General features: G+C 45.3%; 59 protein-coding genes (2 of these 59 only partly in view). 20 read left to right on the top strand and 39 right to left on the bottom strand.

The annotated features are described in order from the left end of the window. On the bottom strand, positions 1-13 hold the beginning of the coding sequence (locus H7708_RS09095) for a MerR family transcriptional regulator (RefSeq protein ID WP_068990037.1). The gene continues 338 nt to the left of window position 1, outside the view; 13 of the gene's 351 nt are visible here — the first part of the coding sequence; its start codon is at positions 11-13; its stop codon lies off the left edge, out of view. Continuing rightward, positions 1-293, bottom strand: the 5' portion of a protein-coding gene (locus H7708_RS09090) for an integration host factor subunit alpha (protein ID WP_046560878.1). Its footprint begins 7 nt before the window's first position; the window shows 293 of its 300 coding nt (coding positions 1-293); it begins with the start codon at positions 291-293; its stop codon lies off the left edge, out of view. The genes H7708_RS09095 and H7708_RS09090 overlap by 20 nt, the downstream gene beginning before the upstream one ends. Positions 294-337: 44 nt before the next feature. Beyond that, positions 338-2,716 (bottom strand): phenylalanine--tRNA ligase subunit beta, encoded by a 2,379-nt coding sequence (gene pheT / locus H7708_RS09085; protein WP_223670363.1) that lies wholly within the window; start codon positions 2,714-2,716, stop codon positions 338-340. 210 nt (positions 2,717-2,926) lie between these two features. Then, entirely contained in the window at positions 2,927-3,943 is a 1,017-nt protein-coding gene (gene pheS / locus H7708_RS09080) for a phenylalanine--tRNA ligase subunit alpha (RefSeq protein ID WP_223670362.1), read from the bottom strand. Between the two features lie 444 nt (positions 3,944-4,387). Beyond that, complete coding sequence (gene rplT, locus H7708_RS09075) at positions 4,388-4,747, bottom strand: 50S ribosomal protein L20 (RefSeq protein WP_068990028.1); 360 nt, start codon at positions 4,745-4,747, stop codon at positions 4,388-4,390. An 18-nt stretch (positions 4,748-4,765) separates the two neighbouring features. Beyond that, the gene (gene rpmI, locus H7708_RS09070; protein WP_046560874.1) at positions 4,766-4,963 is read right to left on the bottom strand and encodes a 50S ribosomal protein L35; all 198 of its coding nucleotides are present in this window, start codon (positions 4,961-4,963) and stop codon (positions 4,766-4,768) included. A gap of 181 nt (positions 4,964-5,144) precedes the next feature. Continuing rightward, positions 5,145-5,678 (bottom strand): translation initiation factor IF-3, encoded by a 534-nt coding sequence (infC, locus tag H7708_RS09065; RefSeq protein WP_223670522.1) that lies wholly within the window; start codon positions 5,676-5,678, stop codon positions 5,145-5,147. A 26-nt stretch (positions 5,679-5,704) separates the two neighbouring features. Further along, positions 5,705-7,633, bottom strand: a complete 1,929-nt coding sequence (thrS, locus tag H7708_RS09060) for a threonine--tRNA ligase (protein ID WP_223670360.1) — start codon at positions 7,631-7,633, stop codon at positions 5,705-5,707. 270 nt (positions 7,634-7,903) lie between these two features. On the opposite strand from thrS, the gene H7708_RS09055 reads away from it, so the two are divergent. Continuing rightward, on the top strand, positions 7,904-8,338 hold the full coding sequence (locus H7708_RS09055; RefSeq protein WP_223670359.1) for a GFA family protein: 435 nt from the start codon (positions 7,904-7,906) through the stop codon (positions 8,336-8,338). A 315-nt stretch (positions 8,339-8,653) separates the two neighbouring features. Here H7708_RS09055 and H7708_RS09050 read toward each other — a convergent pair whose 3' ends face one another. From H7708_RS09050 to H7708_RS09035, 4 genes are all read right to left on the bottom strand, one after another. Then, positions 8,654-8,989 (bottom strand): hypothetical protein, encoded by a 336-nt coding sequence (locus H7708_RS09050; RefSeq protein ID WP_223670357.1) that lies wholly within the window; start codon positions 8,987-8,989, stop codon positions 8,654-8,656. 79 nt (positions 8,990-9,068) lie between these two features. Beyond that, complete coding sequence (locus H7708_RS09045) at positions 9,069-9,671, bottom strand: hypothetical protein (protein ID WP_223670356.1); 603 nt, start codon at positions 9,669-9,671, stop codon at positions 9,069-9,071. Between the two features lie 145 nt (positions 9,672-9,816). Beyond that, entirely contained in the window at positions 9,817-10,629 is an 813-nt protein-coding gene (locus H7708_RS09040) for a hypothetical protein (protein WP_223670354.1), read from the bottom strand. Between the two features lie 152 nt (positions 10,630-10,781). After that, the gene (locus H7708_RS09035) at positions 10,782-11,156 is read right to left on the bottom strand and encodes a cupin domain-containing protein (RefSeq protein ID WP_223670352.1); all 375 of its coding nucleotides are present in this window, start codon (positions 11,154-11,156) and stop codon (positions 10,782-10,784) included. Between the two features lie 198 nt (positions 11,157-11,354). Between H7708_RS09035 and H7708_RS09030 the strand changes: the two genes are divergently transcribed. Next, on the top strand, positions 11,355-12,368 hold the full coding sequence (locus H7708_RS09030; protein WP_223670350.1) for a sphingomyelin phosphodiesterase: 1,014 nt from the start codon (positions 11,355-11,357) through the stop codon (positions 12,366-12,368). A gap of 10 nt (positions 12,369-12,378) precedes the next feature. On the opposite strand, the gene H7708_RS09025 is transcribed toward H7708_RS09030, so the two are convergent. The 10 genes from H7708_RS09025 to gloA form a co-directional block, all read right to left on the bottom strand. Beyond that, positions 12,379-12,564 (bottom strand): CPXCG motif-containing cysteine-rich protein, encoded by a 186-nt coding sequence (locus H7708_RS09025; protein WP_223670348.1) that lies wholly within the window; start codon positions 12,562-12,564, stop codon positions 12,379-12,381. Positions 12,565-12,604: 40 nt separating this feature from the next. Further along, positions 12,605-12,982 carry a TM2 domain-containing protein gene (locus H7708_RS09020; protein ID WP_223670347.1) on the bottom strand — a complete coding sequence of 126 codons (378 nt, stop codon included), beginning with the start codon at positions 12,980-12,982 and terminating at the stop codon, positions 12,605-12,607. Continuing rightward, positions 12,976-13,233: a membrane protein insertion efficiency factor YidD gene (gene yidD, locus H7708_RS09015; protein WP_223670345.1), complete on the bottom strand. Its 258-nt coding sequence runs from the start codon at positions 13,231-13,233 to the stop codon at positions 12,976-12,978. The genes H7708_RS09020 and yidD overlap by 7 nt, the downstream gene beginning before the upstream one ends. Positions 13,234-13,239: 6 nt before the next feature. Next, on the bottom strand, positions 13,240-13,464 hold the full coding sequence (locus H7708_RS09010; RefSeq protein ID WP_223670343.1) for a DUF4177 domain-containing protein: 225 nt from the start codon (positions 13,462-13,464) through the stop codon (positions 13,240-13,242). A 143-nt stretch (positions 13,465-13,607) separates the two neighbouring features. Next, complete coding sequence (locus tag H7708_RS09005; RefSeq protein ID WP_223670342.1) at positions 13,608-13,736, bottom strand: DUF2474 family protein; 129 nt, start codon at positions 13,734-13,736, stop codon at positions 13,608-13,610. Continuing rightward, positions 13,736-14,737: a cytochrome d ubiquinol oxidase subunit II gene (gene cydB, locus H7708_RS09000; protein WP_223670340.1), complete on the bottom strand. Its 1,002-nt coding sequence runs from the start codon at positions 14,735-14,737 to the stop codon at positions 13,736-13,738. The genes H7708_RS09005 and cydB overlap by 1 nt, the downstream gene beginning before the upstream one ends. Beyond that, positions 14,734-16,164, bottom strand: a complete 1,431-nt coding sequence (locus tag H7708_RS08995; RefSeq protein WP_223670338.1) for a cytochrome ubiquinol oxidase subunit I — start codon at positions 16,162-16,164, stop codon at positions 14,734-14,736. The genes cydB and H7708_RS08995 overlap by 4 nt, the downstream gene beginning before the upstream one ends. A gap of 215 nt (positions 16,165-16,379) precedes the next feature. Beyond that, positions 16,380-16,832, bottom strand: coding sequence for a DUF2059 domain-containing protein (locus tag H7708_RS08990; protein ID WP_223670336.1), 453 nt, complete (start codon positions 16,830-16,832; stop codon positions 16,380-16,382). Positions 16,833-16,855: 23 nt separating this feature from the next. Continuing rightward, positions 16,856-17,263: a hypothetical protein gene (locus H7708_RS08985; RefSeq protein WP_223670335.1), complete on the bottom strand. Its 408-nt coding sequence runs from the start codon at positions 17,261-17,263 to the stop codon at positions 16,856-16,858. Between the two features lie 103 nt (positions 17,264-17,366). Continuing rightward, entirely contained in the window at positions 17,367-17,759 is a 393-nt protein-coding gene (gene gloA, locus H7708_RS08980) for a lactoylglutathione lyase (protein WP_223670333.1), read from the bottom strand. Between the two features lie 165 nt (positions 17,760-17,924). On the opposite strand from gloA, the gene pyrC reads away from it, so the two are divergent. After that, positions 17,925-18,965: a dihydroorotase gene (gene pyrC, locus H7708_RS08975; protein WP_223670332.1), complete on the top strand. Its 1,041-nt coding sequence runs from the start codon at positions 17,925-17,927 to the stop codon at positions 18,963-18,965. A gap of 15 nt (positions 18,966-18,980) precedes the next feature. Beyond that, complete coding sequence (gene rnt, locus H7708_RS08970) at positions 18,981-19,640, top strand: ribonuclease T (protein ID WP_223670330.1); 660 nt, start codon at positions 18,981-18,983, stop codon at positions 19,638-19,640. Here the strand turns inward: rnt and H7708_RS08965 are convergent, their stop codons facing one another. Next, a complete protein-coding gene (locus tag H7708_RS08965; RefSeq protein ID WP_223670328.1) occupies positions 19,641-19,889 on the bottom strand; it encodes a hypothetical protein in 249 nt (82 codons plus the stop codon). Between the two features lie 173 nt (positions 19,890-20,062). Between H7708_RS08965 and H7708_RS08960 the strand changes: the two genes are divergently transcribed. From H7708_RS08960 to H7708_RS08950, 3 genes are all read left to right on the top strand, one after another. Then, the gene (locus H7708_RS08960) at positions 20,063-21,076 is read left to right on the top strand and encodes an isoaspartyl peptidase/L-asparaginase family protein (protein WP_223670326.1); all 1,014 of its coding nucleotides are present in this window, start codon (positions 20,063-20,065) and stop codon (positions 21,074-21,076) included. A 1-nt stretch (position 21,077) separates the two neighbouring features. Next, positions 21,078-21,557 (top strand): hypothetical protein, encoded by a 480-nt coding sequence (locus tag H7708_RS08955; RefSeq protein ID WP_223670325.1) that lies wholly within the window; start codon positions 21,078-21,080, stop codon positions 21,555-21,557. A 237-nt stretch (positions 21,558-21,794) separates the two neighbouring features. Next, positions 21,795-23,507 carry a GMC oxidoreductase gene (locus H7708_RS08950; protein ID WP_223670323.1) on the top strand — a complete coding sequence of 571 codons (1,713 nt, stop codon included), beginning with the start codon at positions 21,795-21,797 and terminating at the stop codon, positions 23,505-23,507. Positions 23,508-23,588: 81 nt separating this feature from the next. On the opposite strand, the gene H7708_RS08945 is transcribed toward H7708_RS08950, so the two are convergent. The 9 genes from H7708_RS08945 to H7708_RS08905 form a co-directional block, all read right to left on the bottom strand. Then, positions 23,589-25,688 carry an alpha/beta hydrolase family protein gene (locus H7708_RS08945; protein ID WP_223670321.1) on the bottom strand — a complete coding sequence of 700 codons (2,100 nt, stop codon included), beginning with the start codon at positions 25,686-25,688 and terminating at the stop codon, positions 23,589-23,591. Next, a complete protein-coding gene (locus H7708_RS08940; protein WP_223670319.1) occupies positions 25,688-27,508 on the bottom strand; it encodes a hypothetical protein in 1,821 nt (606 codons plus the stop codon). Before H7708_RS08940 ends, H7708_RS08945 begins: the two co-directional genes overlap by 1 nt. Further along, on the bottom strand, positions 27,505-28,497 hold the full coding sequence (locus tag H7708_RS08935; RefSeq protein ID WP_223670318.1) for an ABC transporter ATP-binding protein: 993 nt from the start codon (positions 28,495-28,497) through the stop codon (positions 27,505-27,507). Before H7708_RS08935 ends, H7708_RS08940 begins: the two co-directional genes overlap by 4 nt. Before the next feature lie 49 nt (positions 28,498-28,546). Then, on the bottom strand, positions 28,547-28,957 hold the full coding sequence (locus H7708_RS08930) for a GntR family transcriptional regulator (RefSeq protein ID WP_223670316.1): 411 nt from the start codon (positions 28,955-28,957) through the stop codon (positions 28,547-28,549). A 668-nt stretch (positions 28,958-29,625) separates the two neighbouring features. Then, positions 29,626-30,027 (bottom strand): hypothetical protein, encoded by a 402-nt coding sequence (locus H7708_RS08925; protein ID WP_223670311.1) that lies wholly within the window; start codon positions 30,025-30,027, stop codon positions 29,626-29,628. 134 nt (positions 30,028-30,161) lie between these two features. Beyond that, the gene (locus H7708_RS08920) at positions 30,162-30,803 is read right to left on the bottom strand and encodes an ankyrin repeat domain-containing protein (protein WP_223670310.1); all 642 of its coding nucleotides are present in this window, start codon (positions 30,801-30,803) and stop codon (positions 30,162-30,164) included. A 241-nt stretch (positions 30,804-31,044) separates the two neighbouring features. Beyond that, positions 31,045-34,113, bottom strand: coding sequence for a TrlF family AAA-like ATPase (locus tag H7708_RS08915; RefSeq protein WP_223670308.1), 3,069 nt, complete (start codon positions 34,111-34,113; stop codon positions 31,045-31,047). A 738-nt stretch (positions 34,114-34,851) separates the two neighbouring features. Beyond that, positions 34,852-35,457 carry a peroxiredoxin gene (locus H7708_RS08910; RefSeq protein ID WP_223670306.1) on the bottom strand — a complete coding sequence of 202 codons (606 nt, stop codon included), beginning with the start codon at positions 35,455-35,457 and terminating at the stop codon, positions 34,852-34,854. A gap of 135 nt (positions 35,458-35,592) precedes the next feature. After that, entirely contained in the window at positions 35,593-36,528 is a 936-nt protein-coding gene (locus H7708_RS08905) for a LysR family transcriptional regulator (protein ID WP_223670304.1), read from the bottom strand. Between the two features lie 83 nt (positions 36,529-36,611). Here H7708_RS08905 and H7708_RS08900 point away from each other — a divergent pair, with 83 nt between their 5' ends. The 3 genes from H7708_RS08900 (at position 36,612) to bfr (ending at position 38,277) form a co-directional block, all read left to right on the top strand. Beyond that, positions 36,612-37,178 (top strand): flavodoxin family protein, encoded by a 567-nt coding sequence (locus H7708_RS08900; protein ID WP_223670302.1) that lies wholly within the window; start codon positions 36,612-36,614, stop codon positions 37,176-37,178. 170 nt (positions 37,179-37,348) lie between these two features. Further along, on the top strand, positions 37,349-37,564 hold the full coding sequence (locus H7708_RS08895; protein ID WP_223670301.1) for a (2Fe-2S)-binding protein: 216 nt from the start codon (positions 37,349-37,351) through the stop codon (positions 37,562-37,564). Positions 37,565-37,797: 233 nt separating this feature from the next. Further along, positions 37,798-38,277, top strand: coding sequence for a bacterioferritin (gene bfr / locus H7708_RS08890; RefSeq protein ID WP_223670299.1), 480 nt, complete (start codon positions 37,798-37,800; stop codon positions 38,275-38,277). Positions 38,278-38,326: 49 nt separating this feature from the next. Here bfr and H7708_RS08885 read toward each other — a convergent pair whose 3' ends face one another. From H7708_RS08885 to H7708_RS08865, 5 genes are all read right to left on the bottom strand, one after another. Continuing rightward, on the bottom strand, positions 38,327-39,031 hold the full coding sequence (locus H7708_RS08885) for a glycerophosphodiester phosphodiesterase (RefSeq protein WP_223670297.1): 705 nt from the start codon (positions 39,029-39,031) through the stop codon (positions 38,327-38,329). Then, the gene (locus H7708_RS08880) at positions 39,021-39,728 is read right to left on the bottom strand and encodes an NYN domain-containing protein (protein ID WP_223670295.1); all 708 of its coding nucleotides are present in this window, start codon (positions 39,726-39,728) and stop codon (positions 39,021-39,023) included. The genes H7708_RS08885 and H7708_RS08880 overlap by 11 nt, the downstream gene beginning before the upstream one ends. A gap of 54 nt (positions 39,729-39,782) precedes the next feature. After that, complete coding sequence (locus H7708_RS08875) at positions 39,783-41,276, bottom strand: PepSY-associated TM helix domain-containing protein (RefSeq protein WP_223670284.1); 1,494 nt, start codon at positions 41,274-41,276, stop codon at positions 39,783-39,785. Then, entirely contained in the window at positions 41,266-41,445 is a 180-nt protein-coding gene (locus tag H7708_RS08870) for a hypothetical protein (RefSeq protein ID WP_223670283.1), read from the bottom strand. Before H7708_RS08870 ends, H7708_RS08875 begins: the two co-directional genes overlap by 11 nt. Positions 41,446-41,639: 194 nt before the next feature. Next, positions 41,640-42,866 carry an MFS transporter gene (locus H7708_RS08865; protein WP_223670282.1) on the bottom strand — a complete coding sequence of 409 codons (1,227 nt, stop codon included), beginning with the start codon at positions 42,864-42,866 and terminating at the stop codon, positions 41,640-41,642. Between the two features lie 159 nt (positions 42,867-43,025). On the opposite strand from H7708_RS08865, the gene H7708_RS08860 reads away from it, so the two are divergent. The 4 genes from H7708_RS08860 to H7708_RS08845 are packed head-to-tail and all read left to right on the top strand — an operon-like array spanning position 43,026 to position 48,651. Beyond that, positions 43,026-44,846, top strand: a complete 1,821-nt coding sequence (locus tag H7708_RS08860; protein WP_223670280.1) for an IucA/IucC family protein — start codon at positions 43,026-43,028, stop codon at positions 44,844-44,846. A gap of 12 nt (positions 44,847-44,858) precedes the next feature. Further along, the gene (locus tag H7708_RS08855) at positions 44,859-45,491 is read left to right on the top strand and encodes a GNAT family N-acetyltransferase (protein ID WP_223670278.1); all 633 of its coding nucleotides are present in this window, start codon (positions 44,859-44,861) and stop codon (positions 45,489-45,491) included. Next, positions 45,488-47,350 carry an IucA/IucC family protein gene (locus H7708_RS08850; RefSeq protein ID WP_223670276.1) on the top strand — a complete coding sequence of 621 codons (1,863 nt, stop codon included), beginning with the start codon at positions 45,488-45,490 and terminating at the stop codon, positions 47,348-47,350. The genes H7708_RS08855 and H7708_RS08850 overlap by 4 nt, the downstream gene beginning before the upstream one ends. Then, positions 47,347-48,651 (top strand): lysine N(6)-hydroxylase/L-ornithine N(5)-oxygenase family protein, encoded by a 1,305-nt coding sequence (locus H7708_RS08845; protein ID WP_223670274.1) that lies wholly within the window; start codon positions 47,347-47,349, stop codon positions 48,649-48,651. The genes H7708_RS08850 and H7708_RS08845 overlap by 4 nt, the downstream gene beginning before the upstream one ends. Positions 48,652-49,180: 529 nt before the next feature. Here H7708_RS08845 and grxD read toward each other — a convergent pair. Then, positions 49,181-49,510 (bottom strand): Grx4 family monothiol glutaredoxin, encoded by a 330-nt coding sequence (gene grxD / locus H7708_RS08840; RefSeq protein ID WP_046560841.1) that lies wholly within the window; start codon positions 49,508-49,510, stop codon positions 49,181-49,183. Between the two features lie 184 nt (positions 49,511-49,694). On the opposite strand from grxD, the gene H7708_RS08835 reads away from it, so the two are divergent. The 6 genes from H7708_RS08835 to H7708_RS08810 all read left to right on the top strand — a co-directional run bounded on the left by H7708_RS08835 (position 49,695) and on the right by H7708_RS08810 (position 57,566). Then, positions 49,695-50,762: an ABC transporter ATP-binding protein gene (locus H7708_RS08835; RefSeq protein WP_223670272.1), complete on the top strand. Its 1,068-nt coding sequence runs from the start codon at positions 49,695-49,697 to the stop codon at positions 50,760-50,762. 340 nt (positions 50,763-51,102) lie between these two features. Next, positions 51,103-53,979: a ribonucleoside-diphosphate reductase subunit alpha gene (locus H7708_RS08830; RefSeq protein ID WP_223670271.1), complete on the top strand. Its 2,877-nt coding sequence runs from the start codon at positions 51,103-51,105 to the stop codon at positions 53,977-53,979. Between the two features lie 105 nt (positions 53,980-54,084). After that, on the top strand, positions 54,085-55,353 hold the full coding sequence (locus tag H7708_RS08825; RefSeq protein ID WP_223670270.1) for a ribonucleotide-diphosphate reductase subunit beta: 1,269 nt from the start codon (positions 54,085-54,087) through the stop codon (positions 55,351-55,353). Positions 55,354-55,587: 234 nt separating this feature from the next. Beyond that, the gene (locus H7708_RS08820; protein ID WP_223670268.1) at positions 55,588-56,532 is read left to right on the top strand and encodes a zinc dependent phospholipase C family protein; all 945 of its coding nucleotides are present in this window, start codon (positions 55,588-55,590) and stop codon (positions 56,530-56,532) included. Beyond that, positions 56,532-56,960, top strand: a complete 429-nt coding sequence (locus H7708_RS08815; protein WP_223670267.1) for a hypothetical protein — start codon at positions 56,532-56,534, stop codon at positions 56,958-56,960. Before H7708_RS08820 ends, H7708_RS08815 begins: the two co-directional genes overlap by 1 nt. 159 nt (positions 56,961-57,119) lie before the next feature. Beyond that, positions 57,120-57,566, top strand: a complete 447-nt coding sequence (locus H7708_RS08810) for a hypothetical protein (protein ID WP_223670265.1) — start codon at positions 57,120-57,122, stop codon at positions 57,564-57,566. Here the strand turns inward: H7708_RS08810 and H7708_RS08805 are convergent. Continuing rightward, on the bottom strand, positions 57,563-57,671 hold a 109-nt coding region (locus tag H7708_RS08805), incomplete at its 5' end, for an IS3 family transposase (protein ID WP_223669690.1). The two genes, H7708_RS08810 and H7708_RS08805, sit on opposite strands and share 4 nt — an antisense overlap.

Below are 57,671 nucleotides of genomic sequence, written 5' to 3'. Positions count from 1 at the left end.
TCGGTTCCAACATAGTCGGCTACTTTCCCTCTAAGTTTCTGCCCAGGTTTAAACGTGACAACGCGTCGCGCGCTGATCGGGACTTCTTCCCCTGTTTTCGGGTTTCGTCCTGGGCGTTGTGCCTTGTCACGTAACTCAAAATTACCGAAGCCTGAGAGCTTGACATTATATCCTTGCTCCAAGGAATCGCGGATCTGCTCAAAAAAAGCTTCTACGATTTCTTTGGACTCACGTTTATTGAGCCCTAGCTCTTCGTATAAACGTTCCGCCATATCAGCTTTTGTTAATGCCATAATCAATCTCCGCTGTAAACTAGTGTAGAACACCGTTTATCCATTTAGTTCCTAAGCACCGCCTGATATTCTTCTGCCAGCCCAGATACGACTTTATCGACCACTGAATTAATTTCAGCATCTTCTAGTGTCTTATCTGGATGACGTAAGGTCATACCGAGAGCAATACTCTTCTTCCCTTTTTCTAGATGCTCACCCTTGTATATATCAAAAATAAAGGCATCTGTCAGTAAATTCCCGCCAATTTTTACAATGAAATCAATTAATTCCCCACCTTTTACGTTTTCATCGACAATTACGGCTAAATCGCGTCGAATCGATGGGAATTTCATCAATGGCTTAAATTCAGGCAATTTACGCTCAGATAGCGCCTCTAAATCCAATTCGAAGACAAATGTATCTAGGTCTAAATCCACTTTTTGCTGAATCTCAGGGTGGAGTTTTCCGAGATAACCAATCTTTTTACCGTCGCGTAAAATGTCGGCTGACTGGCCTGGATGCAGGATGCTTTTATCCGATGGTACGAAGTCGAAACGGAACTTGGTAGCATTTAACAGAGCTTCGATATCACCTTTGACGTCGTAGAAATCGACTTTGCGTCCGTCGCCGCTCCAGGATTCAATATAACGACGACCAGCGACCAGACCGGCAATTGTTGGGATCTGTTGTAATTCGTCAGCCGAGGTCTCGAAGCGCAACCCCATTTCGAAGAAACGGATACGACTTTGCTGGCGGTTGATGTTGAACTGTGCCGCCTGGACCAGACCCGGCAGTAGGTTAGTACGCATAACGCCCATCTCGCTGGAGATTGGGTTCATTAATGGCAATGGCTTCTGTGCCGGCTCCAGAACCGCCTGTAGCTTCGGTTCGACGAAGCTGTAGGTAATCGCTTCCTGGTAGCCACGGTTTACCATTAGATCACGCAACAGGTTCTTGAATACGCGATTTTCGTTCTGCATGAACATCGCCATTTCGCCCTGTGGCTTGCGGATCGGCAGTTTGTTATAACCGTAGACACGAACCAGTTCTTCAATCAGGCTTTCTTCGTTGTCGATATCGAAACGGAAGCTCGGTACAGCCACGTCCCAGCCTTCATCGTTCGCATTCAGCCCAAGGCCCAGACGCGTCAGGATATCTTCGACCTGCTCGTCTGAGAAGCTGACACCAACGACGCGCTTAATGCGATCACGACGTAACGTCAGGTGACCATTGCTAGGCATTTCATCTTTATCTACTGCTTCGATGATGTTGCCCGGCTTACCGCCAACGATGTCGAGCAGTAATTCGGTAGCACGCTCCATGGCGGTTCTTTGTAGCTTATAGTCCACGCCACGCTCGTAGCGATGCGAAGCATCGGTATGCAGGCCATATTGACGCGCTTTACCAGCTACCGCGATAGCGTCAAAATAGGCGCTCTCAAGGAAGATATCCTGTGTTTCCGTAGTCACGCCCGAATGCTCACCGCCCATGACGCCAGCGATGGCTAAAGGCTTCGAGTTATCGGCGATCATCAGGGTGTCTTCGGTCAGTTCAACTTCCTGACCATCGAGTAGCGTCAATTTTTCGTCTTTCTTCGCCATACGCACATCAATCGCACCATCGATTTTTGCTAAATCGAAAGCATGCATCGGATGGCCCATTTCAAGCAAAACATAGTTAGTGACGTCGACTACCGGATCGATCGAACGAACGCCCGAGCGCTCGATGCGCTGTACCATCCACTGCGGTGTTGTCGCTTCCGGGTTAATGCCTTTAATCACTCGCCCCAGATAACGTGGGCAGGCTTTCGGTGCACTGAGCTTGATGTCCAACTCGTCGCTGACTTCGCCCGTGATGGACTTAGGCGTCACTTCCGTTACGTCCTGCTGCGTTAAGACACCGACTTCACGCGCGATGCCGCGAATACCGAGGCAGTCGCCGCGGTTTGGCGTCAGATCGACCTCGATCACGTGATCATCAAGGTTCAATAGTGCTTTCAGATCGGTACCCAGCGGCGCATCGGAAGGCAGCTCCATAATGCCGTCACTGTCTTCGCCAATCTTCAACTCGGTTTCCGAGCACAGCATACCGAACGAATGGACGCCGCGAAGTTTGGCTTTCTTAATCTTGAAGTCACCCGGTAGTACAGCACCAATCATGGCCACAGCCACTTTAAGGCCTTTGCGTGCGTTCGGCGCACCACAGATAATCTGTAGCGGCTCATCGCTGGCGTCGCCGACGTTAACCGTACAGACCTGTAATTTATCGGCATCAGGATGCTGCTCAGCTTCGCTGATTTCACCCACAACCACGCCCGAGAAGTTATCGCCCAGATATTCAAAGCCGTCGACTTCCAGACCGGCCATGGTGAGTTTATCGACTAATTCTTGAGTGGAAATTTCAGGGTTTACCCACTCACGTAACCACTGTTCACTAAATTTCATAGCTTTTTTCCAATATAGGATGGGTTAGCTGCAAGCGTAACCCATCTTCTAGTATTTGTATGATGGGTTGCGGATAAATCCTAACCCATCCTATGGTTCTCTTCTCTTCTGTCACTCCCACGAAAGTGGGAATCTATATCAGTCGCATTTTTTGACAGAGATCCCCGCCTACGCGGGGATGACATTACTGCTGAAAAATCAGCAATAATATCAATTAAACTGCTTCAGGAAGTTCAGATCATTCTCGAAGAACAAGCGTAAGTCGTTAACGCCGTAACGCAACATGGTTAGACGCTCTACCCCGATACCGAAAGCAAAACCGGTGTACTTTTCACTGTCGACGTTGACCGATTCCAGTACTTTCGGATGCACCATGCCGCAGCCAAGGATTTCTAACCAGCCAGTATGACTACAGACTCGGCAGCCTTCTCCGCTACACATGACACACTCGATATCCATTTCTGCCGATGGCTCGGTGAATGGGAAGTAAGACGGACGGAAACGTACGCCCAGGTCTTTTTCAAAGAAGTGCGTGACAAACTCATAAAGAACGCCTTTCAGATCAACGAAGGTCGTGCTTTCATCGATCAGGAGGCCTTCAACCTGGTGGAACATCGGCGTGTGCGTAATATCAGAGTCACAACGGTAAACACGGCCCGGTGCGATCATGCGGTACGGTGGTTCGGAGTTTTCCATTTCGCGGATCTGCACTGGTGATGTATGCGTTCTCAGCAGACGACCGGCGTCGACGTAGAAGGTATCGTGCATCGCACGCGCCGGGTGATGTTCTGGGATATTCAAAGCCGTAAAGTTATGGAAATCGTCTTCGACCTCTGGGCCTTCTGCCACGGAAAAGCCCATTTGGCCAAAGTACGACTCAATACGTCTTAAGGTGCGGTTTACTGGGTGTACACCGCCCACCTCTGAGTTACGTCCGCTCAGAGTGACATCAATCGTTTCACTGGCAAGCTTGGCATTAATTTCAGCCGTTTTAATCGCGTTTTGCTTGGCTTCGATAATGGCGAAGACTTCTTTCTTCGCTTCGTTAACCTTAGCGCCAAATTTTGGCTTTTCTTCTGGAGGCAGGGTTCCCATCTGCTTCATCTGTGCAGTGATCAGCCCTTTCTTACCCACGAAGCGCGCTTTAACTTGCTCGAGTTCCGGTAAAGATTCAACCGCGCTGATTTCTGTTTCAGCTTGTTGGATAATTTCTTGTAAGTCGGCCATGATAATTACTCATAGTGTTTTATTTTGTAGCAAAATAGTGTGTGGCATATACCCAATCAGCTTGGAAATACACGTTTCAGAGCTCCGCCAGTGCGCTAATGCAAGGCGTGACTCGACGGCAATGGCCGAGTTCCTTGGCAAGAGTCGCAACACCGCAGTAGCGTTCTGGCGAAGCTCCCAGAGGCGGGGCTAAAAGTACTTTATACCGTGTTAAATTCTGAAAGATTTGCACCCACCAAACCTTCCAGAATCTGTCTTGTCTAAAGTGCTTTTTTCTCCCGCTGAAATCACGCATTTCCAAGCTGATTGGGTATAAAAAAAGGAAGAGCATCTCTGCCCTTCCTTTAAGACTTTAATCGCGTGCCACCGTGGTTGTTTAGAACCAGCCCCGATGGCCAATGCTATTCTTTTTAAACCGAGGTCTGAAAAGAACAGATGCTTGGATTAAGCGTCCAGGGCAGATTTAGCTTGCTCTGCAAAAGCAGCAAAAGCTACTTTATCAAAAACGGCCAATTCTGCTAGCATCTTACGATCAATTTCAATGTTTGACTTTTTCAAACCATTGATAAAACGGCTATAAGACAAACCGTGATTACGTGATTCAGCGTTGATACGTGCAATCCATAGTGAACGGAATTGACGCTTACGTTGACGACGGTCACGATATGCATATTGACCCGCTTTAATTACAGCTTGTTTAGCTACACGATAAACACGACTACGTGCACCGTAGTAACCTTTAGCCTGCTTTAAAACTTTCTTGTGACGTGCGTGAGCTGTCACACCGCGTTTTACTCTTGCCATCTCTTAAATCCTCACCAATTACCCGTTAGGAAGCATACGATCGATTTGCTTTGTATCCGCGGCATCAACTAGCTTGCCGTGGCGCAAATGACGCTTACGCTTAGTGGATTTCTTGGTCAAGATGTGACGCAAGTGTGATTGCTTGTGCTTATAACGACCCGAAGCAGTCTTTTTGAAACGCTTCGAAGCACCGCGGTCAGTTTTCATCTTTGGCATAGTAATATACTCGCATTTGATTACTGTCATGGCCATTGCTCTTAACAACATGCTACACACAATCGTTTGGAGCCATGATAAGTTTAAAAAACGGATAATCCAGCAAAAGCCGGTTTATCCAACCTTTTGAAGTCTATTAAGCGCCTTGCGGACTTTTGTCCGACCGGAGCCGGACGCTCAATTACTTCCTCTTGTTGGGGGCAACCACCATCGTCATCTGACGACCTTCCATTGATGGACGTTGCTCAACTGAACCGTACTCTTCCAGGTCTTTTTCGACACGCTTCAACAACTCCATTCCGAGTTCCTGGTGCGCCATCTCACGACCACGGAAGCGGACAGTGATTTTCGTCTTGTCCCCATCTTCCAGAAAACGTATAAGGTTGCGTAGTTTTACCTTATAGTCCCCTATATCCGTCCCTGGGCGAAACTTGATTTCTTTGACCTGGGTAACTTTCTGCTTTTTCTTAGCAGCCGCTTTCGCCTTCTTCTGCTCGAAAAGGTATTTACCAAAGTCCATAATTTTACAGACCGGTGGCTTCGCATCTGGCGAAACTTCCACCAAATCCAGCTCAGCTTCTGCAGCCTTCGCCAGAGCATCTTTAATTCCAACCACGCCAACGTTTTCACCGTCAGCCACAATTAAACGAACTTCTTTCGCTCGAATATTTTCATTTATGCGCTGTCTATCGTCGCGCTTTTGACCTTTTTTAATGTGTCTAGTCCTCTAATTGGTTAAAATTATTCGGATTCATCCGCTTTTCTGGCGCGTTTTGCTACCGCTGCTTCCAGTAGTTCTGCGAATGCATCTATATCCATGCTACCCAAGTCCTCGCCTTCACGAGTTCTCACGGCAACCTGGTTATTTTCAACTTCGCGGTCCCCCACCACTAACAGGAACGGAACACGCGCTAATGTCTGCTCGCGAATTTTAAATCCGATCTTCTCATTTCTCAAGTCCGAATTTACCCTAAATCCCTTATTTTTCAAGGAATCTGCTGTTTTTTTGCAAAAATCAGCGTGTTTGTCGGTAATATTCATGATAACAGCTTGTGTTGGCGCTAACCAAGCAGGGAACTTTCCGGCGTATTCTTCGATTAAAATACCGATAAAACGCTCCAACGATCCCAGAATGGCGCGATGTAACATCACCGGAACTTCGCGTTCGCCACTTTCGGCGACATATTCGGCACCTAAACGGCCCGGCATCGAGAAGTCGACCTGAATCGTGCCGCACTGCCAATGGCGTTCCAGACAGTCTTTCAACGTGAACTCAAGCTTTGGTCCATAGAAGGCACCTTCACCCGGCTGATATTCAAATTCAATATTATTCGCTTTTAAGGCTTCTGCCAGCGCCGCTTCTGCCTTATCCCAAACTTCATCCGAGCCAACACGCTGCTCCGGGCGAGTTGACAACTTCACGATAACATCATTAAAGCCAAAGTCACGATAAACGTCATACAGCATCTCGATAAACTTCGAGACTTCTTCCTGGATCTGATCTTCCGTACAGAAGATGTGCGCATCATCCTGTACGAAGTTACGCAGACGCATGATGCCGTGTAACGCGCCCGACGGCTCGTTACGGTGGCAAGAGCCGAACTCGGCCATACGCAATGGCAGATCACGGTAGCTCTTTAGTCCAGCGTTATAAATCTGTACGTGGCATGGGCAGTTCATCGGCTTAATCGCATAGTCACGCTGGTCCGATTCCAGCGTAAACATGTCGTCGCCGAACTTATCCCAGTGGCCTGACTTTTCCCACAGGCTGCGATCGACGATTTGTGGCGTCTTCACTTCCTGATAATCGTGTTCTTTCAAGCGATCACGGATATATTGCTCCAGCGTCTTGTAGATAGTCCAGCCTTTGTCGTGCCAGAAAATCATGCCCGGCGCTTCTTCCTGAAGGTGGAATAAGTCCAGTGCTTTAGCAATTTTACGGTGATCGCGCTTTTCCGCTTCTTCTAAGCGCTTCAAGTAGCCTTTCAGCTCTTTCTTGTTAGTCCAGGCCGTACCGTAGATACGCTGTAGCATTTCATTGTTCGAATCACCACGCCAATAGGCACCGGCCACTTTCATCAGCTTAAATGCTTTCAGCTTCGATGTGCTCGGTACGTGTGGGCCTCGACATAAGTCGATAAAGTCGCCCTGCTTGTATAGTGACAATTCCTCGTTCGTAGGAATCGACTCGATAATCTCAGCCTTGTATTCCTCACCCATGTTACGGAAGAAAGTCACTGCGTCGTCGCGTTCCATTACGGTACGCTCAACCTCAAGGTTCTCCTTTGAGATTTTCTCCATCTCTTTCTCGATGGCACGCAGGTCATCTTCGGTAAACGGCTTCTCGGTCGCAAAGTCATAGTAGAAACCATTGTCGATCACAGGACCGATGGTTACCTGAACATTGTCGAAAAGGCGTTGCACCGCTTGCGCCAACAAGTGCGCGGTGGAGTGACGAATGATCTCTAAGCCCTCTTCATCACGATCGGTAATGATCGCCAGCTCAGAGTCAGAATCCATAACATAACTGGTATCAACAAGCTTTCCGTCAACTTTTCCGGCTAAAGCAGCTTTGGCTAAACCAGGGCCAATATCGCTCGCTACGTCGTGTACAGAAACGGCTTTATCAAATTCTCGCTGACTACCATCTGGTAAAGTAATTACAGGCATTGCAAATCTCTCTGTTCGAATATAAGCCCTACGAACGGCTTATTATTCATGTTTTATATTCTTAAAAACGTATTTTAACGTCAAAAAGCCCACCACACACCCTCTATTAAGCGGCAAATCAGGCATTTTCACGAAAAATTAGGATAAGGGAGTGATTATGGGTGAATTGCTAGAATATGCAAGGGTTCACAGGAAAAATTCTTGATTTTATATGGCTCTGTCGTAACGTAGAGTTATATCAATCCAATTAATCTCAGAACGGAGTCTGCAATGTCAACAAAACCAGAAACCACCACCCTAAATGGCAAATGCCTATGCAAACGTGTCGGCGTCCATGTGGCCGAAGCCAAGCCTCATGTCGACTCCTGTCACTGCTCTATGTGTCGTAAATGGTCAGGCGGACCATTACTGGCACTGGATTGCGGTACCCAGGTCAGCTTCGAAGGTCAGGAAAATATTAAGACCTTTGATTCCTCCGACTGGGCAGAGCGCGGCTTTTGTACCAACTGTGGCACTCACCTCTTCTATAAACTGAAAGAAGCGAATCAATACATCATGCCCGCAGGCTTATTTGATGATCTGGAGCACGCCGACTTCACCACCCAGATCTTTATTGACGAAAAGCCGGATTACTACGAATTCGCCAATAAAACCAAAATGATGACTGGCGAAGAAGTGTTTGCAGAATTTGCGGGCGAAGGATAGCAACTAGATTAAAATTAAAAATTATAGGATGGGTTACGGGTTATAAGGTCTGCCCCTTGGGTAAACCCATCCTATAAACTCAGGACCACTTTAAAAGCTGAAATCAATATCACTTACTACCATGATATTTTGGTGCTTTGAGATGAGGACACTGCTCCATTCCGCGTTTAGCTATTCGATATATTTTAGACACAGGATGTTCTGCTATTGCTGTGCTTAATCTGTGGGCAGTATAACCGTTACCCTTATCTACATAGAAATAAGAATAGGTAGCCTTATCAGGGTTATAACTATAAGGAACTGAATGCTTATAGTTTAAACTAAGGGCATCAATACTTGAAAACGCTTTTTTATACTAGGACAATCTTCATCGTGATAAACGTAACGCTTATCCTCGATATTCTTTTTCGCCTCAGAGTAAGTAATAAAGTTATTCGCTTTTATCATGTCTACAAATTGCTCACGAGGATTCTTTTCATAAATAGCATTGACAATAATTACCTCGCCATCCACTGCCTGAAAGTAAACGGTTTCGCTTACCCCGCCTTCTTTAAACACAACTAAAATAGGTGGAAAACCGAAAAAGCCTCCCTGATATTTAACAGAATAAACATCTGCCAGTTCTTTAACCTCAAATTCATTAAAAACCACAGAGTTTCTAGCGGTGCAAGCTACCGAGCTAAGTGTGATAAATATGAAAAGGATACGATGCATATACTTATATCGTATCTTAACGATCTTGAACTAAGTTTGGCGGTTCTGTCGGATGTGGACAGCTTTGTATAGCGTCAATCGCTTTCTGGTTAAGCTCTGCAACTGGGTGCTCTTTTATTGCTGTAATCACAATCTTTGTAATAGGGAACTTATTATCTTTATAAATGTATTTATAGGTTGGGAAGTCAAAACCTAGTGAGTAATCGCTTCTTTTATACTCAAATTCATGGCCTTCTAAGTCATTAAAAAATCTTTTTACACTAATACAATCAGCAGCGAAATAGTTTTTTGTTTTAACACGAAGTAAGTTAGTTGCTTCGGCATACCCTATATTTGGGGTGCGCTTTAAGATACTTTTAAACTGATTAAAAGGACTTACAGCAAACTTTTTATGACTGATAAACTTTTGAGGGTGATTAAAATAAAAGCTTTCTTTGACGAAACCATTTTCTTGAGTTGTGAGTGAGTACATCCTGTCGATATATTCATCTTGATACTTTAGGGAATATGCTTTTGCCTTATCAAAGGTGTCGTCTTCAGCTGGCTTAAGCCTTTCACCACCACAAGAAACAAGAACTGAAAATACAGAAAGAGTTATGAGTTGTTTTATCAAAGTCATTTAGTATCCTATGTATCTAGATTTTAGTTAGCGCATTCTACAAATTGGTAAGTTCCATCACGATAAAACTTGTAAAGATTTAGATCACTCCCAATAATTATAATGACGTCTGATCGGTAAGTATGATTCATTCTAGTTATGATTTTTATACCTTCATCTCTGTGAATGTTAAATTTTTAACTACATCCTCAATATTTCTTTCTTTACGTTGTTGATCGTAAAAAGGGGTACCAATAACCACCGCATACCGATGTAATATTTTCTTCACACTAGTCTGACTGACAGCACTGAAGTAAGTTTTGCTCATTATCTTTGTCTGATCGGATATACCAAAAATAGCCGATAAGGCAATCACCTCATCTCCAGAGCCATTATTTAGTATACCGGGTTTAGCTCCATAACAAACATCAGCCCACTGTTTATTTTGATAGTTAGATCGTTGGCAAAACTTAAGGTGCTCCCTCATGCGTCTAACCTGCATATCGACCAACTCTTCAGCTGAAAAAAGATTAGGTTCTAATAACTTTTCGAACTCATAGTGAGTCTCAATAATGTTTTTAGCGATCCCTCTGGCGGTTCTAGTACCACAGTTTAAAGGGTGGCTTTTGTCTTGTGGTTTAGGTCTTAAAGGCTTAGGTTTCTCGATAATATCAGCCTGAGTAATAGTTCCTACATAAGGAGGTCGTGACTTATCAATGGACAATTTAATAAACGCAAAAGGAAGTTCAAAATAAATTTTCTTTGAGTTATGTTGATTATAGTTAATTGCCTCTACAACCACTTTGTTCAGTTTATTGTGAAGTTTTCGTTGTTCGTCACTTGGAAGCCACTTTAAGGTATTCTTTGCTTGTTTGGATATTCTTAATTTCTTACCCAAAAACGTTTTATTGCTGGGGTCTACAGGGCTTACAAAGTCTACATACTCTTGATTAGCGTTATTCTGTGGAGAGTTTTCCATTCCCTATCCTTTTAATTCCTTGTTTGTGATAATGGCCTGACAACCAGGATTCTAGATAAACCCCAAGTAAATATCAAGATATTGCAATTGTATAGTTTGCAATGTGAAGCGAACCCATATTTGCGACACCTATGTACCTTAATACTCTCGACCTACTTATGCTGTGTATCTTCTCCCGGCGTTATAAACAGGACTTTTGATGGCACCTTGGTTTTGGCGGTATGCCATATGTTTTTAGGTACTACCAGGAAATCACCTTCATCTTTTAACGTCGCTTCTTCGTACTCGCCGTCATTATCGAAAACAAAGGTTACTGTACCGGAGACCAATACAACGATTTCATCGCCTTTGGGGTGGTTTTCCCAGCTGCCCCAGTCGTCGCTGAACTCGTATATGGAAACCAGCTGGTGATCTTTAAAATCATTGTAGTTTTTATCAAGCTCACTGTAGACAGATGGCGTCACGTCAATCTGATCAACTTCGAGTTCTGGTTTGATAACGGCAAATGTATTTTTCAGGTTAGGCATAAGATTCCCTTCAAACGGCTCCAAATTAGAGGAGTCCATATTTAACTTCTGCTCAACGAAAGTCAATAATCGACTCTGTCTCATTTCACAGAAGCGTTATAAAAGCGTCATTTATTTGCACTATAAGTGTCACCCTGCCCGCTTTAACTATGACTTGGTTTAATCAACGGAACACAACTAAAACCTTAAGGGGGTAATATGAAACGGTTCCTATTGTTAGTGCTTATCGCTAGTACTTTGGTGCTTAACACAGCGCAGTCAGCCGAGCGACCAGAAATTAAGGTCATGGCTTATAATATTATGCAGTTGCCTATGATTGCGGGGAATTGGGATCAGCAGCAACGGGCGGCCCACCTGCCCGACGCTATCCGCGCGATGAACGAACAGCCCGACGTGATTATTTTCAGTGAAGTAATTAATGACTATGCTGACACGGCAGTCAACGACATGGCGGATATGTATCCTTATCGCACGCCGATTCTAGGGCAGGTTTGTCACGGTGGCGACTGGGACTCGATTCAGGGTGACTGTTCGAACGCTGTCACCGTGGTTCGTGGCGGTGTCGTTATCGCCAGTAAATACCCCATCGTCGAACAACATGCCTATGTTTTCTATAACACGATTTTCGGCAGTGCCGATTATCAGGCCAACAAGGGCGCGGTTTATGCTGAGATTGATATCAACGGTTATCGCTATCATCTGGTCGGGACCCACCTGCAGGCAACTCATGATGAGTCGGCGGATGATGAACATACCACTCGCATGAATCAATTGGACGAAATCAATGACTGGTTACAGCAGTTTAATATTAGCAGCAATGAACCTCTAATTTTTGGTGGCGATTTTAACGTGGATTTCGCCCTGGCGGATCAGGTGAACGATATGCTGCAACATGCGGATACGAATTTGTGGTATCAGTTTGATGGTACCGGCTCATACCCGGAAGATAACTGGATGTCGCGCTCCTATAATTATCATTACGGCTACGACATGTGTTACAACGACACACTCGATTATGTCATGACGCATAGGGATCATTTACAGCCGAGCCAGCCGGCGCAGCAAAGCGTCATTCCGCTAAAAGCAACAGAGTCATGGTATTGGTATTACTTATACGGTAACTGGCCTTTATGCAGCGGCGACTATTTCCACAATGGCTATACCCGAGATCTTTCCGATCACTATCCAGTGGTAGCGACTTATTCATACTGAGTACGCCCAATTAAAAATCTGCGTTAACGGTGAGGTTAATATCCTCACCGTTTACAATGACCGTAAACTCGATTGGGCGACAGCATACCTGACAATCTTCAATATATTCCTGAAAAGGAACAGAACCGTCGATAAGTACCGTGATGCTCTCACCGCAATAAGGACAGGCGACCTTTTTTTCAATTAGTTGATTCATACGAACTTAAATTATGACGAGAGTGACACAATAAAGAGCGTTATCGGTACTTCTTTAATATCTCTTCTGACAACTGGTTATTCCAGTCCTTGACTATCACCTGTGAGCGAAATAAAGACCATAACTCTTCAGCTGCAACGATGAGAATCATGACAATACCACCCCAAAAGACTGGTGTGAAAAGTAATATGACACCAATGATGATAAGCAATATATTTAGCAACCCTCGCCCCCACTTTTCTAGATAAAAATGGTGCAAACCGACAATAAAAAACCAGTTTAAAGCCGCATAAGTATCAGGGTCTTTAACTTTTTGCTTAAATTCACGGTAGTAAGCTTTACGGTGTTCCGCTGTTAGTGCGTTGACCTGACAGCGAAGATTTTCCTCTTCGGCATTCACTTCTTGCTGATTTAACATACGTCCCCTTTATAATCTTTATAATGCCTCGGTACAGGTTCAATACATTTACAAATACAGTCACGTTTCCCACAACGACGTATTCGCTCCCATCCTAAAGCAATCCCCTTACGCGTTCCAAACTTTTGTATTGATTCTAAGGTGTATGCTGAACAGGTTGGCTCAAAATTACAATCAATTCCAAACCAGCGCTGACCACCACCAGTGTTACGATAAAACGTAATCATGGCAATGGCTAGTCGCTTTATCATGAGAGATTAACGCCCCAAGGTCACAATCATGGCTTCGCGTTGCCAGAATAACCAGAAACGTTTCATTTCCAGCACCTGGAACACAACCTGCCAGCCTTCGGCAGCCAAAGCATTTAGCTCAGCTTCAATTTTTTGTAATGGCAAACCTGAAGAGCCCAAAAGAATGGTACCGCAACCACCTTCGGTGATATGCACAACTTTGTATTCTGAAAATCTATTATCGTTATTCATTGAATATCTCCTTCTTAATTAATTTTATAGTTTCCAAATATAAGCGCGCCGAAAATATAGCAAAGCATATCAGCTTTGTCTAAGCGATTATTGTATCTGCTTGTAGTAGAGAAAACGCTTCGAAGAACCTAATAGAAACAGGGCTAACCCAGGAACAGACGAATGACCAACCCTATCGCCGCTAAAGCCAATACACCAGCTAACCACAGGCCAACAAACCAGAGGGCTTTCTGCCACCCTGGTTTATTGTTCGGTTCTTGCTCTTGAGTCATTAGTGATAGGCCTCGCCTTCTTTCACTTTACCGCGGAAAACCCAATAAGCATAAGTGGTGTAAGCAAGGATAATTGGGATCAAGAATGCTGCGCCAACCAACAGAAACTTGAGGCTGGAATCCGGGGCTGCGGCCTGCCACACGCTGATCGATGGCGGCACTATGTTGGGAAAGAAACTGATAATCAGACCGATATAACTCAACAGGAACAAAGATATAGATAAAAGAAACGGGCTGGTATCACGCTCCTTTTTCAAGCAAATATACAGGCTGACACCGACGATAAAGACCAGCACAGGCACCACAAATAAGTAATAGATATTCGGTGCATCAAACCAGCGGTGTAAATATTGCTGTTCAATAAATACCATCCATAAGCTGATCAGGCCGATAAAGCCGAAGGTCGCCACGCCAGCCAGCTTGGCAATATTTCGCGCCAGTCGCTGCAGATTGCCGGTGGTTTTCATATTGAGCCAAGTAGAACCCAGCAAAACATACCCCACCACCAAAGCAACACCCGTGGTCAAGCTAAATGGTGTTAACCAGTCCCACCAACCGCCGGCATAAGCTCGTCCTTCGACGGTAATCCCCTGCACCAAAGCACCAAGCGCAATGCCCTGACACAAAGCGGCGACCAGTGAACCGATGGCAAAGCCTTTGTCCCAAAGATGTTGTGACTTGCGGGCACGCCAGTGAAACTCAAAAGCGACACCACGAAAAACTAGACCCAGCAACATCAAAATGATTGGCATGTATAGCGCTGGTAGAATAACCGAATAGGCCAGCGGAAATACGGCATAAAGCCCCCCACCGCCTAATACCAACCAGGTTTCATTACCATCCCAGATAGGAGCGATAGTATTCATCGCCGTTTCCTTGTCTTCCTTTTTCTTTAGCAAAGGAAACATGATACCGATGCCTAAATCAAAACCATCGAGGATAATGTAAGCCAGCACCGCAAAGGCAATTAAGCCAGCCCAAATTAATGCAAAATCGATCATCTGGCATCCTCCTCTGAGCTGTTATTCGAGTCCTGTGGCAAACGGCTGGATACTGTCACCGGCGTACTGACTTTGGTTTCTTCTTGTGCCACATCCCCTTTCTCACCCGGACGCACTCGCATCAGGCGCAAGGTATAAACGATGCCAGTACCAAAGACCAAAAAATAAACCACAACAAAAATGGCTAACGACGCGGCGACTGCCGGGGCATCCAAGGGGGAATGAGAATCATAGGTTCGCAGCAAACCGTATACCGTGTATGGCTGACGCCCGACTTCGGTCACGATCCAGCCGGCAATGGTGGCGACGATTCCCGCCGGAGCAAAGCACACCGCGACTTTTTGAATAAAACGATTGTCGTACAGCCTGCCTCGCCAACGTAAAAACAAACTGAATAGTCCGATAGCGATCATGCCCATGCCAATCGCGACCATGACACGGAAACTATAGAACACCCACTTCACATTGGGTCTATCTTCTTTGGCAAACTGATCGAGACCGACCAGCTCCCCGTCAAAGTCATGGGTTAGGATAAAACTCGCCATTTTAGGAATACCGATGGCATAATCGACGCGCTCTTCTTCGTCATTGGGAATACCGAAGAGCAATAGCGGCGCGCCTTTTTGTGTTTGGTAATTCCCCTCCATCGCCGCTACTTTTGCTGGCTGGTGTTCGAGAGTGTTCAAACCATGCATGTCGCCAATGAATAATTGAATTGGTGCGACAAAAGCCGCCATCCACATTGCCATAGAAAACATCAATCGTGCCGCATCATTCTTAACTTTTTCTTTGCGCTCTTTCAGCAAATGCCACGCGGCAACACCGCCGACAAGAAATGCCGTGCTTAAAAATGCAGCTGTCACCATATGCGCAAAGCGGTACGGAAACGAGGGATTAAAGACCACTTCAAACCAGTCTTTTGCAATGAACTGCCCCACCTCGTTATACGCATAACCGGCTGGCGTTTGCATCCAGCTGTTTACACTGAGAATCCAGAAAGCGGACATCAGAGTACCAACCGAGACCATTAAGGTAGAGAAGAAGTGGAGCTTTTTACCCACCTTATTCATACCGAACAACATGACACCTAAAAAGCCAGCTTCGAGGAAGAAAGCAGAAAGTACCTCATAGCCCATCAGCGGCCCTAACACCGGTCCGGTTTTATCGGAAAAGACACTCCAGTTGGTGCCTATCTGATAACTCATAACCACGCCAGAAACCACGCCCATACCAAAAATGATGGAGAATATTTTCAGCCAGTATTTAAAAGCGGTCAGGTAAATTGTTTTATGGGTTTTAAGCCAGAGGGCTTCGAGAACGGTAAGATAAGCAGCAAGGCCAATGGACAGGCCAGGAAAGACGATATGAAATGCGATGGTAAACGCAAATTGTACCCGCGCCAGCAGCACAGGATCGAGGAACTCCATCAATTACCTCCTTTAATCATAGGCCACTCTTTGACATAAGAGTTCATTACAAAGCCATGACAAATGGTGTGCCTTTATCTTAGCGCGGTATTGACCTATATCAAGGAAGATTCGCAGGATATTTTGTATGGGGAGAAGGAGTTTTGATTAGATTTTTTAATAAGTGTTTTATCATAGGGTGGGGCTGCCCCTTTGGGTAACCCCATCCTATAAACTTATTTCGCGTCGGCTTCCTGCATCATTCTAATAAGCTCTGACTGATTCTCCATCACCAGCTGCTCGCCAAGTTTCATTCCGTCTTCCATCATCTTTGTTGTTTTCAGTGCAACCTTCTGACCAACGTCGGTTCGATAGAATTCAGTAATTTTTTTGATTTCTGCCTCAGTAAAGTTTTCAGCATAAATTTGCGCAAAACGGCCTTTGACCTCTTCCCATTTGACGTACTGATCATAAAAATCAAGAAATGTTTGCCGATAGCGCATTAAACCTGGGTTTGCCTGGAGTTGCGTATCGATTCCTGCCTCCAGAGCATCCGAAAACTGCTCACCCATCTCCATCACTTCAAGTAACTCAAGAGCTGCATTTTTATGGCTCTCGGAAATTGCTTCTTCCGCTGACGCCATCCCGACCAGACCTAAAAGTGTTAATCCTAATACTAATTTTTTCATAATGTTTCCTTTTAAAGTTTATTTTAACTCCCGAACCAGCTTTTGAAGTTATCGCTATTGAGATAACCTCTTAAGCCAATTAAATAAACAACCACAAACAAGGAGCCGATGACCGCCAGAGCTCCCCATAAGGACAAAAAGTCTTTGGTTAAAACCATGGTTGTCAGCGCCTGTAATAATGCGACAACCCAGATTAGTGCTCTGAGCATGCCCCAGGCTTTACTCATTTTCGCCAGCAACACCAGTTGTCCAAATAGCAAGGTACCGAACAAAGACCAACTGGCAAAAGCAATCAATATCTCTGCCCCAGTCTCCGTGTACATATTAAATAATGTCCAGCCGACCACCACAATAATGATCAGATTAATCACTAATACCGTTTTAACGCCTTTCGGCATGCCAACTTTGTTTACGGTTTGTTCTTCGCTCATGGTCTTCTCTTTTTATTAAATTAATAAACCTTTAAATTCTACTCGTCATTCCCGCGAAGGCAGGAATGACCGACTCACACTCCCATATTTCAAATATGGAGTACTAGGCGTTATGGCGGTCTTCTAACAGCTCAATCTTGTAGCCGTCCGGATCTTCGACAAACGCTAACACGGTCGTACCATGCTTCATCGGACCCGGTTCGCGCACAATAACGCCACCAGCATCACGAATTTTCTCACAGGCTTTATAAACATCATCCACGGCAATTGCGATATGACCAAAGCCCTCGCCTTTTTCATAAGAGTCCGTATCCCAGTTCCAGGTCAGCTCCAATACCGTATTATCTTTTTCCGGGCCATAACCCAAAAACGCCAGGGTAAAACGCCCTGATTCGTAGTCGTGCTTGCGCAGTAGCTCCATGCCCATAATGTCACAATAAAACTTAACCGATTTGTCTAAATCGCCAACGCGTAGCATGGTATGTAATAATCTCACGATTCCTCCTGATCACCTCAGTTACCGCTTCTTACAGTTTCGAGGGTTTAGTTACTGTTTGGACTTGCGTATAATAGCGCGCCACTGTATTAAGTAAAGAGTCCATCAGGTAAACAGTCATTTCTGCTTTATTCATGGCAAAACGACATAACACCGAGATTACGTATGCAAACATTAACGATTACCCGCCCAGATGATTGGCACATCCACCTTCGCTCTGGCGCCGCGTTACAGCACACGGTAAAAGATGCCGCAAAGCAATTCGCCCGCGCTATCGTCATGCCGAACCTGGTTCCACCCGTGACCAATGTTGAGGAAGCCGACGATTACCGCCAAGCCATTCTGCGTCACGCTTCTGAGCGCATGGACTTTGAACCTTTAATGACTCTTTATCTAACGGATAACACCAGCGTTGAAGATATTGAAGCCGCAGTAGAAAGCGGTTTTGTGAAGGCCTGTAAGCTTTATCCTGCGGGCGCTACGACCAACTCTGATTCCGGCTTAACGGATATCGAAAATGCTTATCCTGTGTTTGAAAAGATGGCCGAAGTGGGCATGCCGTTGTTGGTTCACGGTGAGGTGACTGACGGTGATATCGATATTTTTGACCGCGAGAAAGTGTTTATCGATACCAAGCTTCGTCCTGTCGTCGAAAAGTTCCCGCAGCTCAAGGTTGTACTGGAGCACATTACAACCAAAGACGCCGTAGAATTTGTTAATGAACAGGGCCCGAACGTCGCAGCAACTATTACAGCGCATCACTTATTATTGAATCGCAACGACATGTTGGTTGGCGGCATCCGCCCACACCTATACTGCTTGCCAATTTTAAAGCGTCAGGAGCATCAGGCGGCGTTGTTGGTTGCAGCGACCTCAGGTTCACCAAAGTTCTTCCTGGGCACGGACAGTGCACCGCACGCCAAGAGCAAGAAAGAAGCGGCCTGTGGCTGTGCCGGCGTCTATACGGCATATGCCGCGATTGAGCTTTATGCGGAAGCCTTTGAAATGATGGGGAAACTGGATAAGTTAGAAGCTTTCGCCAGCTTCTACGGCCCTGACTTCTACGGTCTACCACGCAACGAGCAGAAAATTACGCTGGTCAAAGAGGAGTGGAAAATTCCAAGCAGCATTTGCCTGGGTAACGATCATTTGGTGCCTTTCCGCGCCGATGAAACCTTACAATGGAAGTTAAAGACGAAAAACTAATCGTTAGGATTTTTGATGATAAATTTGGCCCTGAAAGATCGCTTCCGCGGATTTTACCCTGTCGTTGTTGACGTTGAGACTGGTGGTTTTAATGCGCAAACTGACGCATTGCTAGAGATTGCTGCTGTAACCACATGCTATAACGCGCAGGGCCAGCTTGAACTGCATAAAAGCTATCATTTCAATATTGAACCGTTTGCAGGTGCCAATATCGAACAACGCGCTTTAGAATTTACCGGTATCGATCCCGATAACCCACTGCGCAACGCGGTCAATGAAAAAGACGCGCTTAAAGATATTTTTAAGGGCCTGCGAGCGGAACAAAAAGAAGCCGGGTGCAATCGATGTGTGCTGGTTGGTCACAATGCCTGGTTTGATCAAAGCTTTCTCAATGCCGCTGTAGAGCGAACCAATATCAAGCGCAGTCCTTTCCATCCTTTTACCAGTTTCGATACTGCTTCCTTATCCGCTTTGATGCTGGGACATACGGTTCTGGCGCAAGCCTGTAAGCGTGCCGATATTGAGTTTAGCCAGAAAGAAGCACACTCGGCGTTGTATGACGCGACGAAGACCGCTGAACTCTTTTGTCATCTGGTAAACCGAGCCAATCATGCACAGGCCAGCGCACCTTTTGTTGAAGAATTGACCCGTACTATTGAACTCAACAAGGACTAACTAGCCTTCATAAAGGCAACGCCCACACAACTCTTCACAGGTGAGCTCTAAAATTAGCGCCTTCACCAGTTGCTTGATCTTCGCCTGATTGCTTGAAGCCAGCTCCTGATAACTGATGAGCCCGCTATTAAACAGTCGTTGTAAATCACATCCCTGCCAACGGCCAATGACTTCCCCCGTCTCCTGCTCTATCAGCTCGAGCTTAGCTGGTCGCTTATCCAGCCAGGCATTGACCATATAATGAATCATTTAATAATCTCCTAGTTAACGCAATCACCCAAACGAGAATAATTCTCAGTTACATTAAAATCAAGTCTCTTTCCTTTTAATTTTGCTAGTCGCCGCAAATCTGAGTTAACAATCAGCTGAGCATGTGATAGAACAGAAAATTCGAACCCGACAGTTATGGCGCTTATAACAACATGAAGACATCATTAAAAACACTGGTCCTGACGCTATTATTAGCCCTAAGCCTCGGCAGCATGGCGCAAAAACCTGAAAGACCTTATGGCTTAGTCATTCATGGCGGTGCCGGTACCATTCTAAAAAAGAATATGACGCCTGAAACGGAAAAAGCCTACCGTGAGAAAATGGATGAAGCGCTGGGCGCGGGTTACGCTGTATTGGAAAAAGGTGGCAGCAGTATCGAGGCGGTTAAAGCCGCTATCGTCATTATGGAAGACTCTCCGCTATTTAATGCCGGTAAAGGTGCTGTCTTTACCCATGAAGGCGTCAATGAGCTCGATGCCTCCATCATGTACAGTAAAGACTTATCGGCGGGGGCTATCGCAGGCGTCAGCCATATCAAGAATCCGATCTTGTTAGCGGATAAAGTCAGAACCGACTCAAAGCATGTCATGATGGCACGCGAGGGGGCCGAAGCGTTCGCCAAAGAGCAGGGATTTGAACTGGTCGATACTCAATACTTTTTTACTCAACGACGCTGGGATCAGTTGCAGAAGGTGTTGAAACACACGCCTGAGAAACCAGAGCTGTCAGAAGACGAAGCTAAGAACTCTAAGTTCGGTACCGTCGGTGCCGTAGCGCTGGATCAAGACGGCAATATTGCCGCAGCGACTTCTACCGGCGGCATGACCAATAAACGTTATGGTCGCATCGGTGACTCCCCCGTTATTGGCGCCGGAACTTATGCCGATAAAAACTGTGGCGTCTCTGCCACCGGCCACGGCGAATATTTTATCCGAGCGGCCGTGACCTATGATATCTGTGCTCGAGTTAAATACAAAGCACAGGGTATTCAAGAATCCGCCGACCAGGTCATTCAGGACAAGCTGGTCGAGATGGGCGGCGACGGCGGTGTTATCGGTCTGGATGCGGGCGCTAATATCATGGCCAGCTTTAATACGGAAGGCATGTACCATGGCTGGAAAACCAGTAATGGCCAGTCAGCGACAAAAATTTATAAGGGAGAATAACATGACTATTAAAACGACGTTAAAGTCAGCACTCGTTTTAGCGACGATGGCCGCTATGGTCGGCTGCACGGATGATCCAAAGCCTAAAAAATCGACTCCTGCTAAAAAAGATACAACCAGCCAACAGCAGGCACAAACTGATGACAGCGCAGACGATATGGGTGAAGAAGCAACCCTGCAGGAGCTTATCCCAATGGAGTCACAACCGAAGGATACCAAGCGCGGCTTGTATAGCTACTACGCTGACGCCGCATTATTTACCGACTGCGCCACCAATACCAAATACCCAGTAGCGCAGGAAGCCATTGCCGCTGAACTGAAATCAACCTATTTAGCTCTTAGAGAAAAACCCGCCCAGAAAATGCTGATAGCGGTTAAAGGCGAGTTCGATGAACGCTCCTCACCCGATACCGATGAAGATCTCACCATGCTTATTCCTTCAGAACTTATCGGCATGATCAACAAGGATAGCTGTCAGTAAAACCACTACTAATTAAGGCGGATATGCCTTAATTAGTAGTCTTTTTCTCCTATTCAATACCTCTCTGCATTAGACTAATCCGAACAGTCATTTATTCTTTGTTTGTTTTAATTTTCTGTTGCTATACTCAAATGGAATGGTTTTCTGAAGGGATGCAGAAAACAATAATATTCCCTTCAAGGCTATCACGTTGGTAACAATAATTTTAATCATCATATAGCACAGAAGGAATATTGTATGACGTTCAACTACACCAAGTTTTACAAAGGGATCGATCCAGAACCACAAGGGGAAAATCAGGGCTATCCGGTTCCAGGACCACAGGGGGCAACCGCCGATCAAATTGCTGGCAATGCTTTTTTTGCATCGGAATGTGAATGGAAAGATATCGTCAATCAGGTCTATGACTATATTGTTATCGGTACAGGACCTACGGGCGTGGCCTTTATCGATCAGATTTATAAAGAAAACCCTCACGCCAAAATTTTAGTGCTGGAACGCGGTGGCTTCTGGCTCCCGGTTCACTACCAAATGTTACCCAGTGCTTTTGCCGCAACGTCAGGCTCACCGCCAACAACCTACCCCTGGTCACGTACCACTGAAATGGTCACCACAGCGCCAGACTTTTTCCAGGCAGGCTATATTCCAGCAGTCGGTGGACGCTCAACCTACTGGAGCGCCTGGAGCCCCTCCCCGACGCCCGACTTAATGCGAGATTGGCCTCAGGAAATGATCGACATCACGCTACAGGATAATTTCTGGCCCAGAGCTAAAGATTTTTTGCATGTAACCTCGATGGATAAGATTAACGACGGTGTCTACGCTAACTTACAAACCCAGCTCGACCAGAACATCGCTAAGAACTTTAAAAAATTCGTTCCATCTGCCGAAAATGCTTATCCCGCCCCTATTGCAGTAGATAATTCCGAATGGAAAACCGTTAAATTTTATAAGTACTCGACCGTAGGAACCTTACTTAATATACAACAGCGCCAGAAGAGTTTGGCTAAGACCGGCGATGGTACCGAGCTAACCATTGTCGATCAGTGCGTGGTGGAAGAATTACTGCACAACGACAAGGGCACGGTTATCGCCATAGAAACCAGCAGAGGAACACTCAGCGTATCCAGCGCAAAAGTTATCTTGGCCATGGGCGCTATTCCACCGGCGACTTTATTGATGAACTCCTTTGGTGAACAGCTACCCAACGCAGGCAAACGCTACACCGGCCACTTTATGTCCCACGTCACCGCTCGTGTTAAACGCTCTGCCTATAAGGACCTGTCTGACCTGGAAATCGGTGCGGTCTATCTCGATGGAAAAGATAGCGCGGGATACCAGTATCATGTGCAAGCCAGTGTCTTCGCCGAAACCAATCCAGAGCAGGACGCAGTAACAACAGTCCGCGAGTGCCCTGATGCAGCTGCCGCTCCCAGTATGCAGCAACTCGTGGGGTCGGAAGATTACGTCGTCTTTGTCTGTGCGACCCTGGGTGAAATCAGCGAGAAAAACAGCGACAACTGGATTAAGCTCAATAAAGGCAAGGATCCAACCACCAATATTTCTCTGCAGCTAATTTTAGGCAACGAAGAAAAGCAATTGTGGGATCAGCTCGACGAAGCGACCTATCAAACGATTGCCGCACTCGCGACTGATACCGAGACACCTGAGATAGAGTACTGGATAGATACACCAGACGGCGGCCACTGGACGACCAACAAACCACCCGTCGACCAAATACGCCTCAACATTATCGTCCACGAAGCATCGCAAATTTGGGTCGGTGAAGATCCCGAAAGTTCAGTAGTTGGTCTGGACTACCGCCCACACGGCGTGACTAATGTTTATGTCACCGGCGCAGGCCTATTCCCAACCTCCGGCTCCTGGAACCCAACCCTCACCATGTGCGGTTTCGCTCAGGACTTAGCGGTTAAACTTTCTAATAAGTAGATCTAGAAAGTTGTCAGACGTAAAAAAGCCCCAAGGTTTAGCTTGGGGCTCGTAAAACTATCATCATTAGGAAGTCTAAGTTTATTCCTCAGTCCCAATATCTTTTTTATCCAGCAAATTTGTGCTTCCATTCTGCAAATTCTTCATCAGAAATTGTTTCAATTCTCTTGAAGGCGGTGAAACCCCACCACCGAAATGTTTGTCAGCACTAGCTTCGATTAACCAAGCCAGTGCTTCCACATTCAGTCGCTCGTGCGGACTGTGACCCGACTTTGGATCAATCAGAAGCGCCGGTTTGAACTCCTTATTCGACTCGGCGAAATAACGAACCAGAGTTTCTAATGCGACGCGGTCATCGTTTGCACCTGCCCATAGGTATAGCGGCGTACTTAGGCGCTCTGAATGTGCCAGTGGTGAATCGCGTTGCATTTTTTGATGCCATGACTTTTCGCCATAAGGCACCCCGTAACCAGGGAAGAGAATTTCAACAGGAGGCCCCTCTGATGAGAGCGCGCTGCCTCCCTCAATCGCAATATCCGCCATAGTCCAAGCCATGTCTACTGGCGCCGCACTAGGTACCGCGAATGCAAAACGATCCGGATAATGCGTGACAGCGAGTAGGCTGGCGTAGCCACCGAAGGAGTGTCCAAGGACTGCCTGCTTGTTTTTATCACCGATACCGTTAGCAAGCAGATAATCCATACCGGTGATGATATCATCCAGCACACCTTCCCTACCGAAGTCACCGCGGGCAGCAGTAACGTAATCCACGCCATGCCCCGTGGAGGCCCTAAAATTCGGCTTGAACACAACGTAACCACGATTGACCAGCAATTGCGTAGCAATATCCTCACCACCGTTTGAACGGTTGTAAGGGCCGCCATGCAAAATAGCAATCAATGGTGCGGACTCTAAAGGGACCCCATTCGGTAGATATAAATAACCGTATAAGATCATGCCATCTTTGCCCCGCCAATCGATCGGCACCGATTCAATCAGTTGTGTTGACGCTATGCGAGCTTCGCGCTCTTGCGAAAAGACGGGCGTTAAGGACTGTTGTTCTACTTCATAAAGAAAATATCGATCGTACTGCCAGTTTGCTTTCGAAGCGCCTAGTAGCCATCGCTGACCGTTATTACTGACTGTAAAATCAAAATTGGCACGCGGAAATTGCTCAGCCAGCTTGTCCAGATGATGCTTCGTATCCAATGTCCGTCCATGCCATTCGACCTTATCAGGGCGGTATGCCATCGCCAACCAATCCGAATTATCGGCTTGCATCAATAACGACACTGCGTCCGCAATTCCACGAGGATCGGAATGTACGGTTTGCCATTGTTTAGCCCCGTCTTCCAGTTTCTGCAATGACATAAGATTTTCATCGCCATGCGCAAGAGCCCAGAGCGTGTCACCGGTATCGCTTTCATGAAACGCAACAGGACGGCACTGTTGTGGCAGTGGGCAACGCATCAGCTCATGCCTAGCATTATTATCAAAGCGCCAAATCACGGTGTCGAACTTTTTACCATCGTACCCGGAGGCATAGCGTAAGATTCCTTTTCTATCGAGAAGTAAATGCAATAGCGTGCTTTTCGTTTCACGTAACAAACGAGTCTTGCCATTGCCGTCCACTGTCAGATAGCGATATTGCCATTTGCCGTCGACTGGAATTTTTTCCCGAATTATCACAGCATCGGGAAAATTATGATCAAGGCTCCAGAACTTCTGCCCTCGATCTTCGTCATACCGAACAATGCGCCGTCCCATCATGCTATCAATCTCAAACACAGCCAATCCCTTCTCATCGGGCAACCAAAGCCGTGCTCCATCACCCGACCATTTGACGTCGACATCCTCGCTGTCAGCCATTACACGGTAATCTTCTCCGGAAGCGATATTGCGAAGCCAGAGTTCGACGCGCTTGTCCTTTTCGTGACGAAAGCTCAGCCAGTGGCCGTCAGGCGACAAGTTAATATCGCGGAACGTAGCATGTCGCATGAGATCTTTTCGCGGAACCTGCATCGCACGATCCGACTTTTCCGCGTTTCTCATTGCCAATTTCAGGGCCGACTCTGAATAGTCATTGGCCCTAACTCCGTTTTGGCTATCGTCAGCTTTTACTATGCTGATTGCCATTGTTGTGAATATGATGACGACCAGAGATGCTAGACTCTTCTTCATCATACTTTCCGCTCTCGCGGCTCCAGCAAGAACATACTTAGCAAGGCAGGCAAGCCGATCACTGCACAACTTGCGATCCAAACCCATTGACGCGATGCGGGTATACGTGAGCCACGTAACCACCACCAGGCCACTGCCATGGAAATTAATATCAACAGAGCCGCCGCAACCCATTGCGATTTAGCAGTAGGCATAATCATCACCTTCATTGGCCAAGTCAGTCCCTTGTCGAGCGCCACTTCTGGCAAGGTCGTCAGCACTTCTAGTGCGGGCGACAACCACCAATAACTTCGCTGCATCGCTGGGAAGTCTGGGTTAATATCGCGTTTAACTGTAGCTTTTGCATTGCCCTCTGCATCAATATGAACGACCTGCTGCCATGGCGGTGCAATCACAGGGAATTGACTGAATCCGATTTGGCGCATACCATTTCCGTAGACAAAAGAAACCAGCCAACCATCCATTAATTCGACCACGCTGACGGACGTCAGGTGTTGCGCACCGCCTGGCAGCTTCACTTCCCAATCCGACAGTAATGGCGCGATAGTCGCCGCAGCTTTCCGGTCCTCGCGCAATACGATTAATCGCTGATTGGTTAACAACATCAATCGGCCGAACTCACGCTGTGGCAATGCGGTAAAGGTTTCACCTTTATTCAACTCAAATCGTTTGCTTAAACTCTGATTCTGTTTGTCGATGCCATACAGTTCATTTGTCGTCAATAGATCGCCATGTTCCGCTACCACCGGCACCGAAGTGAAAGGTGTATCATCACCCACACCGTTCATACCGAAAACGCCCTGCGCAACACCACTTTCTGGATTGCGACCAATGAACTGCATACGGTCATGACTAAATGACCAGAAGATATTGCGTTCTTTGTCATACCAACTGCTCGGCAGAGATAAATTGCTAAACTGATGTCGCACTGGAAAACGCTTAAGCCATGGACCGAAACTAACCGGTTCGAGTAATGGCATCTGAGATCTCCAGGACTCTGCGCGAGGTTCATCACTTCCCGCTAGGCCAAGAACAAACTCTTCGCTCGGCTCAGAGCGCTCAGTTTCGATCAGTCCTCCCTTCGGAGGATAATCAGTATTCAACGGATCAGTACCCAGTAAAATACCGCCGCTGATCATCAAGAAACGTACTATCGCAATGCACAGCAAGAACATACCGATCTGCAACGGAAGAGCTGTCAGTATCAGGGTTCCACCACCATGTATGGGCGCATCGCGGTTCGCGCGAAAACTCTTTAGCGTAATCCATGCCAACCAGCCAAGCGTCAGTGAAACAGGAAGCAACAGCACGAAAACTGACACCATGTGCAAGGCCAGTAACAGTGGTGCAAACAAGACAGCAATAGCAAATCGGCTTCGACTGATGCAGGCATGAGTTCCGGCCATCCAAGCCATCAATGAAAAAGCCAGCACGTGCACAAGCGACACATAATGATGTAAATCCACAACGCGTGTCGTTAGCATATCCACACCAACCAGAACGATCAGCATCGGCAGAAAAATTAACAGTGACAACATAGTCGTGGCAGACAATGCCAAGGCGCCAAAAATGCGGGGCGTCGACAATGGACGATGGATCAGCCAGGTCCACTGACTGGGCTTGCGATAACTTCCGACTTGGAAAATGGCCAGAACTAGCCCGGCGACCATAGCTATCAGCAACAGCAAGCCATGGAAATACGAGCTTTGTAACAAGTCGCCGATGCGATTAAGAAAAACGATCAACAGAAGATTCGCAATCCCTGCAGCCAACACAGTCCAGCGAAAACGTCGTAATTCCGATAGATACAAATCTTTCATTGTTCGTCTCCGTCGTTTGACACAGCACCCTCTGGCAATGGTCGTGCATGATTGCGGGTAAGAAATGCATTGACAGCGCGATCAAGGTCTACCGCACCCTGCCAGGTGCGACGCGCACCTTTTTCTTCCAGCAACTCACCGAAATGTTCATCTTGGTCAAGCACAATGAAATGGAACAGTCCGTCAATTCGTTCAACCTGCAACACGCCAGGCAAGGACTCTGCGCCAAAAGTCTGAAATGGAAACTCCGCCACCCACAACGCCACGCGTTCACAGAATTCATCAGGAGGTGACATGTGTATCAACTCGCCACGCTCCATCACGATGAGGTTATCCGCCAGCCGCTCGATTTCTTCCATTTGATGCGAGCAATAAATGATGGTGCAGTCACTATCCTCCACTGATGAAAGCACTGCTTCCAGAAAGGCACGCTTAGCAACCACATCAAGACCGAGTGTCGGTTCATCCAGAATCAGCAGTTCCGGTGCTTGCGCCATCGCCATCGCCAGATTGACACCAGCACGCTCACCCCGCGATAGTTCGCGTATGCGCTGCTCCTGATCGACATTAAAATGTCCGACGATGCCGCGATAGACCTTTTCATTCCATTGCGAGTAAAGATTGCGCTGCATTGTCACAACGTCTTGCACGCGCAGCCAAGTTGGCAAACTATGTTCCTCGTTAACGAAGCCAATGCGCGCCCGATCCTGTTCATTGAGCGAAGCACAATCGCGGTCAAGAATACGCGCTTCACCGCCCGTCGGAGACTGGAAGCCAAGTAGGACGCGAAACAACGATGACTTGCCTGCACCATTAGCCCCTATAAGCGCATGTATGCGGCCAGGTGGAATTTTCAGGTTAAGCGATTTCAGTGCAAGCTTCTTGCCGTAACGTAATTCGAGACTCTCGGTTTCGATCACAAACGGCACCTTTTGCAATATCGATGACCTGACAGATTGCTCAATAATTTTAAGTTCGGGGGAGGACATGATTTATTTCCTTTTATGCTTTTGTGCTGTTACTTTCGTCCAGTACGCCTTAGGCAGAACGCTTGTCGAGCAATGGCGACAACTCAACCTCAAGCCGCTCAAGTATTTCGTCGGTTGTGTAACCAAGACCAAGCACTTCAGCGCCAAAAGTGTCTATTGCCACCGCCAAACGTCGTTCTCGCTCAGAATCGGAAAATCGCTGACGCGGCTCAGCAACGAACAACCCAAGCCCCTGTCGAGAATCCAGCCAGCCCTCATTGTTGAGTTCGGAATAAGCTTTCGCGACCGTATTAGGGTTAACCGTCAACTGCTTCGCCAGACCACGCACGCTGGGAAGTTGCGCGCCAACGTCAATCTCACCGGTAGCAATCAAACGACGGATACCGTCAGTGATTTGTCGAGTAATGGGCCGCGGATCCGCTGCGCTGAGGTTGAGCATCAATGGAGCTGTTCGTGACATTGTCATACCTGCCTTGTGTTAACTGTACTATATGTATTAGTACAGCAATATAGTCACATGATGACAGATTGTCAAGATGCTGGGCTTTATTACAGGACACCTATGCTGAAAGCCTACAAATATCGTTACCACAGATTGGAATGTGGCTAGCGATATTGGATTTATGGGTGGAGCGATATAAGGCGCTAACCCCAGGACAACAGACCATGAATGAGCATCAAGTACAGAATAATTGGAGTAAATCAGACCAAACGAGTCCATGCTGAGGAGATAAGCAGCTTCAGTTTATTGGAAATTGATTAACAAATTGGAACGTGACACAGCACTAAGCTCAGGGAGCAAAGATCTGTTTCGATTTTATTGGAAGCGTAACTTTATTGACGTTTGAGCTTGTGAGGATAATTCCTGCTTTCAAACCAAGCTCTGAAGTGAAGCACCAACCAAAACCAATCATGGCTACGATTGCGAAAACGGCTACAAAAGCCTTTGATCGCCTTTTGCCTAATTCTCCTTCAATCGGCTTGTTTAGCGCGCCGCTAACACGGTTTTTATCACGGACTTACTTACCTCGTTTCTTCATAGCTCATTAATCCCCTAACGCCCAGCACAGGGGCAACTTGTAGCACCAGCGAAAAATTACTCCGCTGCTGACGTTTGTTAAGAGCAATCTATATTAAACCTCGTGCGTTTGCCGATAGCCATGGAGCAACCAGGGTTGCCAGTAAAGCCACAACAAATAGATTGCCTTTTGTTACGTTAAAAACTTCCACGATTTCAAGCCATGGCTTACCAGCAATAAAATGGCCAAACAGAAATTCAAAACAAAGAGTCAACGCAAACCATGCGATCCCAACAGCTATATATGTTTTACTTTCCGTTGAGCCAAAGAAAGGTACTGTTATGTATGCGAGCAAAAAGATGATAACTGACAATATCAGGCCGCTCGCTGGAAGTGCGAGTCCAGAGCCGATGGCGGGCGTCAGAAGTTTTTCACGAATTGCAGCGTTAACAATGGCCATGACGAGTATCACCAACCAAATGGCAATAGATTTTAATAACAGACTAGTCATCGTTGATACCTCTAATAATTCAGGACAGACTCTGACCCCATTTAATTTGGCCTTTATCGAAAAAAACAGGATTCTATTAGCTACGTCTCTATATTTAATCTACGTTGTAATAAAAGTATGTTCTGATAGATCAGCTATTTCTTATATCTCGTTTCGATATAATTTTTTAGCTTTTCATCATTGTACTCTAGGGAGATTTTCCTCAAAACTTTATATACTTTGAAATTTGTAGAAAAACCTTTGTTTGCTAATATCTTTGATAAAATAGTGAGGCTTCTGTCATTTTTAACGGCGTTCCTTAGTATTATTTCTTTAGAAATACCACTTATACTCTTAAATTCAGTAACATCAACAAGGTAGTTAGAAGCTTTCATGTGTTTATTTTTTACTGCTAGGGTTAAAGGGATATAGTTACCTACCGTCAGCTTCTGAGTCGAGGCACCTTTACTTATCAACTGCTTACAAACATCTACCATTCCATGTCTTGCAGCTTCATGTAATAAAGTTACCTTTGAACCTTTTATCAAAGCAAAGTTAGGTTCTAGCACATATTCAACAATTACTTCAGCCATTTCCTCTTTTTCCATTTTTATTAAGTAGTATAGAACGGCTTCATAACTACCTTTTTTGTTCAACTTCTTATTTTTTAGTAATAAATCAAATGAGCCAGCTGTTCCATACTTAATAACAATGGTAAGTGGGGAGTTATTATCAAATTTTCTCTCTAGGTAACCGTTATCAATAAAAAGCTGAATTTTTTCAAGATCGTTATTCATTACGGCTTCTTTGAACTTTATATCAGTAAACTCTGAACTTAAATCGTTGAAATTCGCACACAAATTCTCTGAGCATATTAGTACTGCAATATATAATATTACTTTGGACAGTTTCATAGTTAGTTCCGAATAATAGGAATAATTGGAGTCAGAGCAGAAAACCTCGAAATCACTCACGTTCTTTCGAGGCTACGCTTGCTCTGCCCCTATTAATTACAGCCATAGGATACAAAATATAACTTCAATAATATTTTCGTTTCCGTGTATTAAAGGCAGGCATAGCACCTTCAAGCACTTCAACTATCTTTTGGTTTATGACCCTATTTTCTATACTTCCTGATACCATTGAGAAAGTGTAAGAGTTTTCTTTGTCTAAATTGACGTATATAACTTGCTCTGCGTCAGAGACAACGGCAAGGTTCGGGTTGTGAGTAACCATAATAATTTGACGCTTCTGTTTTGCTGCTCTAATAAATGGTACTAAAACAGTCGCCACACTATGATTATCGAGATTATCCTCTGGCTGATCGATAATCAGCGGAATATCATTTTTATCTAAAAGAAGATAGAACACCAAAAGAAGAGCCCCCCTTTCGCCTGGGGATAGTTGTTCCAGCTCTTTATCACCCTGCTTCAGTTGATAGTTGTAACCAAGAAAGCTCAATGAATATAAGTAATCATAAAGCCCCTGTATGTCTTTGACTTGCTGAGCTATATTTCGGGGCATATTATTTTGCCCTGGCCTTTTGTCATATCTAAATGCTTCCATCAGTTTATCTAAAAAATCGATAACGCTATTTTTATCATCAAAGTCAACTTCACTGGCCAATGCGGCTACCTCTTTCTCACCTCCGTCCTTGGAATGGAATGACCCCATTCTATTCTGCAGAATATATCCTAGAAAATTAGGAACAAAATCAGATGACTTCACTAGCGACGCATCAACTTCTATTTTATAATTTTTCAAAGTATCTGAGTTTTTAGCTATAATTTCATTTAGCTTACTTCTAGCACTCTTGTAAACCCCTACAACCTCATACTTTTTATTAAATATATCTCGAGCTATATCCCTGCGCTTTTCGTACTTTTCCTCTAACTGATTCGGCAGCGTTTCGTTCAAATAATCAAGCTCTGCCTCAAAAAAATGAATTGTATTTGGCGTTTCTGAAGCACCAAGCAAAGCCTGCCTATCTTTTTCCCAGTCCGCTTTAGCCGTTATATATTCTTGATATGCTTGCTGCTCCGAATCCAGCTTTCCTTTTTCAAGCTTCAACAAATCCTTTTTACCTTCAAGAAGGTCGTAAAGTGACTTTTTATCAGGATTACCTTCATCAGCATCCTTGTTTTCGACTTCACCCAAAAGCAGCCTGCTGGATTCAAGTGACTTTTCCTCTAACTTCAAAATCTTATTTAATCGAGATAGATCTATTTCTACTGATATAAGTTTTCCTATATCAACATCAAAGCCAAACAATTTTTCACTAACCTCATCAATGAAACTAGCGATCTCATCCTTCTTCTGTTTTATAGAATAAATCACATCATTCAGTTTTTGAATATTATTTATCGTTCTCTTTTTATCACTCTCCGATGTTTTTATAGAACCTTCAATCTTTTCAATTTCCGATCTAATATCCGAAATTCTATTGTTAATTGACTCATGCTTCTGTTTTTTGACTGGATCTTCGTTCGGATTGGAGATTGGCGCAGGCTCCTCCAAAGCTTCAAGCTCTTCTCTCTTCTTTTTAAGCTTATTTTTTAGCTCGGCTTCATATTCGTCTGTCGCCTTCCTCTCCAAATTAATTATTTCTGAATTTATATCCTTAACATCTGAAACCAAAGTTTCAATATCTTCATTAGCTGCTACAGTTTTTCTCTCTATCAGCTCTTTAAAAGATAAAGCCCCAAGGTTTTCTGTTTCTGGTATGTGAGAAAAAACAACGCTTTCAATCTCTTCTTGAAATTCTGACGCAGAACTAATTTCATTAGTAAGCCTTTCAAAGCGCCCCTGTGGCAAATATTTGACTTCTAGTACATCGGTATCCGCGGGAGATTCATTCAAGTTTTTCGTATTTTCATTACCGCTTTCCCAAGTAATTTTTGCTTCGAAGTTTTTCGCCAAGCGTCCATTTTTTGCCCTAAACTTGTTAGGCGTCAAGAAAGAAAAATCATTATTATCATGATAATTAGAGCAAAGAGAAAGAATGTCAGCAATCGCGCTCTTACCACTACCTTTATTTCCAATAACGGCCACTAGCTCACTGCTAAATGGTATACAAACCTTTTTAAACCAAACATGGTTTTTATCAGAATAGCCATCAACTTGAGTAATATTTAAATTTTTTATGTACTTTGTCTTGTTCTTTGAAACTCTTTCTAATAATGGCGGATAATCGCCAACAAAAACTCTTTCCAAAGGCTCATTAATTGCCTGCTTTAACCCATCAAAAGTCGGATCAGCTTTAAGCCATGTAAAGCACTCCCCTATACGATCTTTGTCTTCCGAAGAAGATAAGTAATGAGCATCACTGCAATCAAGAAGCAAATCATTCACTCCTTGTTGAGTTAACTGACTTTTTGCCTTTATAAATTTTTCTACAGATTCTGCAGAAGTAAAAACAATATCTGCCTTATTAATAATGGACTTTTTAGTGGCAATTGATGCGTCAGTCCATTTCAGTTCAGCCCACTCAGTTTTTCCAATTGCAATCAGATGCTTTCCTTCAAAGCAATCCTTTTTAAGAGCATCAAATATCTTATCTTCTTTTACATTAAGATTGTTAAAGCCTTCCATTAAATCCGAGCCATATTTATGAAGTTGCTCTGCTGGTACGCCTTTCTTAATCTCAGCCCCCAACTCTTTTAAACTTTCTGGTGTAATCGCTCTAGACCAGGTCTTACCTGACTCCAATGTATAGCTTTGCTCGAGAGTGTTAAGGAATTGGCTCTGTATAGTTTCTACAGAAACTTCATCTGAAAAAATTACATGCAAATTTATTCGCTTTAAATCTCTAAATTGTACCCCAGCAAATTTTTCGATTCTAAACTCTATCACTGGCAATAACTTTAACTTACTAAGCCTTCCATTTTGCTGCTGCTCATTGATTAGCTTTTTATATCCATCAATAAACAAATAATCGTTTATTCCGATTACTGAAAACTCTTCAGGTAATTTTTCGAGATCTTGTATATAACTTTCCCAAGTCTCTTCGTTATCTTCCCCATATTTCTGGTAAACAGAGAAAGGAGTATGGACATGCAAGTCCCACTTCCTCCACACGGCGCCTTTTGGGTAATGATTATTTATCATAGGAGTCCTTATCCATCTGCATAGGAGTGTAAAACGTCTCGGCAAGCATATTCACATAACATAAGAATACCCGAATTGGATTATAACCAACTAATTTATAAAGCATTATTTTACAGTACAAAAAAAGTGGCTAATACTCTAATAAAGGCGGTCTTGAAGTGCAGTATCGCTTTGAATCCCAATAAAGTGTGTATTAAATGGCGATCTTCCTACAGCCCTATTCCTGTATTCTTAGTTTTGTTTATTTAGTATTCAAGTAGAGACTACTGTAAGTTCTGGGGAGTGTCAAAAAAGTCTAAAGATAAAAGACACTGGATTCTCCCTAAAGGGATTTACCATAGGCACTCCTTTTAGTCGCCCAGCATCACGCGGGAATGACGAAAATACTTTATGAACACAAAAAAGCCCCAAGGCGCGAACCTTGAGGCTTTAAATTACGCAGAAACATTGTTTAAAACAACAGACTTCCGACCGCTCCAGAAGAGATTCCCGCACCACGGGCACTTCCGTTGGTCGCCTTCGCGGGAATGACGACGAGTTCTCCAACAATAAAAAACCTCACAGCCCGTTAGAACTGTGAGGTCTTATCTTTAACGCTGATAGATTGTTTCGAGTTCGCGGCAGAAGTTGTTTTAGGAGCGGAGGTGATACCTAAAGGTATTCCCTTCGGTCGCCAAAGGTCATTGAGCACCTCGGAACAACTTCTAACAAAGAAACCGGACAATCTAGCTCGTTAAATTATAGTTTGTCGCCTTCTTCAGATAGATACTTTGCTACGCCTTCTGGAGAAGCATCCATACCTTTGTCACCTTGGTTCCAGCCAGCTGGGCATACTTCGCCGTGCTCTTCGTGGAACTGAAGCGCGTCTACCATGCGGATCATTTCGTCTACGTTACGGCCTAATGGTAGGTCGTTTACAACTTGGTGACGTACTGTGCCGTCTTTGTCGATTAGGAATGAACCACGGAATGCTACGCCTGCTTCTGGATGCTCAACGTCGAACGCCTGGCAGATTTCGTGCTTTACATCAGCAACTAGCGTGTAACCTACTTGGCCGATACCACCATCGTTGATGGCTGTGTTACGCCATGCGTTGTGTGTGAAGTGTGAGTCGATAGAAACACCAACAACTTCTACGCCACGCTTTTTGAACTCTTCTAGACGGTGATCAAAAGCGATTAGCTCTGATGGACAGACGAATGTGAAGTCTAGTGGGTAGAAGAATACAACCGTTGGCTTCCCTTTTGTTGCTTCTGCGAAGTTATAATCTTCAACGATTTCGCCATTACCAAGAACAGCTGCTGCAGTAAAATCTGGTGCCTTACGGCCTACTAATACTCCCATTATTTCCTCCAAGAGTTTGTTAATTTAAATTTTGTGGTGCGTATTATACGCTTTTATACCGTTAATTCTTAAGTCTTTTCACAAAAGATTAAAATATTCTATAGCTTTATAGAGTGTGCCTAAAACATTTATTTATTAGGCACTGATAGCGTCCTTTGTGCGCCTTACACTATCACGCATAAGTCCTCGGAACCACCGGTGTAATGCCATCTGGTGTTGGCGCTCGTGCCAGTATAGGTATATGTCTAAGAGTGGCATTTTCAAGGGGAGTTCCTTAATGGCCAAACCGTATTTTTCGGCATCTTTTTCCGCTACCAGTCGCGGCATGGCAAACACAAGATCGGTACGGCTACATATATCCAGCGCCAGGTGAAAGGTTGGGACAAATAATGCAACATTTCGACTCATGCCTTCCTTAGCCAGTAATTTGTCGATAATCCCCAACCCCTTACCAGTGACGGTAACCAGACCATGGCGCTGTTTAGTGTAGGTTTGCAGGCTGATTTTCTCGACAGAAGCCAGGGGATGGCTTTGGGCCATGACCATGACGAAGTCGTGACGTACTAGATGAAAGTTATGGTACTTAGTGCTTTCCAGCGATTTCTTTTCATCACCAATAAGAAAGTCAATCTCGCCTTCTTCTAATAGGGTCACCGCATCAGGGCGATAGCCGATAGAGCGCATGGCAACATTGGGTGCTTCTTTCTGTAAGTCCTGCCATAGGTTGGGTAAGAAAATACTCACTTCCGAATCCATCGACATGATAGTGAGTTCACCTTTAGCCTGCGCCGGAACGAACTCTTCCGGTTGCATCATGCACATAAAGTCGGCCAACCAACTTTTCAATCTTGGTGCGAGAGTCGATGCGCGCGACGTGAGCTGGTAGCCACTACCCACTCTGATAAGCAGCTGATCATCGAACATATCCCGTAAGCGCTGCAGGGAGCGGCTCACTGCCGGCTGGCTCATATTCAAACGCACCGCAGCATTGGAAATGTGCTTTTCTTCCAGAATCACATCCAATATCAGCAGTAAATTCAGATCGGCGTTTCTAAAATTCTCTACTTGCATAACAGCTATACACTTAATTCATTTCATGCATAACTATAAACGGATTAAATTGTGTCCATCAAGTTATTTTTTGGAGAAACATGATGAGTAACAACACAATTGCCGTGGTTTATCACAGTGGCTTTGGCCACACCAAAGTTTTAGCCGACGCTGTCGCTGACGGTGCTAAAGAAGCCAGTAGCGACGTCCGCCTGATCTCTGTGGACGAAGTGGACGAGCGCTGGGACGATTTAGCACAGGCTAAGGCCATTATTTTTGGTAGCCCCACCTACATGGGTAGCGTTAGCGCTGAATTTAAAGGCTTTATGGATAAGTCGTCGAAAGTCTGGGCTGAGCAGGGCTGGAAAGACAAGCTGGCAGCGGGTTTTACCAATTCCGCTTCATTCAGTGGTGATAAGCTCAATACCCTTGTCCAAATGTCGGTCTTTGCCGCGCAACATGGTATGGCCTGGCTGGGTTTGGGCCTTATGCCCGGCAACAATTCGAGTAACGGTTCTCCCGACGACTTAAACCGCATTGGCAGCTACTTAGGCGCTATGGCGCAAAGCAATGCCGATCAGGGTTCCGAAGTGGTTCCACCGCAGTCGGACAAGGATACCGCCAAAGCTTTGGGTAAGCGTATCGCCGATTTTACTGCTCGAATCCAATAATTTTTGCAACTCCCTCCCCCATTTAGGCCGCTTTTAGCGGCCTTTTTTTATGAAAAATCAACGAAATACAATCATTCCCAAATAACAATACAAAGATTATTGACAATCATTCTCATTTGTAGCAAAATCTCAACTATTGAAGATGCTGCTAGCCATGAGTATTAAGAATTATGTACGTTTGTTTGTGTAAAGCTGTTACCGACAAAGAAATTAAACGAGCCGCCTGTGAAGGTGCCTGCTCCATGCGTTGCTTGAACAAGATGGGGGTTGCTACCCAGTGTGGTAAGTGCGCTAGAGACGCAAAACAGATACTTCGCTCGACTCGTGCGGAGATCGATGTACAACCTGCCGCTGACATCGGTAGAATCGCTATTCAGGCCGCTTAATTTACAGCGGCTTTTTTATTCCTCCCTCCCCTTACCGGTATAAACTGATACTTTCTACGTCTCGCTCGTGCTTGTTACCGCTATAGCTGCTTGCTTTTCAAATAAGAATAACTACCAATTGATAACACTTCTAATTTTCATTGTATTTCAATAAGTTACATAACACTGAGCTTGATCCGGCACCCTACTCAACCTACAATAAATACATTACTGACAAATTATTGGAGTTTGCCATGAAAGGCGACGCAAAGGTTATTGAAATATTAAACAAAGTGTTAGGTAATGAGCTGGTTGCCATTAACCAGTATTTTTTACATGCACGCATGTACAAGGACTGGGGCTTAAAGGAGCTGGCAGAGCATGAATACGATGAGTCAATCGATGAAATGAAGCATGCTGACTGGCTTATCGAGCGAATCCTGTTTTTAGAAGGCTTACCAAACTTGCAAGATCTGGGCCGGTTACGCATTGGCGAAGATGCTAAAGAGATGCTGGGGTGCGATCTGGCGCTGGAAATGGACGCGATCCCGGATTTACGTGATGGTATCGAATACTGCGAGAAAGTTCGTGACTTTGTCAGCCGAGATCTACTGCAAGACATCCTGGAAAGCGAGGAAGAACATGTCGACTGGCTGGAAACTCAACTCGGCTTAATCGAAAAAATTGGTATCCAGAACTATCTTGCCGAGAAGCTTGAAGAAGACGGCAACTAGGTCTCTAGATGATTTATCAGGGCGCTTTTTAGCGCCCTTTTTTATTGACTTAAGATTGCTTTAAGAACTCCAATACCCGGTCCGGATAATCGGTAAAAACACCATCCACACCAAGCTGTTTTGCGTGCTGAATCTTTGCTAAATCATTCACGGTATGCACATACACTTTCATCCCGGCGGCATGGGCTTCATGCACCAGTTCATGATCCAGTAGTGAAAACCTTGGATGGAGGCTATAAGCATCGATTTCATCGGCAAAATCCAATGCGGCTACAGATTGCTCATCGACAATAACCCCAATCTTAATTTCTGGATCTAACTGGTGCACCAGATACAGCTCGGAATAATGATAGGAGGAGATAATAAACTGCTCTTTTTTAAATCGCTCTTTATCCAGCAGCTTCACCAGATCCATGACCAAGCTTGCGGTATCTAGTCCTTTCAATTCGATGTTAATGAAAGCCTGGTTACCAATTAAATCCACCACTTCACTAAGCAGCGGAATCTTTTCACCCTTCCCGGCATCCAGTTGACGTAAATACTCTACAGAATGATCGATCAGCTCGCCTTCACCATTAGTCGTACGTTCCAGCATTTCATCATGAAAGATAAGCAGTGCGCCATCAATGTTCTGCACATCGAATTCCACGCCATCGACACCTAACTCAAGCGCTCGACGAATAGAACGCAAGGTATTTTCCGGCTCCAGGCCCATCGCCCCGCGATGACCAATGACTTTACATTCAGTCGTCATTCGTTTTCTTATCTTTGACCAGGATCTGATTACCCGCTTTTTTTGTCTGGAAGAGATCAATCACCTTAATCAATTCACTCAGTTTTTTGTAACCATAGTTTCTATAATCAATGGATGATTTATTGGTAATAAAGGAGCCAATGGAACCGAGTGGCGCCCAGCCCTTATCGTCTGAATTGAGATCGATGGCATCTCTAATCAGGGAAATCAGTTTAGTATCTTGTTTCAGTTTGCTTGGAGTAGTTTTTTGGATTTGCTCATTACTGAGCTTAGAATCTAAGATTAGAAAACGACTACAGGAGTTCTTAAAAACATCCTTAGTCTTTTCCTCTCCATAACCAAACACTAACTTGCCCTCATTGATTAAGCGCATCGATAACGGCGTAAAGTCAGAGTCAGAAGTCACCAGACAAAAAGTATCGACTTCTTTGGTGTACAGAACATCCATGACATCGATCGCCATCGCCATATCTGTGGCATTTTTACCTTTCGCCAGATCAAATTGCTGAACTGGCTGGATCGCATGTTCCGGCAATATGTCTATCCACCCCTTTAAGCCTTCTTTTGTCCAGTTGCCATAAGCTTTACGAATAACAACTCGACCATGGCTTGCCAGATCCGACAGTATCAAGTCGATATACTTACTGGATACATTATCGGTATCGATAAACAACGCTATATGCTTTTCTTGTTCCATGACTAATGACTCCATTAGGGTATATCAAAACAATACTCAGCTTTTGCCCTTATTTCAATGACTCTTCTCAACCATGGTTGCTACCTTTTGACTCAACCAAAGCGTCAGAGCAACAGTGCTAAATATGGTAAACACTAAAACGCCATGCGCAAATACCCCAGAGACCGCTACCACGGCAAACATTATCGCTGCGCTATTCATACCGTCAGGAAGCATCTTCAATACAAACCTCTGCACAAGGCTGTAAATCAAAGCGACGAGCGTGATCACACTTAATGTGGTTGCGTTAGCCGGATTGATGGACCAGTTTGCATTCAACGCAAACAGACAAGCCAGCGCGCTCGCCATAAGCACGGTCTCACTCAGCACTACAGCCACAAGATCCGGTTTAGAAAAGCCGCGACCTCTTAAGCGCAAGGACTTAATGCTCATTCCGGTTAGCATGACCAGCAGTAACACCAGGGTCAGAAACCAGTAAATCAGCTTTAACCAGATTCCACCGAAGCTGGCAAAATGCAGGCTGGGTAAAGCGCTGTACATATAACCGCCGACACCTTTATCGGTGAAGTCAGTGATAAAAGTCGTCTCACCACTGATGGCATTCAAGGTGATATGTTGCTGGGTTAGAAAACCGTTTAACAATTCGCCTTCGAAAGTCACTCGCATCGCCGGATCGGCATAATTATGAATTTCCATGGTGCTAATCGAAAAACCGGTCCATTGCTGCCTGGCCAGTTCATACAGCGAGTCCAAAGGCATCAAGTCAGCCGTGCCGCCTGCAGCTTTCGGATGAGAGCCTAAAAAGTCCGTAATAAGTGCTTGTTGATCGCCGCCGTAAGCAGCCAAGGCTAATACGATCAGTACGATACCGAAGAGCCCCAACAGGGCCCCAGTAATCGCCATCAGGCCACTGAAAAACAGACTCCAGCTGCCCAGCAGTTTGTGTAGGTCAGTGGTGAAAATCTGCCGCCCTTTGTGCAAACGTAAACGGTAAAAATTCTTACGAATATTTTTATGTGCTAAAAAGCCGGTAAACACTAAATAAGTCAGTAACAACCCCAGTATGCCAACCAGATATTTTCCCCATGAACTCGGTAGTAACAACCGCATATGCATGTCGTAAACGGTTTCGCTGAACGTTAATTCACTACTGTCGATGGCTTTACCGGTTACCGCATCCATGAAAAGCATGTCTTCGATTTTATTGGTTTTATTATAGAAAACGATGTAGTCACCAAAGCGGCGATTATCGAAAATATGAAAATCCTTATGAGAGAATCCATACTCATCGCGTGCAATATCGACCAACTCCTGCCAGTGCTTTCGCGGCGACGAATTATTCGTTTCTGTTTCTATTCCCGGCACATGAGATCGGCCAACGTCATATTGCGGAAACTGCCAGTGCACCAGTTCTGCACGGAACAGGGATAAGCCACCGGTAATCACAATAAGCAATAGCAGCGGCATAAAGAAAAGCCCTACCTTACGATGCACTTTGGTAAAGATACCGACGTTTAATTTGGTGCCGTTATTGTTATTAGTCGCCATAGCTTAGTCCCAACCAGATTAAAACCGTCATCACCGCCAGACTTAATAACTGCTGCCATAGCACTCGTTTCATTTGATTCTTCTGTGTTACCCATAATGCCAAAGCCAGCCAGATAGGCGCGACCAACACCACGGTCAGCAGCACCCGGTTATGCAGAGATACCGGCATAAAAAGAACCATTAAAGTGCACAAACCAAGCGCCTGGAGGAAAGCCAAAAGCGACGTATTTATTGTTCGTAACATAGTGATTATCTCGACAAACTTCGACTCTCAAACTCAAAGCCGTGGCCAAATTTAAGAATAGAATTATTAACCATTATTATTTAGATTCATTATAAGTATTCTGACCGAAATACCAAGCGTTATGACTGCTGCAATTGGCTTTGCGGCATTAGCTGTAACCTTGCCGAGACTAACCCTATAAAACACGCAATCAGACAAAGCGGCAGCCACCAATAATCGGGGCTAATCGAGTAAAACAATCCCGCTAGCAAACTCCCCGCTGGATAACCAGCAGTATGCGCAACCGCTAATCGTCCACTGGTTTGCCCTTTCGAGGCTTCCGAAGATGCCATGGCTAAGCGACTATAGACAGGCGTCATCAAGGCAATGGATAGCGCCATTGGAATAACGGCAATTAAGATCACGAGCGGCTGATGTACCCAGCCCAGTGATAATGAGGCCAGGGTTAAAATCAATGCCAAAACACTCAAGATCGAGGGCGAGCGCCACGCCAACCGTTTAACGATAAAGACCTGACATAACAAAGCCACCGCGGCCACGACCAGCATGGTTAAACTCATCAATTTGGTAGCTTCCTCACTGGTTTCCATCCAATCTAAAAATAGTGGACCTAGCACAAACTGTAGATAGCCCACATAAAGTGTCACCGCAAACGCCATGCACAGCATTAATGTTATCGATGGATGCAATGAAGTTGGCTCAGCCTTATCCGTCATTGGCTGTTGTTTTCGTCGTGGGGCATGCTTAACACTGAAGCGGCTGATGAAAACCAGACTGACAATAGCAGCCGCGCAAAATATTCCGAATAGCCAGCCCATGTAAACGGCGAACAACAATAACAACACCGGACCAACTATCCGACCAACCGATAATCCCGCCGAGACCCAGCCGAGACGCTTTAAGGAATCATCACTCCCCTCTTTTACGGTACTCGTATCCAGCGCTAAAGACTGACAGATAGGCATAACGCCACTGGCACTGATACCGTAAAGTATCCGACTGAAACCAATGGCAATAAACCAGACGAGTGGCGAAAATGTGTAACTAACACCGAGCCACCAGATAATCGCAAAGCTGATAATGGACAAGCTCAGTCCCACAGCCGAATACCGGATCACATAGCTGGCGCCGCTTTTATCAGCCCACCTTCCCCAACGCGGCGATAACACTAAAAAGAACAGCGTTGGTAGTGACAGTAGTATCGACCATTGCCACGTAGCCAGTCCCGTTAGCGCAATAAACTGCGGCGTTGCAGCAAACAGACTGCTCTGGAAGATACCCATGATAACGGGTAAAGAATACCAGGATAAAATTATGCTAGAACCCGCTTTTCTAATGTAAGCCATTGAAAATTAAACCTTTCAAACCTCGTCAAACACAATTTTCGACAAGATATTTCTTTGCTTCAATATAAATTAATGCGAAATCTATCATAAATCATTCGCATTTGCTATTGATAATGATTCTCATTCGATCTATCTTATGCGGCCTATAAGAACCCAAAAATGAGAAGGAATATGATGTTTGATGCCAGTGCAAACTGCTTTCTAAACGCCCTTGTTCGCGAGTTTTCCAGCTGGAATTATGCCGCCCTGCCCTCTAATCTGAAGGCCGTCACCCAGTGCGAGCATGGTTACTACAGCCAAACTCCGGACAATCAACAACTCTACTTACCCTTAATTCGTCACTCGGCTTTCGGCAGAAGTTATTTCCACCCGGTATCGTACTTACAAGCGAATACCGAATCGATTGGCACAGCGCTTAATTTCGAACAACTGCTCGAGTTTCTTCAGCAAACGCCTGAGTTATTTCACGATGAAGTTATGGGCATGCCACAGACCGAGCATTTGCATAATGTCATACAGCGCTCACTGGAAAGCCATAGCAACATCAGCAAAGTCACTGATTATCGTAGTCACGACCTAGAATCGCTTTATCAGGCTCCACTTCACTTTATCGACAGCGAACAAAGTTTGTTGATTGGTCACTCCATTCATCCCTGCCCCAAATCACGCAGCGGCTTTAACGCAGAGGATGAAAAACGCTATGTTCCGGAATTTGGGCAAAGCTTCCAGTTGTGCTGGTTTGCGGCTGACAAAGACATTCTTTACAGCTTTTCCGGCACCGACAAAGCCATTGATGAGTACTGTCACGACCTTATCAAGCACGACGAATCGTTATTGGCTTTATCACAACGATTAAAAAGCAATCAGCTGCTTATCCCCTGCCACCCATGGCAGGCACAACACTGGCATCAGTCGCCACAACTTCAGGCCTACTTCGAAAACCATCAACTGGTAGACCTGGGGCAACACGGCACATACTGGCGCGCCACTTCATCGTTGCGAAGCCTGTATCAGGCAGACTCGCCCTGGATGTTGAAGTTTTCTCTGACCACCCAGCTGACCAACTCGGTACGCCATTTGCAGCCGGAAGAGATGATCCGCGGCCAGATCATAGAAAAGGTGTTAACCTCAGACAAAGCACGCGAAATGTCACAGCAGTTACCGACATTTGACATCATGCATGAGCCGATTAGCCTCGCTCTCAAAGATGCTCAAGGTAACGCGCTTGCCAATACCGCCATTATCTGGCGCGACAACCCATTCTTTGGTGATGATAAGACGACCCGTAATACCGAAGTATTATCCAGCCTGTTACAGGATTACCCGGATAAAGCCACCAATCGGCTCAGTTTGCGGCTTCAACAAGTGGCCGAAACCGAACAGAGTGACGCACATGCTTTAGCCGATACTTTCCTGCGACGCTTTTTAGATGTGGTCATCAGGCCCATCCTCAAAGCACAGGCTGAGTATGGTCTGTTATTCGGCGCTCATCAGCAGAATATTGTGGTGCAGCTGGACCGACAGATGATGCCAGTCAAAGCCTACTTTAGAGACTGTCAGGGAACCGGTTTTTCGGCTTTGGCAAAAACGCTGTACGGCGAGCAGCTACTAAACGATACCAGCGACAGCGGCAACCTGTTCGATAACGATATGGTTATCCATCTGTTTACCTATTACCTACTGATCAATTCCTGTTTTAACGCCATCAGTAGTTTGACCCTGACCGGGTTACTGAGTGAAAACAAAGCCAAAGACATTTACCAGCAATTTCTGCAGTCGCTGCAAAACGAGAACCTGCCCGACACGCGAGTACTGGATTACTTGCTGCAGACAGACAAGCTATGGGCTAAGGGTAATTTCTACTGCAACCTACACGCCATCAATGAAAACACCATGGAGGATCCATTTTTAATTTATCACCAGATGGACAACCCGTTGTTTTCAATCACCGCCGAACAATCAAAAATTAACGCTGCCTAGAGAGTATCGAGCATGTTGAATTCTACACCAGAAACTATTGAGACACCCTTTAAGCAATATCCTGATGAATTGCTCTATCAATATCACGACGCAGAAACAGAGCAAACCTTCGAGTTGCGTAAACTGGATATTAAGCAAGATTTAGAGCGTTTTCATCACTGGCACAACCAACAGTATGTGTATGAGTTTTGGGAACTGAACCAGTCGAAAGAAGAGCTAAAAAACTACCTCGTCGACCTTGAAAGCAAAGACTTTATCGAACCGGTAATTGGTTCGATAAACGGCACGCCCTGCGCCTATTTCGAAGTCTACTGGGCTTACTATGATCGTATCGCGCCTTACTGTGACGCGACCCTGTTCGACAGAGGCTACCACTTGCTAATCGGAGAAAAACAATTTCTCGGCCAGCGTAATACCATGTTATGGCTCAATATCGTGAACGATTTTATCTTCAAGGACGAGCCGCGTACTGAGCGCATCGTTGGCGAACCGCGCGCCGATAATGTAGCCATCCTGAAGTATCTTGATCATACGCCTTTTACCAAGAAAAAAGAGTTCGATTTTCCGCATAAACGGGCAGCTCTGCTGGAATGTTTCCGCGATACCTTCTACCAAGAGACAATACTTAATCAGGTGACGCCATGAAACAGGGATTGTCACAACAGAACTTATGGCATTTGGCTAATCAGGACCTGATGGCCCGCGCCCTGTCCGAATTTATTTACGAAGAAGAATTGTCAGCAAGTGAAAAGGAGCCAGGTATATTCGAAGTGGCTGTCGGAGAAGAGGCGGTTTATCAATTTTCTGCGTACCAGTCGCGATGGAGCTGCCTCAACATAGACAAGGAAAGTCTTCTACGAAACAAGCAGCCCTGTACTGATGCACTACGGTTCTGTCTCGATCTCAAACAGGCACTCAAGGTCGATGATATCATCTTCGGCAATTGGCTCGAAGACGTTCAAAATACCTTAAATAACGACTTGAATCGACTGCAAAAATTTCAACGATACACTTCGTCCGAACTGCTCAAACTAGCCGAAACCAATTTTCAGGGGTTGCTCGATGCCCACCCCAAAATTGTCGCTAACCGTGGTCGATTGGGCTGGGGACACCAGGACAATCTGCGTTACGCCCCCGAGTCGTTAAACCCATTCCAACTGGAGTTTATTGCCGCTAAAAAATCGACGTTAGTCGCCGGCCACGATAAAACGTTCGACAACCAGTCTCTACTACTGGGCATGATGAATAACCAGCAGTATCAGGCACTACAGGACAAGCTTGAACGAGCCCTGACGGGTAGCCAGTATGATAAAAAAGATTACTGCATTATGCCCTGCCACCCGTGGCAGTTCGAGCACCACATTAAGCCTCAATTCCAATGGGCATTGCAGAACTTAGAGCTGATCGAGTTGGGAATTACTGGCGACTTTTATCAGCCACAACAATCGATTCGCACTCTGAGTAATGTTACGCGCCCCAACAATGATGACGTTAAGTTAGCGATTACCATTTTGAACACATCCTGCCACCGCGGCGTTCCGGAAAAGTTTATCGCTGCCGGTCATAAAATTTCCGAGTGGCTGTATCAGCTGACACAACAGGACTCACTGTTCCAACAGACCAGTTTAAGGATTCTGCAGGAGCCCGCAGGGTACTATTTTAACCACCAGTACCAGAAGCAGGCTCAGGGAGCGCCCTACCGTTATCACGAAATGTTGGGGGCCATCTGGCGTCAGTCAAGCCACAGCCAGCGCCAGTCTGAATCTGAAACACACATGCTGCTCTCAGCATTACTGCAAAAAGATATCCATGGCAGCGCTGTCGTCAAAGAGCTGGTCGAGCACAGCGGTTTAACGGCAGAGCAGTGGCTACAGCAACTATTCAAGATCATGTCAGTGCCGCTCTATCACCTGATGATTAAGTATGGCGTTGGCGTCATCGCTCATGGACAAAATGTGGTGGCTTACTTTGATAAAGGCATACCAACCGCCATTGCCATAAAAGACTTCCATGGCGACTTACGGCTACTCGACAAGATGCTGCCAGAGCAAAGTGAGCTCGCTGCCGAAGCGAAGCAACTTCTGACGAAACTTCCATCAGAGTACTTACTGCATGATCTATTAACCGGACACTTTGTTAGCGTTTACCGTTTCTTGTCGCCACTATTCGAGCAACAGTTGAATCTAACCGAACAGCGCTTTTATCAACTATTAGCCGAGAGCCTTGAGGACTACCGACAGCAATACCCTCAATATAAGAAGCGCTTTCAACGTCTCGATCTGTTTAAAGAAAAGATCGAGCGCGTCTGTCTGAATAAAGTTCGTTTCGACATTGGCTATCAGGATAATACGGAACGCCCACTACCCAGTTTAGCAACACCTCTGGAGAATCCCATCCATCAGGGACTGAAAGACTACCGCCAAGAGTCTATCAATAAGAGCAGCTTAAATAGCTCAAGAAACGCAACACCCACTATAGAATCTAATCAGGAACAACGACTATGAATACGAAAGATTTAGTTGGGGTTGGCATCGGCCCCTTTAACCTGTCCATCGCCGCACTGTGCCATGACATACCCAACCTTGACGTGGCTTTTTACGATAAAAAATCCAGCTTCTGCTGGCACCCGGGCATGCTGCTGCCCAATACCTATCTGCAGACTTCATTTTTAAAAGATCTGGTCACCGCAGTTAACCCACAGAGCCCGTTCAGTTTTCTGGCTTATCTGGTCAGCAAGAAACGCTTCTACGCTTTCTTAAACAACGAGCGCCCTGCCATCAGCCGTCAGGAATATAATGATTACCTGCAATGGGTCAGTGCCAAAATCGATTATCTCAATTTCAACCAAGGGATCGAATCCATTGAGTTTAACGACGACGCATTTGACATTCACTTTGATAATGGCGAGCCTGCCGTTCGCAGCCGTAAACTATGTTTAGGTACTGGTAAGCGCCCGCATATTCCAGCGGCGCTGGAAGCAATCCACCACCCGCAACAATGCTTCCATGCCATTGAGTTCGCCACACAAAAACGCGACTTCAGCGGTAAACGGGTAACCGTTATCGGCGGCGGTCAAAGCGGCGCCGAGATCTTCCTACACCTGTTAAGTGGACACGATGGGCAGCCAGCCGAAATTAACTGGGTATCGCGCCGCAGTAACTTCTTGCCAATGGACGAAACCTGCTTCACCAACGAATGGTTCTCGCCGAATTACATCGACAGTTTCTTCCCGCTGCCGTCCAACACCAAGCACAGTATCGTTGATGAGCAGAAGCTGGCCTCTGATGGCATTTCAGAGTCGACGCTAAAGACCATTTACGAAATGCTGTACGAAAAACGCGTCGCCGGAGAAGAGCAAAACTATCGCCTGCGCCCCAATCGCGACTTGATAGCGTCGAATTATTCCGGTGATTACACGCTACAAGCGAAGAATAAATTTGATGGGTCCATGGAGCAATACCACAGCGATATCATCATCCTGGCCACCGGTTTTGAAAATGCCGTGCCGAAGTATCTTGAGCCATTAAAAGATCGTCTTGAAATCAGTGACGATCAACAGTTTATCCTCAACCGCGACTACTCAATTCAATGGGATGGCCCACAGGAGAATAAACTTTACGCCGTTAACGCCGGACGCTACAGCCACGGCATCTCCGAGCCACAAATGAGTTTGATGTGCTGGCGCTCGGCAACTATCGTTAACGATCTGGTCGGCAAAGCCCACTTTGACTTAAGCGACGACTGCTCCTTTGTCGAATGGAGAAATCCGGAGCGGGAGAAAATTCAGGAACTATTGTCGGCATAATGCTCTCAACACCTAAAGGCACAGGATTATGAAATAGAAGGCAGCCATACCCCATTAACAATGACACTGATGGGTTACGCATAAATGCTAACCCATCCTACGGGCTGTCCCTTATTTTGAGCTGCGCTATTCACTGGATACCGCGGTAAGCAATCACCGGAAGCACCCATGGTGCTACGATATTCCGGTATATCGAATGGATCAGCACCAAATTTCCCCTTAAAAGTTAGCCCCAAACGTCAATATTACCGAGCAAATTGGGCAGGACAGCCCAATTTAGTCAAGACGAAACAGGGAGGTTTCGTTTGACGGCTCAATCAGTAATATTGAGGTTTGAGGGAAGTCCTTTGGACCTAACTTTTGGGGCGAGTTTTTTGGTTCGTTTTTTGCTCGTCCAAAAAATGAACATTCAAAATAATATTTAACAATAAAAAGTGAGTTCCAAGATAAATATATAAGTTAAGTAATGACGAAACTCACCCACAAAAAAAGCCGCAAGATGCGGCTTTTTTAACAGCTAAACTGAATCTTACTCAGGCTTTTTACCGTAAGACTCATCAAGAACCTGTTGTAGTTCGCCTTGCTGGAACATTTCAAGAATAATGTCACAACCGCCGATCAGCTCACCATCAACCCATAACTGTGGGAATGTTGGCCAGTTGGCATACTTTGGCAACTCGGCACGGATGTCTGGATTTTGCAAGATGTCAACGTAAGCAAACTCGTGCCCACACTCCATCAATGCCTGAACCGCCTGGGCAGAGAAGCCGCACATTGGAAGTTTTGGCGAGCCCTTCATATACATAACAACTTTGTTGTCGGCAATTTGCTGCTTAATCTGCTCGATCGTTTCGCTCATGGGAACCTCAATTAACTAATTACACTCTTTTTAAGTGGCGGCGATTATAACGCTTTTCAAGGTTATTTATCATCCCCCAGCCCCAATTAATGGAAGAAATCTTGATCGAAGTGCTAGGCATCCGCCTCAATGATGGTTACAATGCAATGCTAAATGAGAATGACTAGCAATTCAGTTTTAGCGCATGAATGATAACCATCCCCTGCTCCACCTCAACCAAGTCGAGTGCCGATACGGTGATCAAGTTATCGTTAAAGATATTACCTTCTCGCTAAAACAAGGGGATAGCGCCTGTCTTCTCGGCGCCAGTGGCTGTGGTAAAACAACGTTACTGAGGGCTATTGCTGGTTTAGAACCCATTTTTGACGGCTCCATCAGTATTCACGGTCAGATTTGCTCCACCGCGTCGCAGATGCGCCCTCCTGAACAACGAGATTTAGGTCTGGTCTTTCAGGATCATGCCCTATTCCCACATCTCAGTATTTTTGACAATGTCGCCTTTGGTTTACGCAAATTTAAACGCAAAGACAGAAAAGCCCGGGTACAGGAATGTTTGGAGCTGGTTGGGCTGGGCGGTATGGCAGAGCGTTACCCACACCAGTTATCGGGAGGACAACAGCAACGCGTCGCTTTAGCCCGCACCATAGCACCGAAGCCTAAACTGGTATTACTGGATGAGCCTTTCTCCAGTCTGGATACTCATCTGCGCCGTTCTTTGGCAAGGGAGTTAAAAGAAGTTCTCGCCGATCAGAACATTGCCCACCTCCTGGTGACACACGATCAGCAGGAAGCGTTCGCCATGGCCGACTATATTGGCGTTATGCATGAGGGTAAGCTGCTACAGTGGGATAGTCCCTATAACCTGTATCATAAACCGCAAGATGCGCAAATTGCGGCATTTATCGGTGAAGGCTATTTCATCGCTGGCAAGATATGTCGCGAAAACGATAAAGTTTCTACCATCCTAGGTGACTTTAAAATTGCTAACGGCTACCACTTTGATCCCAGACAGGATGTTCTGGTCCTGATGCGCCCCGATGATCTCAAGCCTAACCCTGATTCGAACCTTCGCGGCAAGGTCAGCCATAAGGTGTTTAAAGGTGCTATCATCGAGTATGAGCTGGTTTTACCCAACAAAGAGCGCCTCAAAGCAGTTTTCCCGAGTCACCACGACTACTCATTATCACAAGATATTGGGTTCGACCTGGATATTCAGCACCTCATCGTCTACCCAAATGCCGTACCATTGTAAAATTTTATGACACTAAAAAATAATTAAAAATACTTGATCTGGCGCTACGCCAGACACCACAAGGGCTGGAAAGTTACCCCCGCTTTTCACACAAGTTATCCACAGAAAATTACACAAGATATACCCTTGCTTCTAATGCAAAAACGCACTATCTTGTATGCATAGGCTTTTGAGCTACCTATATATGGTAAATGAACAAGTTGTCCTAACTTGTTGATTTATTGCAAAAGCGCATTGACATTGTACAAATAACAACCAAACAGTAACGGTCATTAATCTAACCGCTCAATAGACTGGATGGCGAGTGGTTACAAAGTATCAAGAGGTCTGTGGAGGCAAGATGGAAACCGAAGTCAGCAAATCCAAAAAAACAGCTGCATCAACCCCTACTCAACAATCGGACGCAAGCCCAGAAATCCAAGCAAACAAACCTGGTGAATTACGCGTCATCCGTCGTAATGGCAAGGTAACACCGTATGACGACAGCAAAATCGAAGTAGCAATGACAAAAGCTTTTCTTGCTGTTGAAGGTGGCAATGCGGCTGCGTCGTCGCGTGTACACGAGACGGTACGTCAGCTGACTAAACAAATCACGGAAGCATTTGATCGCCGTATGCCGGGCGGTGGCACAATCCATATCGAAGATATTCAAGATCAGGTTGAGCTGGCCCTGATGCGCAACAGTGAACAGAAAGTTGCCCGTGCTTACGTTTTATACCGTGAAGAGCGTGCACGCGAGCGTGCGGATCGTGATAACGACAAGCTTGATGCTCTCGTTGGCGACAATGTGGTTACGGTGACTGGCGCCGATGGCAAAGAAAAGCCTCTTGATGTTCAACGCTTACACACTGTCGTGGTTGAAGCCTGTAAAAATTTAAGCGACGTCGATGCTGAACAAATCATCAAAGAGACCATGCGTAACCTGTACGATGGCGTAGCACTAAGCGACGTTTATCAGGCGCTGGTGATGACCGCTCGCACCATGATCGAAGTAGAGCCTAACTACTCTTACGTAACGGCGCGTGTATTGCTCGACAATATCCGTACCGAAGCATTACGTGAACTTGGCGTGGCGAAACGTGCGACCCAGGGCGAAATGGCAGCGATTTACCCGCAGGCATTTAAAGCTTACCTGGAAGTCGGTGTTGAACACGAATTATTAAGCCCGGAGCTTTTATCATTCGATCTGGAAAAGCTGGGTAATGCGATTCAGGCAGACCGTGACTTACTGTTTACCTACCTGGGTATCCAGACGCTTTACGATCGCTACTTTATTCATAAAGACGAAATCCGCATTGAGCTACCACAGGTTTTCTGGATGCGTGTCGCCATGGGCTTGGCGGTTAACGAAGATAACCGTGAAGAACGCGCGATTGAGTTCTACAACATTCTATCGACGTTCCACTACATGAGCTCGACGCCTACCCTGTTCAACTCAGGTACGTTACGTCCACAGCTTTCAAGCTGCTATCTGACTAACGTTCCGGATGATCTGGATGGCATCTATGGTGCGATTAAAGATAACGCCCTGCTATCCAAGTTCGCTGGCGGCCTGGGCAACGACTGGACGCCAGTACGTGGTCTTGGCGCTTACATCAAAGGCACTAACGGTAAATCACAAGGTGTTGTACCCTTCCTGAAAGTGGCGAACGATACCGCGGTCGCAGTCAACCAGGGCGGTAAACGTAAAGGTGCGGTCTGTGCCTACTTAGAAACATGGCACATCGACATCGAAGAGTTCCTGGAGCTACGTAAAAACACGGGTGATGACCGTCGTCGTACGCACGATATGAACTCGGCTAACTGGGTACCAGACCTGTTCTTGAAACGCGTCAGCACCGACAGTGAATGGACCTTGTTCAGTCCAAACGAAGTACCGGATCTACACGACCTGTACGGTAAAGAATTTGAAGAGCGTTACGAGTATTACGAAGAGATGGCGAAATACGGCAAGATGAAAACTGCCAAGACCATGCAGGCTAAAGACTTGTGGCGAAAAATGCTATCGATGTTGTTCGAAACGGGCCACCCATGGATTACATTTAAAGATCCTTGTAACCTGCGCTCGCCACAGCAACACGCGGGCGTAGTACACAGCTCGAACCTATGTACCGAAATTACATTGAACACCAAAGCTGGCGAAGAAATCGCAGTGTGTAATCTGGGATCGGTTAACCTGCCTAAGCATATGGTTGATGGCAAGTTAAACACCGAACAGCTTGAAAAAACGGTAACCACAGCGATCCGTATGCTGGATAACGTGATTGACATTAACTTCTACCCGGTAGAAACAGCGCGTCAATCCAACATGCGCCACCGCCCTGTTGGCCTGGGTATGATGGGCTTCCAGGACGCCTTGTATACCCAGAATATTCCGTACAGTTCAGAAGGTGCGGTTGAGTTTGCCGATAATGCGATGGAAGCCATTTCATATTACGCGATTAAAGCGTCGACAGACCTGGCTGAAGAGCGTGGTTCTTATGAATCCTTCGCGGGTTCATTATGGTCACAAGGTATCTTACCGATCGACTCCATTCAGAAGCTAATCGACGAGCGCGGTGAAGAATTCATCGAAGTCGACACCAGCAGCACCATGGACTGGGATACACTTCGTGAGCGCGTACAAAGTGTTGGTATGCGTAACTCAAATGTCATGGCGATTGCTCCAACGGCAACCATTTCAAACATCACCGGCGTATCACAGTCAATCGAGCCAACGTATCAAAACTTGTACGTTAAATCGAACCTGTCTGGTGAGTTCACCGTAGTTAACCCCTACATGGTGAAAGAGCTTAAAGCTCGCAACCTATGGGATAACGTTATGGTCAACGACCTGAAATACTACGAAGGCAGTTTAACGCCTATCGATCGTGTACCGCAGGAACTGAAAGACCTGTTCGCAAATGCCTTTGAGGTGGAACCTAAGTGGTTAGTCGAGTCCGCCAGCCGTCGTCAAAAATGGATCGACCAGGCTCAGTCTCTCAACCTTTATATGAGCGAGCCGTCCGGTAAGAAGCTGGATATGGTCTATCGTATGGCATGGTTCCGAGGCCTTAAGACGACTTACTACTTACGCTCAATGGGCGCGACCAGCACAGAAAAATCGACCATTAGCGATGGCAAATTAAACGCAGTATCAGCATCTCCAACATCTGTTGGTTCAGCAGCGCCGCAAGCCTGCTCCATTGATGACCCAGACTGCGAAGCTTGCCAATAACAAACAATGGGAGCCTTTATCGCTCCCATTTTTGCAGTTAACAGCTGCAAGCAGAGAGACGTGACACGAACAAGCGACACAGCAACAGCATTAACGAGGTAAATTATGTTCAACTGGGATGACTACAACAAAGAAGAAAAAGCGGAGCAAAAACAGGCTCCTAAAGCTCCACCAAAGCAACCTGAAGCTAAGGCCGAAGCGCCGAAACCAGCGGTCGAGCCTCAGCAAGCGGTTGAACCACAGGCAACATCAGAAGAATACATCGAGCCAGAGGCGCTGGATAATGTAGCGAAGGCACAGGCATCACTGGAAAATTTAGACGTAGCTCCCGGCCTTGAAGAACTGGAAATGGGTGCGGCACGTATCGAAGTTGATGATAAGAAAATGATCAACTGTCGTGCGGACTTGAACCAGTTAGTTCCTTTTAAATATGACTGGGCTTGGCAAAAATATCTTGATGGCTGTTCGAACCACTGGATGCCACAAGAAATTAACATGACTAAAGACGTGGCGACGTGGAAAGATCCTAACGGCCTAACTGATGACGAGCGTAAAATCGTCATGCGTTCTTTAGGCTACTTCTCAACGGCTGACTCGCTGGTTGCGAACAACCTGGTTCTAGCGATCTACAGGCTAATCACTAACCCAGAGTGTCGTCAGTACATCCTGCGTCAGGCCTTCGAAGAAGCGATTCACACGCACGCTTATCAGTACTGCGTTGAGTCTCTTGGTATGGACGAAGCCGAAGTATTTAACATGTACCGCGAAGTTCCAAGTATCGCCAAGAAAGCAGCCTGGAGTATTAAACATACTCAGGGTATTTCAAACCCTGCTTTCACAACCGGTACTCCAGAATCGGATCAGGAGTTACTGCGTAACCTGATTGGCTTCTACTGCGTAACGGAAGGTATCTTCTTCTACTGTGGCTTTACTCAGATTCTATCCATGGGTCGTCGTAACAAGATGACTGGTGTTGCTGAGCAGTTCCAGTACATCCTGCGTGATGAATCGATGCACCTGAACTTCGGTGTCGATATTATCAACCAGATCAAAATGGAAAACCCACACCTGTGGACTGAAGAGTTCCAGCAGGAAGTTATCCAAATGATTCTGGAAGGTACACAGCTTGAAATCGAATACGCGCGTGACACTATGCCTCGCGGCGTACTGGGTATGAACGCCAACATGATGGAAGAATACTTACAGTTCATCTGTAACCGTCGTCTGGCTCAGCTTGGCCTACCAGCGCAGTTCAAGAACGTATCGAATCCATTCCCATGGATGAGTGAAATTATGGACTTGAAGAAAGAGAAAAACTTCTTCGAAACTCGCGTGATTGAGTATCAAACAGGTGGCGCCCTATCCTGGGACTAACCATCTGCTGCTTTGGCGTAAGGCGACACATAAGAAGAGATTTGCGACAAATAAAGAGAGATTTACGGCTTATTTATTATAGTAATGATTAGATTATGTGTTACGCGGTGACTTTAAAATTAATTCACTTTAAATCACCAAGATTGGGGGAACGGAGAAGCTCATACAGCTTCTCTTCCAAGAGCCTGACAAGAAATTGTCAGGCTTTTTCAAAACAAATATATTAGGAGAAATATGCCAGGAGCTTATGCGCACTTAACACTAGTAAATCAAGCTTGTGCCCCATCGAATCTTGAATCAATCAAAGGACTTCAAAGAAAACATATACCCTACATCCTAAGGCATTTAAAGTACTGCGATCTCGGCTGCGTTAGTCCCGACTACCCTTACTTATCACTGGCAGATGGTAGCTCAAAAGAGTGGGCAGACTTTATGCACTATGAAAATACGTCGTCTGTAATAAGTAATGGTGTCAATCATGTAAGAAAGCTTAGTGGCTTAAAAAGAGAAAAGGTCTTTAGTTGGTTGTTAGGTTATGTAGCGTATGTTGTTACAGACATGACAATTCATCCGGTAGTAGAAAAAATAGTTGGCCCTTACGAAGAAAATCAAAAAGCACATCGGATTTGCGAAATGCATCAAGATGTATATATTTTTGATAAGCTTTTGAATTTAGGAAATGAGTTAGGCCATACGGAGTACACTGACAAGCTACAAGAGTGCAGCGACCAATACTCAAAAGACAAAATTGATCCAGATATCAAAAAAGCATGGATGTACATGCTAAGAAAAGCAAATCAGCAGGGCTTTGTTTCAAACAGACCAGATATAGATAGCTGGCATAGTAACTTTAGATTTATTATGGACAACATTGCGTCCGAAGGTAATAAATTATTCGCCTTCGCTCGCCATATGGCATCTAAAGCCGGGGTTGTATACCCCGCTTACGAAAATATCGACAACACGTACATAAGGAACTTGGAAACTCCATGTGGGAATTGTGATTACGACGAGTTGTTTGAAACTGCAATACGCAATGTGAGCCATTACTGGGGTATAATTGCCTCTGGAGTTTTTGATAATAATAAAGACTACATTTACGCAATAGGTGATTGGAATTTAGATACAGGAATAGATACCAGAAGTGGGAAGTTAGTAATGTGGGAGGAAGTAGCTTAATGAAAAAGAAACGCTCCATAAGCCTTATACCTTTTTGTTTAATTGTTTTATTTTCAACCAATGGATGTAGTACAAATGCGAAACAAGAGGATATGTACTCCTTAGCAGCAAACCTTACTAAAGCTACAGCAGCTGTACAAGCTAAGGTAAAATATGAAGGGTACCCTGAGCAACTCGCTGATAGAGAGTTATTAACTTTTGCAACGAAGCACGACCCAAAGCTATCTGAACCCTTCTTAGATTATAAGGTAAAAATATCAACTGAAAATAGTGAAGCAATAATGCTTATATGCAATAAGAGTGGAGAATATGCCTTATTAGAAGATGCGGGTTGTACTCCTCAAATTGATATACATCATTGGCAGCAGGAAGAGCCAAAAGCTCAGTGTTCGTTCACCATTTCAGCCCCAAAAAAATGTAGCTACTAATTTTATACCATAATATCTGATTAGCTGGGAAGCCTAGAAGCCTAGAAGCCTAGAAGCCTAAATACCTAACAACAATAATTTAGATAATGAGAAATTAGAGTTACTTAACTAGAATGCTAATATGCATTTGCACAACATAATTATAAAAAGGATTTTTGCATGAGACTAATAAGTGTAAACGAACAAATTAATACCTCAAATACAACGATATGTAAGCTAATTGAACAATACACTCCAGATGAGCGTGGATTTCTTTCACAAAACATACTTTCTCACCTAAGGACATTTGTTGAAGCTGTAGTAGTTAAGGCCGCTGGTGAAACTAATTATAACTATGAAATATTTCAAAATAAGGGTAAGCCCTACCTTTCAGCGAGAGGCCACTTGAAGTTTTTAAGGCTATTCCACCGCTCGCTACAAAAAACCGTATCCCATTACCTTCCAACAGAAGAGAACTCTGAGCGATTAATGCTCAAGTATTATGAATATCTATTAAAGATAAAGAATTTCTTACAATCAAACTATCAGTTTGAGGTTCTACAGAATATATCGTCATTCCCAATACATTCTGATCCAGCATTAGATGAATCGCCCCAAGTTTTCTAGATACCTTTTAGCTTCATAAAATAGTTCTTTTCAAACTCGACTGGTGACACATCATCATTGTTACCATGTCGTCGCTTGGCATTGTAAAACATTTCGATGTAGTCG

The organism is Kangiella shandongensis (assembly GCF_020005365.1).
Classification (GTDB): Bacteria; Pseudomonadota; Gammaproteobacteria; order Enterobacterales; family Kangiellaceae; genus Kangiella; species Kangiella shandongensis.
The sequence above is the reverse complement of the archived record's forward strand: the minus strand, read 5'-3'. Positions and strand labels throughout refer to the sequence as shown.

Excerpts from the sequence above, each read along its gene's own strand:
- pheT (WP_223670363.1), bottom strand. The coding sequence starts at position 2,716 with ATGAAATTTAGTGAACAGTGGTTACGTGAGTGGGTAAACCCTGAAATT.
- pheS (WP_223670362.1), bottom strand. The coding sequence starts at position 3,943 with ATGGCCGACTTACAAGAAATTATCCAACAAGCTGAAACAGAAATCAGC.
- rplT (WP_068990028.1), bottom strand. The coding sequence starts at position 4,747 with ATGGCAAGAGTAAAACGCGGTGTGACAGCTCACGCACGTCACAAGAAA.
- rpmI (WP_046560874.1), bottom strand. The coding sequence starts at position 4,963 with ATGCCAAAGATGAAAACTGACCGCGGTGCTTCGAAGCGTTTCAAAAAG.
- thrS (WP_223670360.1), bottom strand. The coding sequence starts at position 7,633 with ATGCCTGTAATTACTTTACCAGATGGTAGTCAGCGAGAATTTGATAAA.
- H7708_RS09055 (WP_223670359.1), top strand. The coding sequence starts at position 7,904 with ATGTCAACAAAACCAGAAACCACCACCCTAAATGGCAAATGCCTATGC.
- H7708_RS09045 (WP_223670356.1), bottom strand. The coding sequence starts at position 9,671 with ATGACTTTGATAAAACAACTCATAACTCTTTCTGTATTTTCAGTTCTT.
- H7708_RS09040 (WP_223670354.1), bottom strand. The coding sequence starts at position 10,629 with ATGGAAAACTCTCCACAGAATAACGCTAATCAAGAGTATGTAGACTTT.
- H7708_RS09035 (WP_223670352.1), bottom strand. The coding sequence starts at position 11,156 with ATGCCTAACCTGAAAAATACATTTGCCGTTATCAAACCAGAACTCGAA.
- H7708_RS09030 (WP_223670350.1), top strand. The coding sequence starts at position 11,355 with ATGAAACGGTTCCTATTGTTAGTGCTTATCGCTAGTACTTTGGTGCTT.
- H7708_RS09025 (WP_223670348.1), bottom strand. The coding sequence starts at position 12,564 with ATGAATCAACTAATTGAAAAAAAGGTCGCCTGTCCTTATTGCGGTGAG.
- H7708_RS09020 (WP_223670347.1), bottom strand. The coding sequence starts at position 12,982 with ATGTTAAATCAGCAAGAAGTGAATGCCGAAGAGGAAAATCTTCGCTGT.
- yidD (WP_223670345.1), bottom strand. The coding sequence starts at position 13,233 with ATGATAAAGCGACTAGCCATTGCCATGATTACGTTTTATCGTAACACT.
- H7708_RS09010 (WP_223670343.1), bottom strand. The coding sequence starts at position 13,464 with ATGAATAACGATAATAGATTTTCAGAATACAAAGTTGTGCATATCACC.
- H7708_RS09005 (WP_223670342.1), bottom strand. The coding sequence starts at position 13,736 with ATGACTCAAGAGCAAGAACCGAACAATAAACCAGGGTGGCAGAAAGCC.
- cydB (WP_223670340.1), bottom strand. The coding sequence starts at position 14,737 with ATGATCGATTTTGCATTAATTTGGGCTGGCTTAATTGCCTTTGCGGTG.
- H7708_RS08995 (WP_223670338.1), bottom strand. The coding sequence starts at position 16,164 with ATGGAGTTCCTCGATCCTGTGCTGCTGGCGCGGGTACAATTTGCGTTT.
- H7708_RS08990 (WP_223670336.1), bottom strand. The coding sequence starts at position 16,832 with ATGAAAAAATTAGTATTAGGATTAACACTTTTAGGTCTGGTCGGGATG.
- H7708_RS08985 (WP_223670335.1), bottom strand. The coding sequence starts at position 17,263 with ATGAGCGAAGAACAAACCGTAAACAAAGTTGGCATGCCGAAAGGCGTT.
- pyrC (WP_223670332.1), top strand. The coding sequence starts at position 17,925 with ATGCAAACATTAACGATTACCCGCCCAGATGATTGGCACATCCACCTT.
- rnt (WP_223670330.1), top strand. The coding sequence starts at position 18,981 with ATGATAAATTTGGCCCTGAAAGATCGCTTCCGCGGATTTTACCCTGTC.
- H7708_RS08965 (WP_223670328.1), bottom strand. The coding sequence starts at position 19,889 with ATGATTCATTATATGGTCAATGCCTGGCTGGATAAGCGACCAGCTAAG.
- H7708_RS08960 (WP_223670326.1), top strand. The coding sequence starts at position 20,063 with ATGAAGACATCATTAAAAACACTGGTCCTGACGCTATTATTAGCCCTA.
- H7708_RS08955 (WP_223670325.1), top strand. The coding sequence starts at position 21,078 with ATGACTATTAAAACGACGTTAAAGTCAGCACTCGTTTTAGCGACGATG.
- H7708_RS08950 (WP_223670323.1), top strand. The coding sequence starts at position 21,795 with ATGACGTTCAACTACACCAAGTTTTACAAAGGGATCGATCCAGAACCA.
- H7708_RS08945 (WP_223670321.1), bottom strand. The coding sequence starts at position 25,688 with ATGAAGAAGAGTCTAGCATCTCTGGTCGTCATCATATTCACAACAATG.
- H7708_RS08940 (WP_223670319.1), bottom strand. The coding sequence starts at position 27,508 with ATGAAAGATTTGTATCTATCGGAATTACGACGTTTTCGCTGGACTGTG.
- H7708_RS08935 (WP_223670318.1), bottom strand. The coding sequence starts at position 28,497 with ATGTCCTCCCCCGAACTTAAAATTATTGAGCAATCTGTCAGGTCATCG.
- H7708_RS08930 (WP_223670316.1), bottom strand. The coding sequence starts at position 28,957 with ATGTCACGAACAGCTCCATTGATGCTCAACCTCAGCGCAGCGGATCCG.
- H7708_RS08925 (WP_223670311.1), bottom strand. The coding sequence starts at position 30,027 with ATGACTAGTCTGTTATTAAAATCTATTGCCATTTGGTTGGTGATACTC.
- H7708_RS08920 (WP_223670310.1), bottom strand. The coding sequence starts at position 30,803 with ATGAATAACGATCTTGAAAAAATTCAGCTTTTTATTGATAACGGTTAC.
- H7708_RS08915 (WP_223670308.1), bottom strand. The coding sequence starts at position 34,113 with ATGATAAATAATCATTACCCAAAAGGCGCCGTGTGGAGGAAGTGGGAC.
- H7708_RS08910 (WP_223670306.1), bottom strand. The coding sequence starts at position 35,457 with ATGGGAGTATTAGTAGGCCGTAAGGCACCAGATTTTACTGCAGCAGCT.
- H7708_RS08905 (WP_223670304.1), bottom strand. The coding sequence starts at position 36,528 with ATGCAAGTAGAGAATTTTAGAAACGCCGATCTGAATTTACTGCTGATA.
- H7708_RS08900 (WP_223670302.1), top strand. The coding sequence starts at position 36,612 with ATGAGTAACAACACAATTGCCGTGGTTTATCACAGTGGCTTTGGCCAC.
- H7708_RS08895 (WP_223670301.1), top strand. The coding sequence starts at position 37,349 with ATGTACGTTTGTTTGTGTAAAGCTGTTACCGACAAAGAAATTAAACGA.
- bfr (WP_223670299.1), top strand. The coding sequence starts at position 37,798 with ATGAAAGGCGACGCAAAGGTTATTGAAATATTAAACAAAGTGTTAGGT.
- H7708_RS08885 (WP_223670297.1), bottom strand. The coding sequence starts at position 39,031 with ATGACGACTGAATGTAAAGTCATTGGTCATCGCGGGGCGATGGGCCTG.
- H7708_RS08880 (WP_223670295.1), bottom strand. The coding sequence starts at position 39,728 with ATGGAACAAGAAAAGCATATAGCGTTGTTTATCGATACCGATAATGTA.
- H7708_RS08875 (WP_223670284.1), bottom strand. The coding sequence starts at position 41,276 with ATGGCGACTAATAACAATAACGGCACCAAATTAAACGTCGGTATCTTT.
- H7708_RS08870 (WP_223670283.1), bottom strand. The coding sequence starts at position 41,445 with ATGCCGGTATCTCTGCATAACCGGGTGCTGCTGACCGTGGTGTTGGTC.
- H7708_RS08865 (WP_223670282.1), bottom strand. The coding sequence starts at position 42,866 with ATGGCTTACATTAGAAAAGCGGGTTCTAGCATAATTTTATCCTGGTAT.
- H7708_RS08860 (WP_223670280.1), top strand. The coding sequence starts at position 43,026 with ATGAGAAGGAATATGATGTTTGATGCCAGTGCAAACTGCTTTCTAAAC.
- H7708_RS08855 (WP_223670278.1), top strand. The coding sequence starts at position 44,859 with ATGTTGAATTCTACACCAGAAACTATTGAGACACCCTTTAAGCAATAT.
- H7708_RS08850 (WP_223670276.1), top strand. The coding sequence starts at position 45,488 with ATGAAACAGGGATTGTCACAACAGAACTTATGGCATTTGGCTAATCAG.
- H7708_RS08845 (WP_223670274.1), top strand. The coding sequence starts at position 47,347 with ATGAATACGAAAGATTTAGTTGGGGTTGGCATCGGCCCCTTTAACCTG.
- grxD (WP_046560841.1), bottom strand. The coding sequence starts at position 49,510 with ATGAGCGAAACGATCGAGCAGATTAAGCAGCAAATTGCCGACAACAAA.
- H7708_RS08835 (WP_223670272.1), top strand. The coding sequence starts at position 49,695 with ATGAATGATAACCATCCCCTGCTCCACCTCAACCAAGTCGAGTGCCGA.
- H7708_RS08830 (WP_223670271.1), top strand. The coding sequence starts at position 51,103 with ATGGAAACCGAAGTCAGCAAATCCAAAAAAACAGCTGCATCAACCCCT.
- H7708_RS08825 (WP_223670270.1), top strand. The coding sequence starts at position 54,085 with ATGTTCAACTGGGATGACTACAACAAAGAAGAAAAAGCGGAGCAAAAA.
- H7708_RS08820 (WP_223670268.1), top strand. The coding sequence starts at position 55,588 with ATGCCAGGAGCTTATGCGCACTTAACACTAGTAAATCAAGCTTGTGCC.
- H7708_RS08815 (WP_223670267.1), top strand. The coding sequence starts at position 56,532 with ATGAAAAAGAAACGCTCCATAAGCCTTATACCTTTTTGTTTAATTGTT.
- H7708_RS08810 (WP_223670265.1), top strand. The coding sequence starts at position 57,120 with ATGAGACTAATAAGTGTAAACGAACAAATTAATACCTCAAATACAACG.